Origin of the sequence: Streptomyces sp. NPDC001904, assembly GCF_040297005.1 — a bacterium.
Taxonomy (GTDB): Bacteria; Actinomycetota; Actinomycetes; order Streptomycetales; family Streptomycetaceae; genus Streptomyces.
On record NZ_JBEOYI010000011.1, the window covers coordinates 169,460 to 225,676 of the forward strand.

Annotated in this window: 52 protein-coding genes, 2 tRNA genes and 1 riboswitch (2 of these 55 only partly in view); of the genes, 23 read left to right on the forward strand and 31 right to left on the reverse strand. The window is 70.7% G+C overall.

Annotated elements, in window-relative coordinates:
• The 3 genes from ABT127_RS20140 to ABT127_RS20150 all read right to left on the reverse strand — a co-directional run.
• Positions 1 to 282, reverse strand: the 5' end (the start) of a protein-coding gene (locus tag ABT127_RS20140) for a carbohydrate ABC transporter permease (RefSeq protein WP_351451768.1). Its footprint begins 561 nt before the window's first position; the window shows 282 of its 843 coding nt (coding positions 1-282); the start codon lies at positions 280 to 282; the stop codon falls past the left edge of the window.
• Positions 283 to 350: 68 nt separating this feature from the next.
• Entirely contained in the window at positions 351 to 1,343 is a 993-nt protein-coding gene (locus ABT127_RS20145; RefSeq protein ID WP_351451603.1) for a carbohydrate ABC transporter permease, read from the reverse strand.
• 150 nt (positions 1,344 to 1,493) lie between these two features.
• On the reverse strand, positions 1,494 to 2,774 hold the full coding sequence (locus ABT127_RS20150; RefSeq protein ID WP_351451605.1) for an extracellular solute-binding protein: 1,281 nt from the start codon (positions 2,772 to 2,774) through the stop codon (positions 1,494 to 1,496).
• A gap of 427 nt (positions 2,775 to 3,201) precedes the next feature.
• On the opposite strand from ABT127_RS20150, the gene ABT127_RS20155 reads away from it, so the two are divergent.
• The 5 genes from ABT127_RS20155 (at position 3,202) to ABT127_RS20175 (ending at position 7,508) form a co-directional block, all read left to right on the forward strand.
• A complete protein-coding gene (locus ABT127_RS20155) occupies positions 3,202 to 3,966 on the forward strand; it encodes a GntR family transcriptional regulator (protein ID WP_018535186.1) in 765 nt (254 codons plus the stop codon).
• A gap of 251 nt (positions 3,967 to 4,217) precedes the next feature.
• Positions 4,218 to 4,424, forward strand: a complete 207-nt coding sequence (locus ABT127_RS20160) for a YbdD/YjiX family protein (protein WP_502971742.1) — start codon at positions 4,218 to 4,220, stop codon at positions 4,422 to 4,424.
• A gap of 119 nt (positions 4,425 to 4,543) precedes the next feature.
• Entirely contained in the window at positions 4,544 to 4,810 is a 267-nt protein-coding gene (locus ABT127_RS20165; protein ID WP_351451608.1) for a DUF3311 domain-containing protein, read from the forward strand.
• Positions 4,807 to 6,426 (forward strand): monocarboxylate uptake permease MctP, encoded by a 1,620-nt coding sequence (mctP, locus tag ABT127_RS20170; protein WP_351451611.1) that lies wholly within the window; start codon positions 4,807 to 4,809, stop codon positions 6,424 to 6,426. The genes ABT127_RS20165 and mctP overlap by 4 nt, the downstream gene beginning before the upstream one ends.
• A 101-nt stretch (positions 6,427 to 6,527) precedes the next feature.
• On the forward strand, positions 6,528 to 7,508 hold the full coding sequence (locus ABT127_RS20175) for a nucleoside hydrolase (protein ID WP_351451614.1): 981 nt from the start codon (positions 6,528 to 6,530) through the stop codon (positions 7,506 to 7,508).
• 3 nt (positions 7,509 to 7,511) lie between these two features.
• On the opposite strand, the gene ABT127_RS20180 is transcribed toward ABT127_RS20175, so the two are convergent.
• On the reverse strand, positions 7,512 to 8,342 hold the full coding sequence (locus ABT127_RS20180; RefSeq protein ID WP_351451617.1) for a hypothetical protein: 831 nt from the start codon (positions 8,340 to 8,342) through the stop codon (positions 7,512 to 7,514).
• A 75-nt stretch (positions 8,343 to 8,417) separates the two neighbouring features.
• Positions 8,418 to 8,555: riboswitch (cobalamin riboswitch) on the forward strand.
• 125 nt (positions 8,556 to 8,680) lie between these two features.
• On the opposite strand from ABT127_RS20180, the gene ABT127_RS20185 reads away from it, so the two are divergent.
• From ABT127_RS20185 to ABT127_RS20195, 3 genes are read left to right on the forward strand one after another with little or no spacing between them, the layout of a single operon-like run.
• Positions 8,681 to 11,041 carry a ribonucleoside-diphosphate reductase subunit alpha gene (locus ABT127_RS20185; RefSeq protein ID WP_351451620.1) on the forward strand — a complete coding sequence of 787 codons (2,361 nt, stop codon included), beginning with the start codon at positions 8,681 to 8,683 and terminating at the stop codon, positions 11,039 to 11,041.
• Positions 11,041 to 12,060: a ribonucleotide-diphosphate reductase subunit beta gene (locus ABT127_RS20190; protein ID WP_351451623.1), complete on the forward strand. Its 1,020-nt coding sequence runs from the start codon at positions 11,041 to 11,043 to the stop codon at positions 12,058 to 12,060. Before ABT127_RS20185 ends, ABT127_RS20190 begins: the two co-directional genes overlap by 1 nt.
• 59 nt (positions 12,061 to 12,119) lie before the next feature.
• Entirely contained in the window at positions 12,120 to 12,956 is an 837-nt protein-coding gene (locus tag ABT127_RS20195; RefSeq protein ID WP_351451626.1) for a class I SAM-dependent methyltransferase, read from the forward strand.
• Here ABT127_RS20195 and ABT127_RS20200 read toward each other — a convergent pair.
• Positions 12,938 to 13,105, reverse strand: coding sequence for a hypothetical protein (locus ABT127_RS20200; RefSeq protein WP_351451629.1), 168 nt, complete (start codon positions 13,103 to 13,105; stop codon positions 12,938 to 12,940). The two genes, ABT127_RS20195 and ABT127_RS20200, sit on opposite strands and share 19 nt — an antisense overlap.
• Positions 13,106 to 13,198: 93 nt before the next feature.
• Here ABT127_RS20200 and ABT127_RS20205 point away from each other — a divergent pair, with 93 nt between their 5' ends.
• Complete coding sequence (locus tag ABT127_RS20205) at positions 13,199 to 14,161, forward strand: helix-turn-helix domain-containing protein (protein ID WP_351451632.1); 963 nt, start codon at positions 13,199 to 13,201, stop codon at positions 14,159 to 14,161.
• Between the two features lie 6 nt (positions 14,162 to 14,167).
• Here the strand turns inward: ABT127_RS20205 and ABT127_RS20210 are convergent, their stop codons facing one another.
• The 10 genes from ABT127_RS20210 to ABT127_RS20255 form a co-directional block, all read right to left on the reverse strand.
• Complete coding sequence (locus ABT127_RS20210; RefSeq protein ID WP_351451635.1) at positions 14,168 to 15,574, reverse strand: bifunctional albaflavenone monooxygenase/terpene synthase; 1,407 nt, start codon at positions 15,572 to 15,574, stop codon at positions 14,168 to 14,170.
• Entirely contained in the window at positions 15,571 to 16,656 is a 1,086-nt protein-coding gene (locus ABT127_RS20215; RefSeq protein ID WP_502971746.1) for a terpene synthase family protein, read from the reverse strand. Before ABT127_RS20215 ends, ABT127_RS20210 begins: the two co-directional genes overlap by 4 nt.
• Before the next feature lie 282 nt (positions 16,657 to 16,938).
• Positions 16,939 to 17,592, reverse strand: coding sequence for a peptide deformylase (gene def / locus ABT127_RS20220; protein WP_351451638.1), 654 nt, complete (start codon positions 17,590 to 17,592; stop codon positions 16,939 to 16,941).
• A gap of 121 nt (positions 17,593 to 17,713) precedes the next feature.
• On the reverse strand, positions 17,714 to 18,694 hold the full coding sequence (locus tag ABT127_RS20225) for a tetratricopeptide repeat protein (protein ID WP_351451640.1): 981 nt from the start codon (positions 18,692 to 18,694) through the stop codon (positions 17,714 to 17,716).
• Between the two features lie 105 nt (positions 18,695 to 18,799).
• The gene (locus ABT127_RS20230; RefSeq protein WP_351451775.1) at positions 18,800 to 19,981 is read right to left on the reverse strand and encodes an HD-GYP domain-containing protein; all 1,182 of its coding nucleotides are present in this window, start codon (positions 19,979 to 19,981) and stop codon (positions 18,800 to 18,802) included.
• 203 nt (positions 19,982 to 20,184) lie between these two features.
• Complete coding sequence (locus ABT127_RS20235) at positions 20,185 to 21,498, reverse strand: HD-GYP domain-containing protein (protein ID WP_351451642.1); 1,314 nt, start codon at positions 21,496 to 21,498, stop codon at positions 20,185 to 20,187.
• A gap of 202 nt (positions 21,499 to 21,700) precedes the next feature.
• A complete protein-coding gene (rsrA, locus tag ABT127_RS20240; protein WP_351451645.1) occupies positions 21,701 to 21,991 on the reverse strand; it encodes a mycothiol system anti-sigma-R factor in 291 nt (96 codons plus the stop codon).
• Positions 21,988 to 22,662, reverse strand: a complete 675-nt coding sequence (gene sigR, locus ABT127_RS20245; RefSeq protein WP_351451648.1) for an RNA polymerase sigma factor SigR — start codon at positions 22,660 to 22,662, stop codon at positions 21,988 to 21,990. Before sigR ends, rsrA begins: the two co-directional genes overlap by 4 nt.
• 255 nt (positions 22,663 to 22,917) lie before the next feature.
• The gene (locus ABT127_RS20250) at positions 22,918 to 23,562 is read right to left on the reverse strand and encodes an alpha/beta hydrolase family protein (RefSeq protein ID WP_351451651.1); all 645 of its coding nucleotides are present in this window, start codon (positions 23,560 to 23,562) and stop codon (positions 22,918 to 22,920) included.
• Positions 23,563 to 23,774: 212 nt separating this feature from the next.
• Positions 23,775 to 24,590, reverse strand: a complete 816-nt coding sequence (locus tag ABT127_RS20255) for an SOS response-associated peptidase (RefSeq protein ID WP_351451655.1) — start codon at positions 24,588 to 24,590, stop codon at positions 23,775 to 23,777.
• A gap of 54 nt (positions 24,591 to 24,644) precedes the next feature.
• Here ABT127_RS20255 and ABT127_RS20260 point away from each other — a divergent pair, with 54 nt between their 5' ends.
• The 4 genes from ABT127_RS20260 (at position 24,645) to ABT127_RS20275 (ending at position 28,142) form a co-directional block, all read left to right on the forward strand.
• Complete coding sequence (locus tag ABT127_RS20260; protein ID WP_351451658.1) at positions 24,645 to 25,346, forward strand: M50 family metallopeptidase; 702 nt, start codon at positions 24,645 to 24,647, stop codon at positions 25,344 to 25,346.
• Positions 25,347 to 25,382: 36 nt separating this feature from the next.
• A complete protein-coding gene (aroA, locus tag ABT127_RS20265; RefSeq protein WP_351451661.1) occupies positions 25,383 to 26,708 on the forward strand; it encodes a 3-phosphoshikimate 1-carboxyvinyltransferase in 1,326 nt (441 codons plus the stop codon).
• An 11-nt stretch (positions 26,709 to 26,719) separates the two neighbouring features.
• Positions 26,720 to 27,730 (forward strand): ribosome small subunit-dependent GTPase A, encoded by a 1,011-nt coding sequence (rsgA, locus tag ABT127_RS20270; protein ID WP_111666376.1) that lies wholly within the window; start codon positions 26,720 to 26,722, stop codon positions 27,728 to 27,730.
• Between the two features lie 88 nt (positions 27,731 to 27,818).
• A complete protein-coding gene (locus tag ABT127_RS20275; RefSeq protein WP_351451665.1) occupies positions 27,819 to 28,142 on the forward strand; it encodes a DMT family transporter in 324 nt (107 codons plus the stop codon).
• Between the two features lie 43 nt (positions 28,143 to 28,185).
• Here the strand turns inward: ABT127_RS20275 and ABT127_RS20280 are convergent, their stop codons facing one another.
• Genes ABT127_RS20280 through ABT127_RS20290 form a run of 3 tightly spaced genes read right to left on the reverse strand, consistent with a single transcriptional unit; the run spans position 28,186 to position 32,108 of the window.
• Complete coding sequence (locus ABT127_RS20280; protein WP_502971743.1) at positions 28,186 to 30,225, reverse strand: dipeptide ABC transporter ATP-binding protein; 2,040 nt, start codon at positions 30,223 to 30,225, stop codon at positions 28,186 to 28,188.
• Complete coding sequence (locus tag ABT127_RS20285) at positions 30,206 to 31,111, reverse strand: ABC transporter permease (RefSeq protein ID WP_351451668.1); 906 nt, start codon at positions 31,109 to 31,111, stop codon at positions 30,206 to 30,208. The genes ABT127_RS20280 and ABT127_RS20285 overlap by 20 nt, the downstream gene beginning before the upstream one ends.
• A gap of 13 nt (positions 31,112 to 31,124) precedes the next feature.
• A complete protein-coding gene (locus tag ABT127_RS20290) occupies positions 31,125 to 32,108 on the reverse strand; it encodes an ABC transporter permease (protein WP_351451671.1) in 984 nt (327 codons plus the stop codon).
• 181 nt (positions 32,109 to 32,289) lie between these two features.
• Here ABT127_RS20290 and ABT127_RS20295 point away from each other — a divergent pair, with 181 nt between their 5' ends.
• Positions 32,290 to 33,975 (forward strand): ABC transporter family substrate-binding protein, encoded by a 1,686-nt coding sequence (locus ABT127_RS20295; protein ID WP_351451674.1) that lies wholly within the window; start codon positions 32,290 to 32,292, stop codon positions 33,973 to 33,975.
• Here the strand turns inward: ABT127_RS20295 and ABT127_RS20300 are convergent.
• Positions 33,968 to 34,558: a TetR/AcrR family transcriptional regulator gene (locus ABT127_RS20300; protein WP_351451677.1), complete on the reverse strand. Its 591-nt coding sequence runs from the start codon at positions 34,556 to 34,558 to the stop codon at positions 33,968 to 33,970. The genes ABT127_RS20295 and ABT127_RS20300 overlap by 8 nt on opposite strands.
• 155 nt (positions 34,559 to 34,713) lie before the next feature.
• Here ABT127_RS20300 and hisN point away from each other — a divergent pair, with 155 nt between their 5' ends.
• Positions 34,714 to 35,511 carry a histidinol-phosphatase gene (gene hisN, locus ABT127_RS20305; protein WP_351451680.1) on the forward strand — a complete coding sequence of 266 codons (798 nt, stop codon included), beginning with the start codon at positions 34,714 to 34,716 and terminating at the stop codon, positions 35,509 to 35,511.
• A gap of 169 nt (positions 35,512 to 35,680) precedes the next feature.
• Entirely contained in the window at positions 35,681 to 36,082 is a 402-nt protein-coding gene (locus ABT127_RS20310; protein WP_351451682.1) for a CBS domain-containing protein, read from the forward strand.
• Between the two features lie 54 nt (positions 36,083 to 36,136).
• On the opposite strand, the gene katG is transcribed toward ABT127_RS20310, so the two are convergent.
• Positions 36,137 to 38,353 (reverse strand): catalase/peroxidase HPI, encoded by a 2,217-nt coding sequence (gene katG / locus ABT127_RS20315; protein ID WP_351451685.1) that lies wholly within the window; start codon positions 38,351 to 38,353, stop codon positions 36,137 to 36,139.
• A gap of 136 nt (positions 38,354 to 38,489) precedes the next feature.
• Here katG and ABT127_RS20320 point away from each other — a divergent pair, with 136 nt between their 5' ends.
• From ABT127_RS20320 to ABT127_RS20335, 4 genes are all read left to right on the forward strand, one after another.
• Entirely contained in the window at positions 38,490 to 38,906 is a 417-nt protein-coding gene (locus tag ABT127_RS20320) for a Fur family transcriptional regulator (RefSeq protein WP_351451688.1), read from the forward strand.
• 199 nt (positions 38,907 to 39,105) lie between these two features.
• Positions 39,106 to 39,864, forward strand: coding sequence for an ABC transporter ATP-binding protein (locus tag ABT127_RS20325; RefSeq protein ID WP_351451690.1), 759 nt, complete (start codon positions 39,106 to 39,108; stop codon positions 39,862 to 39,864).
• Positions 39,861 to 40,730 (forward strand): ABC transporter permease, encoded by an 870-nt coding sequence (locus ABT127_RS20330; RefSeq protein ID WP_351451693.1) that lies wholly within the window; start codon positions 39,861 to 39,863, stop codon positions 40,728 to 40,730. Before ABT127_RS20325 ends, ABT127_RS20330 begins: the two co-directional genes overlap by 4 nt.
• Positions 40,731 to 40,753: 23 nt before the next feature.
• Entirely contained in the window at positions 40,754 to 41,896 is a 1,143-nt protein-coding gene (locus ABT127_RS20335; protein WP_351451696.1) for an ABC transporter substrate-binding protein, read from the forward strand.
• Between the two features lie 48 nt (positions 41,897 to 41,944).
• Here ABT127_RS20335 and ABT127_RS20340 read toward each other — a convergent pair.
• From ABT127_RS20340 to ABT127_RS20355, 4 genes are all read right to left on the reverse strand, one after another.
• A tRNA-Met gene (locus tag ABT127_RS20340) sits at positions 41,945 to 42,018 on the reverse strand.
• A 183-nt stretch (positions 42,019 to 42,201) separates the two neighbouring features.
• Complete coding sequence (locus tag ABT127_RS20345) at positions 42,202 to 44,007, reverse strand: tetratricopeptide repeat protein (protein ID WP_351451698.1); 1,806 nt, start codon at positions 44,005 to 44,007, stop codon at positions 42,202 to 42,204.
• 303 nt (positions 44,008 to 44,310) lie between these two features.
• Positions 44,311 to 44,384, reverse strand: a tRNA-Met gene (locus ABT127_RS20350).
• A 61-nt stretch (positions 44,385 to 44,445) separates the two neighbouring features.
• Complete coding sequence (locus ABT127_RS20355; RefSeq protein ID WP_351451780.1) at positions 44,446 to 47,364, reverse strand: UPF0182 family membrane protein; 2,919 nt, start codon at positions 47,362 to 47,364, stop codon at positions 44,446 to 44,448.
• Positions 47,365 to 47,504: 140 nt separating this feature from the next.
• Between ABT127_RS20355 and ABT127_RS20360 the strand changes: the two genes are divergently transcribed.
• The gene (locus ABT127_RS20360) at positions 47,505 to 48,047 is read left to right on the forward strand and encodes a PPA1309 family protein (RefSeq protein ID WP_351451701.1); all 543 of its coding nucleotides are present in this window, start codon (positions 47,505 to 47,507) and stop codon (positions 48,045 to 48,047) included.
• Positions 48,048 to 48,132: 85 nt separating this feature from the next.
• On the opposite strand, the gene ABT127_RS20365 is transcribed toward ABT127_RS20360, so the two are convergent.
• From ABT127_RS20365 to ABT127_RS20380, 4 genes are all read right to left on the reverse strand, one after another.
• Complete coding sequence (locus ABT127_RS20365; RefSeq protein ID WP_351451703.1) at positions 48,133 to 49,221, reverse strand: YlbL family protein; 1,089 nt, start codon at positions 49,219 to 49,221, stop codon at positions 48,133 to 48,135.
• Positions 49,222 to 49,286: 65 nt separating this feature from the next.
• Positions 49,287 to 49,451, reverse strand: coding sequence for a hypothetical protein (locus tag ABT127_RS20370; protein WP_181512661.1), 165 nt, complete (start codon positions 49,449 to 49,451; stop codon positions 49,287 to 49,289).
• A 103-nt stretch (positions 49,452 to 49,554) separates the two neighbouring features.
• Positions 49,555 to 50,019 carry a molybdenum cofactor biosynthesis protein MoaE gene (locus tag ABT127_RS20375; protein WP_351451706.1) on the reverse strand — a complete coding sequence of 155 codons (465 nt, stop codon included), beginning with the start codon at positions 50,017 to 50,019 and terminating at the stop codon, positions 49,555 to 49,557.
• A gap of 127 nt (positions 50,020 to 50,146) precedes the next feature.
• The gene (locus tag ABT127_RS20380; RefSeq protein WP_351451708.1) at positions 50,147 to 51,259 is read right to left on the reverse strand and encodes an SDR family oxidoreductase; all 1,113 of its coding nucleotides are present in this window, start codon (positions 51,257 to 51,259) and stop codon (positions 50,147 to 50,149) included.
• 190 nt (positions 51,260 to 51,449) lie between these two features.
• On the opposite strand from ABT127_RS20380, the gene ABT127_RS20385 reads away from it, so the two are divergent.
• A complete protein-coding gene (locus ABT127_RS20385) occupies positions 51,450 to 52,895 on the forward strand; it encodes a zinc-dependent metalloprotease (protein ID WP_351451711.1) in 1,446 nt (481 codons plus the stop codon).
• Positions 52,892 to 53,416 (forward strand): NUDIX hydrolase, encoded by a 525-nt coding sequence (locus ABT127_RS20390; RefSeq protein WP_351451714.1) that lies wholly within the window; start codon positions 52,892 to 52,894, stop codon positions 53,414 to 53,416. Before ABT127_RS20385 ends, ABT127_RS20390 begins: the two co-directional genes overlap by 4 nt.
• Positions 53,417 to 53,485: 69 nt before the next feature.
• Here ABT127_RS20390 and ABT127_RS20395 read toward each other — a convergent pair whose 3' ends face one another.
• The 3 genes in view from ABT127_RS20395 to ABT127_RS20405 are tightly spaced (at most 16 nt apart) and all read right to left on the reverse strand, a layout consistent with a single transcriptional unit that may run on beyond the window.
• Positions 53,486 to 54,241: an AIM24 family protein gene (locus ABT127_RS20395; RefSeq protein WP_351451717.1), complete on the reverse strand. Its 756-nt coding sequence runs from the start codon at positions 54,239 to 54,241 to the stop codon at positions 53,486 to 53,488.
• 16 nt (positions 54,242 to 54,257) lie between these two features.
• Positions 54,258 to 54,938 (reverse strand): AIM24 family protein, encoded by a 681-nt coding sequence (locus ABT127_RS20400; RefSeq protein WP_351451720.1) that lies wholly within the window; start codon positions 54,936 to 54,938, stop codon positions 54,258 to 54,260.
• 11 nt (positions 54,939 to 54,949) lie between these two features.
• Positions 54,950 to 56,217 carry the 3' portion of a TerD family protein gene (locus ABT127_RS20405; RefSeq protein ID WP_351451722.1) on the reverse strand. Its footprint extends 409 nt past the window's final position, so the window shows 1,268 of its 1,677 coding nt (coding positions 410-1,677); its start codon lies beyond the right edge, outside the window — the gene reads right to left on this strand; its stop codon occupies positions 54,950 to 54,952.

A 56,217-nucleotide genomic window follows, 5' to 3' on the forward strand; every position in this document is an offset into this window, starting at 1 on the left:
CATGCCGACGATGATGCCGATGACGACCACGACGAGCGAGACGATGAGGCTGCGGCCGACCGGGCCCCAGAAGTCGGCGATGTCGAGGGCGCGCTTGAAGTTGTCGAGGGTGAACCCGGTCGGGAACAGGCTCGGGTCCGGGTCGATGGCGTCCTTGGCGGGCTTGAACGCCGTGTTGACCATCCAGTAGACCGGGAAGCCGGCGACGAGGAAGACGAGCAGGCCGACGACGTTCCAGCCGGCCTTGGACTTGCGGCGGCCGCTGTCGGCGGTGATCGTCATCGGGGCCGCCTTCCCGGGCTTGCCCGGCTTGCCCGGCTTCTCCTGCTTCACAGGGGCGGTGGTGGCGCTCACTCGACCTCTCCGATCTTGAGCATCTGGCGCATGTAGACGGCGACGACGCCGAGCAGCAGGAGCACCGTGATCAGAGCGATCGCGGAGCCCTGGGCGTAGTCGTTGACCTGGAACGCCCGGTCGTACGAGTAGGTGGTGAGCAGCTGGAACTCGTCCTCGGGGTGGCCGTTGCGCATCACGAAGACCTGCGGGAAGACGCCCATGTCCCAGATGACCGAGAGCGTCGTGAGCATCACGATGATCGGCTTGAGGATCGGCAGCGTGACGAAGCGGAAGACGCCCCAGGCGCCGGCGCCGTCGAGGCGCGCGGCCTCCTCCATCTCCTTGGGGACCTGGGTCAGGCCCGCGCTGAGCGTGATGACCACGAAGGGCACGGCGCCCCAGACCACGAGGAGCATGATGACGGCGAGCCCCTGGGGGCCGCTGGCGAACCAGTTGTGGCCGACCATATCGACGCCCGGCAGCTTGCTCAGCAGGGCGTTGAAGATGCCGTAGTCGGAGTCGAAGAGCCACTTGAAGACGGTGGTGGCGACGATGATGGGCATGCCCCAGCTCGCCACGAGCGCGATGTTGATGAGGGTCTTCACCCAGCCGGAGACGCGCTGCTGGAGCAGGGCGATCAGCATGCCGACGACCATCGTGAAGATGACCGATCCGGCGGCGAAGACGATCGTGCGGACGACGACCTGCCAGAACTGGCTGTCGCCGAGGATCGCGGTGAAGTTGTCGAAGCCGACCGACTCGGGGTCCTGGAACCCCCACAGCTGGGCCTGGCCGAACTTCTGGAAGGAGAGTGTGACCAGCCGGATCATCGGGTAACCGAGGACCAGGACGAGGATCAGCAGACAGGGGGCGAGCAGCGCCCACGGGGTGGCCGCCCCGCCCGTGCGCTTTCTGCGTGGTCCCTGCGGGGACCCGCTTCCCCCGCCCGGCGGCGGCGATTGCCGCGGGGGCGGCATCTTGGCAGTGGTCGTCTCTGCGGCACTCATCCGCGCGCTCCTCAGCGGTCCCTCAGGTCTTGCGATAGGTCGAGCTCGGCCGTGGGTACGCGCCCGGCGCGCGGGGCGCACGGGGCGTACGGAGGTACGAGCCGCGGGGCCCCGTCGGCCGGCTGCCGGCCGACGGGGCCCCGCGTCGGGTCACTTGGTGTTGATGACCTTGTCGATCTTGGCGTCGGCGTCCTTCGCGGCGTCCGCGACGGACTTCTTGCCGGTGCCGATCTGCTGCAGCATCGTCTGCAGCACCTGGGCCTTCTCGACCGCACCCCAGCCCGGGGCCATCGGGACGAACCAGTTGGACTCGGCCGCGGTGGCCGGGACCTCGGTCTTCGGATCGGCCTTCATGGTGGCCAGGTCCTTCTTGTTGTTGGGCAGGTTGCCCTTGGCCATCAGGCCGGCCTGGCCCTTGGCGCCGGTGAAGGCGTTGATCCACTCGCCGGCCACGGCCTGCGCGTCGGACTTCACCGGGACGGCGAGGTCGGAGCCGCCGAGGAAGACGGGCATCGCCTTGCCGGACGGACCCGGCATCACGAAGTTCTCGAGGTTGTCCTTGAGCTTGCCGGTCTTGTCGTTCTTCGGGTCGGCGGAGGTGGCACCCTCCCAGGCCGCGCCGAAGATCAGGTCCGACTTGCCCTGCCCGTACACGATGTAACGGTCGGACTCGTCCTTGGTCTTGTCACCGTGCATGTACTTGTCGATGACGTTCTTGAACTCGGTGAGGCCCTTCTGGGACTCGGCCGAGGAGAGGTTGGCGACCCACTTGCCGCCCTCTTCCTTCGCGATGGAGCCGCCGGCGTCGTAGACGAAGGACATGGCCGCGTACCAGTCACGGGTCGGCTGGTACCAGGCGTTGAACTTGTCGCCCTGCTTCTTCTGGATCTTGTCCAGGTCGCCGGTGAGCTCGTCGTACGTCTTCGGCGCGGCCTTGATGCCCGAGGCCTTGGCGATGTCCGTGCGCCAGGTCGCCACGCGGCCACCGGCGTAGTAGGGGACGCCGTAGGTCTTGCCGTCGTACGTCACCGAGGCCTTGAGGCCGTCCAGCCACTGGTCCGAGTTCTCGAACTTGGCGGGGTCGACCGGGGCGAGCGCGCCCTTGACCATGTAGCTGAGCATCTCGGTGTTGCCCATCTCGACCACGTCCGGCACCTTGTCGGTGGCGAGGACGGCGTCGAGCTTGGCGGGCTTGTCCGGCCAGCCGTAGTACTCGTGGTTGATCTTGATGCCGGGGTGCTTCTTCTTGATCGCCGCGTCGGCGGCCTTGACCAGGTCCGGCCAGTTGTTCTGGGCGTCGACCGTCAGCCAGACGGTCAGCTCCTTGGCGTCCGCCCCCGCGTTGTCGGACTTCTTGTCACTGTCGCCACACGCCGCGACCGAGACCATGATGCCCGCGATACCGATCGCCGCTATCAGCTTGCGCTTCACGCCACCCTCCTCAGGGATGCCAGCAACCCCCCACCCACAGCGACGCATACGACGAGTAGTGCTCGTGGGACTGGGACCTGGTCGTTAATGGTGTAGACCAGTAAGCGGAGCTTGGCCCAGACCAATAGGCGTGTCAAGGGTGGCTGAGAAAGGTCCGTGCGTCCGTTATCGGAACGACACCCGCCCGTCACGGCAGGGGGGTTGAGCCCGCGGCGCACCACTTGCCCGGGAACGCTCCCACCAATCGGCCATGTGGACTAGACCAGGCCGTCAGCGAACGGTATAAGGAGGGATCACGGAGCGTGCGGGGCCTGAAGAGGGGTCCCACCCAGCGAGCCGTGCCACGATGTGAACCGTGGAGCCGTGGCCGATGCGCGTGGACGTCGGTCGCATCGGCACAGGAGCCGGGAAGGCGGAGCAGCGGAGCATGAGCACCGACGTCAGCAGTGCGGAGAACGAGAGCGGGGCGCCTGTCCGTACCGCGCGCGTGCCCAAGTACTACCGCCTGAAGAAGCACCTGCTCGACATGACGGAGACGCTTCCGCCGGGCACCCCGGTGCCGCCGGAGCGCACACTGGCCGCCGAGTTCGACACCTCCCGCACCACGGTCCGCCAGGCCCTCCAGGAACTCGTCGTCGAGGGCCGCCTGGAGCGCATCCAGGGCAAGGGCACCTTCGTCGCCAAGCCCAAGGTCTCCCAGGCGCTCCAACTCACCTCGTACACCGAGGACATGCGGGCCCAGGGCCTGGAGCCCACCTCCCAGCTGCTCGACATCGGCTACGTCACCGCCGACGACACCCTCGCGGGCCTGCTCGACATCACGGCCGGCGGGCGCGTGCTGCGCATCGAGCGCCTGCGCCTGGCGAGCGGCGAGCCGATGGCCATCGAGACCACGCACCTGTCGGCCAAGCGCTTCCCCGCGCTGCGCCGCAGCCTCGTCAAGTACACGTCCCTCTACACGGCGCTGGCCGAGGTCTACGACGTCCATCTCGCCGAGGCCGAGGAGACCATCGAGACGTCGCTGGCCACGCCGCGCGAGGCGGGCCTGCTCGGCACGGACGTCGGCCTGCCGATGCTGATGCTGTCCCGGCACTCGATCGACGGCTCGGGCCAGCCGGTGGAGTGGGTGCGTTCGGTGTACCGCGGCGACCGCTACAAGTTCGTCGCGCGGCTCAAGCGCCCGATGGACTGATCGAACCCTCAACCCCCTTACGCGGTGCCCGTGTTCGCGCCGTAGCGCGCGTCCGCCTTTCTGCCCTACGGTCCTCCCGTCGCCGCACGGACGGGAGGGGACCACCTCGTGCGTACCGCATCTCCTCGCACCATCGCCCTTCGGACACTCTTCCCGAAGGTGACCGCCGACGGCCCGCGTGCCGTCGGGTACCACTTCGCCATCGTTTTCGAGGCACTCCCGGCGCGCACCACGGCAGGGGGAGGAACGCCGTGACGCTGGTGTCGGCAGTGCTGCGGATCGGCAGGCAAGTGCGCGGTTACGTCCGCGAGTTGACGGACGAGGCGGCGTACGACCGCCATGTGGCACACCTGCGGACCGCGCATCCGGAGATCTGCGCGCCCTCGCGCCGGGAGTTCGAACGGATGCGGACGGACCGTCAGGAATCGGATCCGCGCCACGGATTCCGCTGCTGCTGACCGCCGGTCGTGGCCCGTCCGTTATGCGGACGGGGGTTCCGTGGAGCAAGACTCTCGCCTAGATTTCCCGCACGTTAAGCATGAGATAAGTGGAACCAGCGAGGGGACGGAGCCGCGTCATGTCCGATGCGCCTGAAGTGAGCGGACCGGTGATCACACCGGTCCGCGTCGTCATTGCACTGTGTCTGATCGCGCCGTTCGTGGCGATGCTCTGGGTCAGCTCCTACGCCAAGATCGACCCGACGTTCATCGGCATCCCGTTCTTCTACTGGTACCAGATGCTCTGGGTGCTGATCTCGACCGCGCTCACGATGACCGCGTACAAGCTGTGGCAGCGCGACCAGCGCGGCCGCAGGTCCGACCGGTCCGCGGGGAGCAAGGCGTGAACAACGGGGTCAACGGTGTCGCGCTCACCGTCTTCATCATCTTCTTCCTGGCCGTCACGGTCATGGGCTTCCTCGCCGCGCGCTGGCGCAGATCCGAGAACGACTCGCTCGACGAATGGGGCCTGGGCGGCCGCTCGTTCGGCACCTGGATCACCTGGTTCCTGCTCGGCGGCGACCTCTACACCGCGTACACCTTCGTGGCCGTCCCCGCGGCGATCTACGCGGCCGGCGCCTCCGGCTTCTTCGCGGTGCCGTACACGATCCTCGTGTACCCGCTGATCTTCACGTTCCTGCCGCGCCTGTGGTCGGTCTCGCACAAGCACGGGTACGTGACGACCTCGGACTTCGTGCGCGGACGCTTCGGCTCGAAGGGCCTGTCGCTGGCGGTCGCGATCACCGGCATCCTCGCCACGATGCCGTACATCGCGCTCCAACTGGTCGGCATCCAGGCCGTGCTCGACGTCATGGGCGTCGGCGGCGGCGAGAACACCAACTGGTTCGTCAAGGACCTGCCGCTGCTGATCGCGTTCGGCGTGCTCGCCGCGTACACCTACTCCTCCGGGCTGCGGGCCCCCGCGCTGATCGCGTTCGTCAAGGACACGCTGATCTACATCGTCATCGCGGTGGCCATCATCTACATCCCGATCAAGCTGGGCGGCTTCGACGACATCTTCGCCGCGGCCGGCAAGAAGTTCGAGCAGATCAACCCGGCGACGGACAAACCCGTCGGGGCGCTCGCGCCCGGCTCGTCCGGGACCTGGACGTACGCGACGCTGGCGCTCGGCTCGGCCCTCGCGCTGTTCATGTACCCGCATTCGATCACGGCGACCCTGTCGTCCAAGAGCCGCGAGGTCATCCGCCGCAACACCACGATCCTGCCGCTGTACTCGCTCATGCTGGGCCTGCTCGCGCTGCTCGGGTTCATGGCGATCGCGGCCGGGATCAAGGTGCAGAACGGGCAGTTGGCGATCCCGCAGCTCTTCGAGGACATGTTCCCCGACTGGTTCGCGGGGGTGGCGTTCGCCGCGATCGGCATCGGCGCGCTGGTCCCGGCGGCCATCATGTCGATCGCCGCGGCGAACCTGTTCACGCGCAACATCTACAAGGACTTCATCAAGCCGGACGCGACACCGCAGCAGGAGACCAAGGTCTCCAAGCTGGTCTCGCTGCTCGTGAAGGTCGGCGCCCTCGCCTTCGTCCTCACCATGGACAAGACGGTCGCCATCAACTTCCAGCTGCTGGGCGGCATCTGGATCCTGCAGACCTTCCCGGCCCTGGTCGGCGGTCTGTTCACCCGCTGGTTCCACCGCTGGGCGCTGCTCGCCGGCTGGGCCGTCGGCATGGTGTACGGCACGCTCGCCGCGTTCGGGGTGGAGTCGCCGACGCAGAAGCACTTCGGCGGGTCCTCGGCGGAGATCCCGGGCATCGGCCAGATCGGCTACATCGGCATGACGGCGATCGTGCTGAACGTGATCGTGACCGTGGTCCTCACCTTCGTCCTGCGGGCCGTGAAGGCGCCGGAGGGCGTCGACGAGACCTCGCCGTCGGACTACACCGCGGACGCCGGCGACAAGGGCGTGCAGACCGAGCTGCCCACGGTCGGTGCCGGTCACTAGTACCGCTCCCCCGGTCCACCTGACGAGCCCCTCCGGTCCGGAGGGGCTCGTCCCGTTACGGTGACCCGGTACAGCCCCGCACCACCCGCCTTGGAGGAAACGTGCCCGCCCCCATCGTTCTCGACAGTGATCCCGGTATCGACGACGCCGTAGCGCTCCAGTACCTGCTCGGCACCGGCCTGTGGGACCTCAAGGCGTACACGACGGTCGGCGGCAACGTCCCCGCCGAGCAGACCTTCCGCAACGGCCGCGCCCTCGCCCGCGCCTTCGGCATCGACGGCGACGTGTCCGTGCACCGCGGCGCGGGCCGCCCGCTCACCCGGCTGCCCTACTCGGCGGCCGGGGAGTTCCACGGCGCCTCCGGGCTCGGCGCCGAGACGCTGCCCGACTCCACCGCGCCCGAGCAGGCCGAGTCCTCCGCGCAGGCGCTGCTGCGGCTCTCGCGGGAGTACGAGGGTGAGCTCACCGTCTGCGCCACGGGACCGCTCACCAACGTGGCCCTCGCGCTCACCGAGGACCCCGGCTTCGCGCGGCGCGTGAAGAAGCTCGTCTTCATGGGCGGCGCCGCCGACGTGCCCGGGAACATCACCCCGGTCGCCGAGTTCAACGCCTGGGCCGACCCGGACGCCGTGGACCTCGTCGTCTCCTCCGGCATCGCCTACACGATGGTCGGCCTCGACGCGACGCACGGCTGGCGGTTCACCACCGACGACCTGGAGACCCTGCGGGCGGCGGGCGAGGGCATGGCGCTCACCGCCCGCCTGATGGACTTCTACCTCGGCGCCTACCGGGAGACCGGCGGCTCCCCGCTGCACGACCCGCTGGCCGTGGGCGTGTGCGCCGACGAGTCGTTCGTGACCGCCGCCGAGGGCACGGTCGTGGTGGAGTGCGGCTCCGAACTCACCCGCGGCAAGACCGTGTTCATCCCCTACGACGCGGACTACCCCCGCGCCTACTACCAGGAGTCCCCGCTGGTCGCGGCCCGCACCGCGCGGCGCGGCCGGGTCGCCCTCGGCACCGGCCCGCGCAACTTCACCGAGGACTTCGTGAACACCCTCCTCAAGCAGCCGACCGCCGCCTGAGCGTCACGGCCCCACCCCGTACAGCCCGCTGCCCACCTCCCGCGCGAGCCGCGCGGCCCAGCGCACGGTCGCGTCGCGGTCCGTGCCCTCGCCGCTGATGACCTGGACGAGGACGCCGCCGACCCGGACGTGGGCGGTGTACGTGGTCCTGGTGTCGCCCTCGTAGACGATGTCCTGGACCTCCAGGTACGCCTCGTCGCCGAGGCCCTTCAGCGGCTCCGCGCGGTAGCGCTCGGTGGCCGTGCCCGCCTCCATGTCGGAGCCGAACTCCCGGCAGTGGCGCAGGATGTCCTGCTCGACCCGGTGCAGTTCACGGGCGGCCGCGGGCCGCAGTGACACGAGGAGCTCGGTGACCACGATGTGCCCGCGCGGCGGCGCGTGCGTCCGGTCGACCCAGGAGGCGTGGGCGGAGGCCGTCGTGCCGCGGTAGGCGGCCGGGCCGAGCCACGCCGGGTCCGCCGTGCTGTCGAGGCAGTACGACCACCGGCCGCGCCGCTGCTCGTGGGTGGACTCGAACGGCATCGCGAGCACCTCGTCGAGCTCCAGGCCCCGCCCGAAGTCGCTCGCGGGCAGCAGCGCGGCCCGCAGCCGCTCGGCGCTGAAGGTGCGCGCCCCGGGCGCGGCGGCATCCAGCCCGGGCGCGGTCGCCGGGCCGGTCGGGAGGACCACTTCCGGACGGGCCGGCTCCGGGCGCGTCGGCGTGGCGGACGCGGTCCTGCTCGACGCGGGCCGCTTCGCCTCGGCCCCCTCCGGCCGCTGCTGCCGATCAGCGCCGCACCCGGCCAGAAGCCCCGCCAGGACCGGCACCACGGCCGCCGTCCACCACCCGCGCATGGCACCACTCTCCCCCTGATCGTCCCCACTGCGAGACCTTAGCCGACACAAGATGTGGGGGTGCGGCGAACACCCGGCACAACATGTATGCTCGCTCTCGCTGTCAGCGCAGGGGAATCCGGTGCAAATCCGGAACTGTCCCGCAACGGTGAACGTAAGCCTCGTACAGGCGCCCACGTGAGTCCGAAGACCTGCCGACGGCACACCCGAGCCACCCGGCCCGGGTGTCGACGACGTCCGGGCCTCGTGGAATGGGCCGGTGACGCGGGCCCTGCCGTGCGCGGGCCCCTGCCACTGTCTCCCCGCGGGCCCCGAGCCGAGCGAGGGAGAGCCCCACCGTGACCATCGCGCCCGCTGATCCTGCCTCAGTCGTGGCCGAGGCGGATGCCCCCGGTACCGCGTTGCTGCGCACCCTGACCGAGCTGACCGCCGATCTGCCCGCCGCCGATCCCGGCCGGGTCGCGGCCGCCGCGCTGCGGGGCCGCAGCGCGCGGGCCGACGAGGCCGAGCTGCGCGAACTCGCCACCGAGGGCGCGGCCGGGCTGATCTCCGAGGACCCCGTCTACTCCCGGCTCGCCGCGCGGCTGCTGACGCTCTCCATCGCCGCCGAGGCCGCCTCGCAGGGCGTCACGTCGTTCACCGGATCGATCGCCGTCGGCCACCGTGAGGGCCTGATCGCGGACCGCACCGCCGAGTTCGTCCGCGTCCATGCCGCACGCCTCGACGCGCTGGTGGACCGGGCGGCCGACGACCGCTTCGGCTACTTCGGCCTGCGCACCGTCTTCAGCCGCTACCTCCTGCGGCACCCGATCACCCGCAAGGTGATCGAGACGCCCCAGCACTTCATGCTGCGGGTCGCGGCCGGTCTCGCCGAGGACGACTCGGCGCGCGCGCTCGAAGAGGTCGCCGCGCTGTACCGCCTGATGAGCCGGCTCGACTACCTCCCCTCCTCCCCCACGCTCTTCAACTCCGGCACCCGGCACCCGCAGATGTCGAGCTGCTACCTCCTCGACTCGCCGCTGGACGAGCTGGACTCGATCTACGACCGCTACCACCAGGTGGCCCGGCTCTCCAAGCACGCCGGCGGCATCGGGCTGTCGTACTCCCGCATCCGCTCGCGCGGCTCGCTGATCCGCGGCACGAACGGCCACTCCAACGGCATCGTGCCGTTCCTGAAGACCCTCGACGCGTCGGTCGCCGCCGTGAACCAGGGCGGGCGCCGCAAGGGCGCGGCCGCCGTCTACCTGGAGACCTGGCACTCCGACATCGAGGAGTTCCTGGAGCTGCGCGACAACACCGGCGAGGACGCGCGGCGCACCCACAACCTGAACCTGGCGCACTGGATCCCGGACGAGTTCATGCGCCGGGTGGACGCGGACCGGCCGTGGTCGCTGTTCTCGCCGGCCGACGTGCCCGAGCTGGTCGACCTGTGGGGCGACGAGTTCGACGCCGCGTACCGGAAGGCCGAGGCCGAGGGGAAGGCGCTCAAGACCATCCCGGCCCGCGACCTGTACGGCCGCATGATGCGCACCCTCGCGCAGACCGGCAACGGCTGGATGACGTTCAAGGACGCCGCCAACCGCACCGCCAACCAGACCGCGGAGCCCGGCCACACGGTCCACTCCTCGAACCTGTGCACCGAGATCCTGGAGGTGACGGACGACGGGGAGACCGCGGTCTGCAACCTCGGCTCGGTGAACCTCGGTGCGTTCGTGGTCGGGGGCGACATCGACTGGGAGCGCCTGGACGAGACCGTCCGCACGGCCGTCACCTTCCTCGACCGCGTCGTCGACATCAACTTCTACCCGACCGAGCAGGCCGGCCGCTCCAACGCCCGCTGGCGCCCGGTGGGTCTGGGCGCGATGGGTCTGCAGGACGTCTTCTTCAAGCTGCGCCTGCCGTTCGACTCCCCCGAGGCCAAGGCGCTGTCCACGCGGCTCCAGGAGCGGATCATGCTCGCCGCGTACGAGGCGTCGGCGGACCTCGCCGAGCGCAGCGGCCCGCTCCCCGCCTGGGAGAAGACCCGGACCGCGCGCGGTGTGCTGCACCCGGACCACTACGACGTCGAGTTCACCTGGCCGGAGCGCTGGGCCGCGCTGCGGGAACGTATCGCCTCGACGGGCATGCGCAACTCGCTGCTGCTCGCCATCGCGCCGACCGCCACGATCGCCTCGATCGCCGGTGTCTACGAGTGCATCGAGCCGCAGGTCTCCAACCTGTTCAAGCGCGAGACCCTCTCGGGCGAGTTCCTCCAGGTCAACTCGTACCTGGTGGACGAGCTGAAGGCGCTCGGCGTGTGGGACGCGCAGACCCGGGAGGCACTGCGCGAGTCCAACGGCTCGGTGCAGGGCTTCACCTGGGTGCCCGAGGAGGTCCGCGCGCTGTACCGCACGGCGTGGGAGATCCCGCAGCGCGGGCTCATCGACATGGCGGCGGCCCGTACCGCCTTCCTCGACCAGGCCCAGTCGCTGAACCTGTTCCTGGAGACGCCGACCATCGGCAAGCTCTCGTCGATGTACGCGTACGCCTGGAAGTCGGGGCTGAAGACGACGTACTACCTGCGCTCGCGTCCCGCGACGCGCATCGCCCGGGCCGCCGGCCGCTCGTCGGTTCCTGCCCAGACCACCCAGACCGCCGCCGAAGCCGACGCGGTCGCCTGTTCCCTGGAAAACCCCGAGTCCTGCGAGGCCTGCCAGTAATGACCGACACCACTCCTGAGAAGAACCTGCTCGACCCGGGCTTCGAACTGACCCTGCGCCCGATGCGCTACCCGGACTTCTACGAGCGCTACCGCGACGCGATCAAGAACACCTGGACCGTCGAGGAGGTCGACCTCCACTCGGACGTCGCCGACCTCGCGAAGCTCAGCCCCGGTGAGCAGCACATGATCGGCCGCCTGGTCGCGTTCTTCGCGACGGGTGACTCGATCGTCGCGAACAACCTGGTCCTGACGCTGTACAAGCACATCAACTCCCCCGAGGCGCGGCTCTACCTCTCGCGCCAGCTCTTCGAGGAGGCCGTGCACGTCCAGTTCTATCTGACGCTGCTCGACACCTACCTCCCCGACCCGGAGGACCGGACGGCGGCCTTCGCCGCGGTGGAGAACATCCCGTCCATCCGCGAGAAGGCCGAGTTCTGCTTCAAGTGGATGGACTCGGTGGAGAAGCTGGACCGCCTGGAGTCCAGGGCGGACCGCCGGCGCTTCCTGCTCAACCTGATCTGCTTCGCCGCGTGCATCGAGGGCCTGTTCTTCTACGGTGCCTTCGCGTACGTCTACTGGTTCCGCAGCCGCGGCCTGCTGCACGGCCTGGCCACCGGCACCAACTGGGTGTTCCGCGACGAGACGATGCACATGTCGTTCGCTTTCGACGTGGTCGACACCGTCCGCAAGGAGGAGCCGGACCTCTTCGACGACGCGCTGGAGCAGCAGGTCACCGACATGCTGCGGGAGGCGGTCGAGGCCGAGCTGCAGTTCGGGCGCGACCTGTGCGGTGACGGCCTGCCGGGCATGAACACCGACTCGATGCGCCAGTACCTGGAGTGCGTCGCCGACCAGCGCCTGCAGCGTCTGGGCTTCGCGCCGGTCTACGGCTCGGAGAACCCGTTCGCCTTCATGGAGCTCCAGGGCGTCCAGGAACTGACCAACTTCTTCGAGCGCCGCCCGTCCGCGTACCAGGTCGCGGTCGAGGGCTCGGTCGGCTTCGACGAGGAGTTCTGATCCGGCCCGCGCCGTGAAATCGACGTGACCCGCCCTCCTGGCGTCGGCAGACTCGGTGCATGACGACACCCCAACTGGCCCAGGAGATAGCGGAGTTCTATTCCGACCACTACGACGAGCAGAGCCGGCTCGCGGACTCCGCGTGCGGGGTCCTGGAGCTCGTCCGCACCCAGGAGCTGCTGCGCCGCCATCTGCCGCCCGCCCCCGCGTCCGTCCTGGACGTGGGAGGCGGGCCCGGTGTGCATGCGCGGTGGCTGGCGCAGGACGGGTACCGGGTGCATCTCGTCGACCCGGTCGAGCGGCACGTGGCCCAGGCGCGCGAGGCGAGCGGGGCGTACACGGTCGAGGTCGGGGACGCGCGGGCGCTGACCGCTGCCGACTCCTCGTACGACGCCGTACTGCTCCTCGGTCCGCTCTACCATCTGCCCGAACTCGCGGACCGTGAGCGGGCGCTGGCGCAGGCGCTGCGGGTCGTGAAGCCGGGGGGAGCGGTGGTCGCGGCAGGGATCCAGCGGTTCGCGCCGCTCTTCGACCACATGGGGCACGGGCGGCTGCACCGGGACGGGCTGCCGGAGCGGGTCGGACGGGTCGTGGCCACCGGGCGCAACGAGGGCGAGCACTTCACCAGCGCCTACTTCCACGGCACCGGGCAGTTGGCGGACGAGCTACGGGCGGCGGGCCTCGCCGACGTCCGGGTGTACGGCGTGGAGGGTCCGGGCGACGGCGCCCTGAAGGCCGCCGAGCTGGCCACCGGCCGCCGTCCCGCTCCGGACTCCGAGCTGTTCAGGTCCGCTCTGGCGGCGGCCCGGCTGGCCGAGCCGCATCCCGAGCTGACGGTGGCGAGTTCGCATCTGCTGGCTTTCGGACGGCGGCCGGATCAGGCGGCGGCCGTGTAGCGGGAGCGCCGCTCCTCGGTCTCGCGGGCCTCTCGGGCGGCGCGGATCTCGCGGTCGATGCGCCGGTCGCGGGCGATCCCGTACAGGGAGGGACCGGCCAGGAGCAGGAGGACGAAGAGGACGGTCAGGTAGTTCATCGCTGTGTTCATGCCTCTACTCTGGCCCGGCCACGACCCTCGCGGCAGTGGCAGGACTGTCATCAGACCGTGAAATCCTGCCAACTCTGCGGCACACTGGTCGGCATGCTGAAGAACGTGGCCGCAGTGCTGCTCGACGGTGTGCATCCCTTCGAACTCGGCGTCGTCTGCGAGGTGTTCGGCCTCGACCGCGGCGACGCGGGACTGCCCGTGTACGACTTCGCGGTGGTCTCCGCGGAGAGCCCGTCCCTGACCACCCATGTCCCCGGCATGACGATCTCCACCCCTTACGGACTCGAACGGCTGGCGGAGGCCGACCTCATCACGATCCCCTCGGCGGGACGGCGTTTCGACTCCTACCCGCCGGACCTCCTCGACGCGCTGCGCCAGGCGGTCGACCGCGGAGCGCGCGTGCTCAGCCTCTGCGCGGGCGTGTTCGTGCTGGGCGCCGCCGGGCTCCTCGACGGACGCCGCTGCGCGGTCCACTGGCGGTACGCGCACGAGCTCGCCCGGCAGTTCCCGCGCACCCGCGTCGACCAGGACGTGCTGTACGTCGACGAGGGCTCGGTGATCACCTCGGCCGGCACCGCCGCGGGCATCGACGCCTGTCTGCACATCGTGCGCACCGAGCACGGCGCCGAGGTGGCCAACACGATCGCGCGGCGCATGGTCGTCCCGCCGCACCGCGACGGCGGCCAGGCCCAGTACGTGGAGCGGCCGCTGCCGACGACGCGCTGCGACACCGTCGGCGAGGTGCTGGCCTGGATGGAGCGGCACCTGGCCGACCCGGTGACCGTGGAGGAGCTGGCGGCGCGGGCGCACATGTCGCCGCGCACCTTCGCCCGCCGCTTCCTCCAGGAGACGGGGACCACGCCCTACCGCTGGCTGCTGCGCCAGCGGGTGCTGTTCGCGCAGGAGTTGCTGGAGGGCACGGACCAGACGGTGGACGCCATCGCCGGACGCGCCGGATTCGGCAACGCCGCGGCGATGCGCCACCAGTTCATGAAGGTGCTCGGCACGACGCCGAACGCCTTCCGCCGGACCTTCCGGGTACGACTGGCCGGCTAGCGGCGGCTAGGGCTTCCGCGCCTCCACGCGCAGCACGGCCCTCCTGGGCTGCAGCGTGATGCCGAGGCGTGGCGTCGAATCCGTCTCCGGTACCTGCACGAACCGCCACTTGGCCACCAAGGTGCCGAGGGTCAGGGCCAGTTCGGTCATGCTGTAGTGATCGCCGGGGCACTTGCGGTTGCCGGTGCCGAAGGGCTGGTGCGCGGTCCGCGCGGCCGCCGTGCGGCGCTCCGGCAGCCAGCGGTCGGGGTCGAAGTCCAGCGCGTCCTCGAAGGAGCGCGGGTCGCGCTGCATCGCGTACGGGCTGTAGAAGATGTCGGTCCCGGCCGGAATCCGGTATCCGCCGAGCTCGGTGTCGGCGGCGGCGACCCGGGTGAATATCCAGGCCGCCGGGCGAATCCGCATCGACTCGGTGATGAGGTTCCGCATATATGCGAGGTCCTTGAGGTCGCCGAAAGCGACCGGCCGGCCACCCGTGACGGATTCAACTTCCTCGTACAAGCGCCTTTCGTGCTCGGGATGTTCGGCGAGAAGTTGCAGGGTCCACGCCAAAGTCTTCGCCACATTCTCGCCACCGGCCACCAGCAGCGCGATGACTTGGTCGTGGGCCTCTTGTTCGGGGACCAGTTCGCCGTTCTCGTCGCGGGCCTGAAGCAATGTGGTGAGGAGGTCGTCGGGATTGCTTCCCGAAGCCGCCACTCCCCTTCGTTCGGCGATGATCTCGTCGACCAGCCGATGCAAATCGGCCAATGCTCGCGCGAATCGACGATTGGCCGGAAGTGGCAGCCGGTAGAACGGTCCGACGGACAGAATCATCCGCCGGTACATACCGTCGAAGACCGTGCCGAGAGCCGTGCAGAGCCGCTCGGCGCGCTCGTCCAGCGCCTCGACGCACAGCAGCGAACGGGCCGCCGTGCGGGTCGCGGTGCGGAACATCTCGCCCGCGATGTCGACGGTCTGCCCGGGGCGCAGCCCGTCGGCGGTGCGCTGCGCCTCCTCAGCCATCAGCACCCCGTACTCGGCGATCCGGTCCGGCCGGAACGCGGGCTGCAACGCGCGGCGCTGACGCCGGTGCCGCGCTCCGTTGCTGGTCGCCACGCCCTGGCCGAGCAGCACCCCGAGCGTGTCCCACAGGGCCCCGCCGACCAGGAAGTCCGGGCTCCGCAGGAGCCGTTCGACGAGCTCCGGGGAGTTCACCGCGTAGGCGGTCCTGGGGCCCAGCCTGATCCGCACGACATCGCCGCCGTCGCGCAGCGAGGTGAGGAAGCCGAGCGGGTCGCGCAGCAGGTTCCAGGCGTGGCCGACGAGGGGCGCGCCGCCGGGAGCGGGTGGCGGTGTGGTCGGCTCCGGCCGCGGCTCCGGCTCCCTGTCCGGTATGTGTGCCTGGTTCGGCAACGTGGATTCGAGGCTCATGCGCGGTCACCCACCTGATCGGTCCTGGGCGTGTCGGTGATGTACGGCGGGGTGGCCCGGTCGTCCCAGGTGTCGACCTGATAGCGCCCCGATTCATGATGGAACCAGTACACGGAACTGAACCAGTTCCGCATGTTCTCGACGCACGACCTGATGGCCGCCGCGAGTTCCCTTCCGTGCGGTCCTATCTGTTCCGCGGAGACCACGGTCAGCTCGATCTCCTGTTCCGCCGCGAGGAAATCCGAAATGGTTCCCTGAACCCTGCGGTGGACTTCCTTCGCGGCTTCCCCCACGGACATTCCCTCATGTTTGATGAGGCTTATCCCGAGGTTGTGCAATTCCTGCCCCGCGAGTTCCTTGGGCAGTGAGCAGAGGTCGTTGTACCACGCGGAGAAATCCTGGGTCGCGAGTGTGGCCCGCATGAATGCATCGTTCTTCCGCACCCAGGTGGGGAGTTCGTACTGGGCGACCGGTTCGAGCAGATCGATCCAGATCCAGTGGGCGAAAGTCCGCCGCCGCAGACGAATGTATTCGTCGACCGTCGGCACGGTCCCCGACATCCGATTGCGGAACTCCTCGTCGTACGCGTCGATCACCACGTGGAAGTGGCGGGCGAACCGGGCGTCCCAGGACCTGCCGAGCCGGCCGTAGAACCGGTCGAAGCAGTCCGCGAACCCCGCGACCAGTGGATCCGGGTGGTCCAGGTGCAGCTGCGGGGCCTCCGTGGCCGCGTGCAGCTGGACGGCGAGGCGGCGCCAGTCGGCGGCCCTGCCGTGGATCACGTCACGGTCGTGCCGGTCGTCCCAGGCGAAGAACCACGCACTGAAGTCGGCTATCGCCGCGAGGAGGTCGTCGGGCGCACCCATGTAGTAGCCAGCGACCAAGTCCGTGTAGCACAGACCGTCGGCATATTTCTCCACCTTGTCGGCGGGCATGAGCCGCTTTTCGAGCAGCCAGGTACGCGTCTTCTCCTGGAGCTTTGGCCAATACGGATGCAGTTTGCGAGGAAACGCGTCCTCGATCACCGGTAGTGCCAGCGCCGGCGGTACTGCCGCATGTGGAGCATGTGGATAGGCAGGCACGAACAACCCCTCTCTGTCGGCCGAAGGCGTACACCCCTCCCGCAGTGCCGGGCGCGCGCCGTTGCGTATCCCCGCGCTTTCTATTCAGCACCACAACTGACCGTTCTGGGAACGGATTTGCTCCCCTCACTACCCCTAGTCACCGGATTCGTCCCCTTACATGACCGGATCTGAATCATGTGGGGCTGATCCTGTTCGCACACGCGGGCGCACACCCACGCACACGAACGGCGCCCGGCCGGATCTCTCCGGGCCGGGCGCCGTTTCGGGGCGGGGCGTGCGTCAGTCGTTGGCGACCACGGGGTAGCGCGGGGTGCCCTCTTCCATCTGCTTCAGGGCGTTCTTGCGCTCGCGCTTCGACAGCCGGTCGATGTAGAGGTACCCGTACAGGTGGTCCGTCTCGTGCTGGAGGCAGCGCGCGAAGTAGCCGGTGCCGCGCACGGTGATCGGGTTGCCCTTCTCGTCCTGCCCGGTGACCACGGCGTAGTCGGGGCGGGCCAGTTCGGCGTACGCCGTCGGGACGGACAGGCAGCCCTCGTTGGAGTCGTCGAGGCGGCGCCGGTCGGCGGGCAGCTCGCGCAGCACCGGGTTGCAGACGACGCCGGTGTGGCGCACGCCCTCGTCGTCCGGGCAGTCGTACACGAAGACCTTGCGGTCCACGCCGATCTGGTTGGCGGCGAGGCCGACGCCCTCGGCGGTGCGCTGGCTGGCGAACATGTCGTCGACCAGCCGGGCCAGCTCGTCGTCGAACTCGGTGACGTCCTTGCACTCCTTGTGCAGAACCGGATTCCCGACGACGGTGATCGGCCGCGAGGTGCCCCGCTCCCGGTAGGCCGCCTCGCGCGCCTCGCAGTCCTCGGTGTCGACGACGAATCCCTCGTCGTCGACGGGAAGCACGCCGCCGTGCTGCTGATCGTCGGTGTCCTGCTGAGCCATGACGGACGTGAGCCTTCCTGGGAATACGGGGGTTACCTCTACAGGGTACGGGGGGAAGCGCCCCGCCAGGGGCGCGGGGAACTGCGCGAGAAGCCCCACCGGCCGTCAGCGACCGCGAGCCTCAGCACACCTCTTCAAGATCCCGCCAGTCGCGCGAATCCGGCGAATCGGCGACCCACCCGTCGAGCAGCCCCCGCACCAGAGAAGCCGGCGCGGCCACCCCGCACTCCCGCTCCGGCACCCACAGCTGCCCGTCGGTGCGATGCCCCAGCGGCCCGGGATGCCCCGGCTCACTGTGGTCGTGCGGGTCGAGGTGCTCCTCGTCGCCCTCGTCGGACGGCATCCGGGACTCCGAGCACATCCGGCACAGCAGCCGCACCGACGAGGACCAGTCCTCGGCGGCGAAACCGGCGTCGGCGGCCAGCCGCTCCAGGGCGTCCCGGTCGGACTCGGTGGCGGCCTCCAGGAGCACGACCCAGGTCGGCACGGGCGAGGGCGCCCACAGCTCGATCTCGTCGAAGACCGGGAAGGAGTGCCCGGCGGTGGTGGTCCGCTCGCCGTGCGGCACCCCGTCGTGCAGGACGACCTCGCCCCAGCGCCGCCCGGAGGAGGGCAGCGGGATGGACAGCACCTCGATGCGCGCGGGGTCGAGCCTGCGCCCCCACACGACCTCGGCCTCGCCCTCCGGCGAGAGCCGCACGGCGGCGCTGCCCAGCTCCATGCCCGTGGGCTCGCCGGCCGCGGTGGCCCCGCCGGGCACCCGCAGCCCGTACGCCTGCCAGGCCCGCCGCGCCAGCGGCCAGTCCTGGAGGGCGGTGGCGGCGATCCCGACGTTCCACCAGTCCGGTGCGCCGGTCTCGCGGTCCAGCAGGGCGACGGCACGCAGTCCGGCGGTCCGCGCCTGCTCCCAGTCGTGCCGGAACTTGTGCAGCAGCGCGAGGTTGAACCAGGACTCCGAGAGCCACGGCTCCAGGTCGGCGGCGCGGGTGAGCAGTGCCCCCGCGTCCTCGTACCGCCCGTCGCCGATCAGCGTGAACGCACGATCTGTGGCCTGCCGCCACGAGGCGGAGGGCCGGTGCCGTCCCTTGCCGAAGATCCTCACGATTCCCGCCTGCCGATACTTGAGGCCCGTGCCCCCGGACCCCCTCTTTGGTCGCTCTTTTGCATCCAACCACGGACGGTCGGAGACCCGCTCATTACCCATGGGTTACCCCGCCGACCCTAGGCTCAGACCAGGGTGCGACACCACTCTGGCCAGTGCCTCGACGACCTCCGTCTGGTACTCCCTGCCGGTGGCCAGACGCAGTTCTTCCAGGGCGGCGAGGGGCCCCTGGGGGCCCGTTCCCCTGGCCATCTCGTCGTATGCGTTCGCTGTCCGCACAATCCGTGCGGCGAGCGGCTGTTCCCGGTACGGATCGGCCAGCCGCTCGACGACGACGGCCACCTTGGCGTCCACCCCGGTCTGCCGGACGACGGCGCCGCCGAGGAGGGCGATCCGGCGCTGCTGGGTGACGGGCAGGGTCGCGGTCGCCCCGTCGCGCACCGGGTCGACGAGCGAGAGCTGCCCGATGTCGTGCATCAGCGCCGCGTACTCCAGAACGGTCAGGTCCGGCCCGGAGAGCCCCAGCTCGCGCCCCGTGGCACGGCTCAGCGCCGCGACCCGGTGGGCGTGCCCGTGCGGGGTGTATCCGGCGATCTCGGTGGCGCGGGCCAGCGAGGCGATGGTCTGGCGGTACGTGGCGCGGACCGCGGAGTAGCGCCGGAAGGCCAGCTGGGTCAGGAGCAGCGGCAGGCTGATGACGGGCAGCGCCCACAGTCCGGCGACCGCCACGGCCAGCGCGAGGACGGCCCCGGTCGCGCCGACGGCGGTGCCGATACCGAGCATGGCCCGCATCTCGTCGCGCAGCAGCGGCCCGAACGGCCAGCGGGTGCGGGCGTGCGCCATGGCGGCGGCGAGCACGGCGTCGCACAGCCCGGTCAGCGCCAGCAGCCCGACGACGAACAGCGCGAAGAACGCGCCGTCGCCGAACCATTCCTCGACCTTGCCCCGGTTGTACAGCGGCTGGAAGCAGGCGGCGGCGAACCAGACGGTCAGCACGCGCCGCGCCATGTGGTCGAGCGAGGGCCCGTGGCCCCGGGCCACGTGCGGGACGCAGCCGACGAGCGCGCCGGCCACGGCGACGGCGACGACCTGGAGCACCCCGTGGTGCGTGCCGTGTCCGGCGACCGAGCCCAGCAGCGCGTACGCCAGCGCGCCCGCGGCGCCGAGCGGCGCGGACTCGCGGTCCCCGCCCCCGCCCCAGCGCGCCAGCTCCCCCACGGCGACCAGGACCCCGAACCCGAGCGCGACGCCGCGCTCGTCGGCTCCGCGCGCGACGGTGGCCACCATCGCGACGAGGCTGACGAGCGCGGCGACGACATAGACCCCTACGACGAACCCGGGCGCCACCCCGGCCTTGGGCCGTCTGCCGCCAAGGGCGGCAGGGTGGGCAAGGCGGCCCCCGGCGCCGAGGGCGCCCCCTTCGGGCTCCGGCCGCAGCCCCGGCACGGCACCCTCGGCGCCGGCAGCCCGCCCGTCGGGCCGGCTCCCGCTCACCGCGCCGAAGCCCCGCGCAGCGGCACCGCCTCGGCCCGGGCCCCGGGAACCCCGCCCGCCTCGTCCGCCGTCACCGTCGGATGCCATCCCTCCCGGTCGAGGGCCCGCACCAGCGCCCCCACCATCACCGGATCGAACTGCGTCCCCGCGCACCGCTCCAGCTCGGCGACGGCCACCGGCACCGGCCGCGCCCGCGAGTACGTCCGCGTGGACGTCATCGCGTCGAAGGCGTCGGCCACCGCCACGACCCGGGCGAACTCGGGAATCTGCGTCCCCACGAGCCCGTACGGATAGCCGCTCCCGTCCAGCCGTTCGTGATGGTGCAGGATCGCGGCCCGCGCCTCCCCCAGGAAGCCGATGCCGCGCACCATCTCGTGCCCGTACTCCGGATGGAGTTCGATGACCTTGCGTTCCTCGGGGGTCAGCGGTCCGTCCTTGCGCAGCAGCCGCGTCGGCACGCCGAGCTTCCCGACGTCGTGCAGGATCCCGGCGAACCGCAGCACCTCGGCCCGCTCGCCGGGCATCCCCAGCTCACGGGCGATCATCATGGACGCCTGCCCGACCCGCTCGCTGTGCCCGCGCGTGTAGCCGTCCTTGATGTCGACGGCCTGCACGAGGGCGCGGATGGTGGCCTGGTGGGCGGAGCGCTCGCGCTGGTACTGGGCGAACACCCAGCAGGAGATGCACATCGGCAGCACGACGAGCAGCGCGGCCACCGGCCCGTACGAACTCGTCCAGAGCACCGCCATCATCAGTGCGGCGAGTCCGTGCACGGCCACCGGCGCGAGGGAGCGCAGGAAGAGGCCGCGCCAGGCGCTGCGCGGCGGAACGCGCTCGGCGACGGCGAGGATCCCCCCGTCGAGGACGGCGAGCACGGCGCAGAAGACGAGCACGGCGGCGCCGCCGGGTACCAGCGCGTACGGGAACCGGGGACCGGAGACCGCGCCGGGCCCGCCGAGCATCTCGAAGACCTGTGCGGACGCCCGTACGGCGACCGCGAGTTGAGCCGCCCGCCACACGCGGCGCAGCCACTTCGGGCGCTGCTCGACCGGCCCGAGCAGGGCGCCGGGGACGGCGACGAGCGCCGCGGCCGACGGCGGCAGCAGAAACGCTCCTGCGAGCAGTACGGGGTAGAACGTGCCCATGCCCCGGGGGCCGCGCCCGGCCAGACCGCAGCCCACGTACACGCACGCGAGCAGCGCGACGGCGGGCCAGGAGGTACCGGGGGTGAAGGCGGGCGCCGCGCAGAAGGCGCCCGCGCCCGCCGTCAGGAGCACATACGCACCGGCCATCGGCGTAACCGACCGCATGCCCAACTCCCTCCCCGTGACGTTCCGTTCACGGAGACCAGAGATTAGGCCGCGGGACGCGCCGCCCGGGCGCCATCACGTCGAATACCGGGACAGAGGGCCCTGGATTAGCACGATCGAGTGAAACTGACGGCGAACTGTCTCCCAACTGCCACACGAGGTGGGGCAGTTGGCTACGACGATGGGAGGAGGGCCGCCGGGCTCAGGCGAGCGGGGTGCCCTCGTCGGGCGCGCCCTGGCCGGAGCGGATCACTTCGATCCGCCCCATGACCTTGGCCCGCAGGTCGCTGGGCACGTCGTCCGAGCCGCAGCACCGCTTGACCAGCTTCTTCACGGCCTGCTCCAGGCCGTACTTCTCCAGGCACGGGGAGCACTCCTCGAAGTGCACCTCGAACTTGGTGCAGTCGGAGTCCGGCATCTCGTGGTCGAGGAACTCGTAGAGATGGTCGAGGACTTCCGCGCAGTCCGTCTCGTGCGGCTCTCCGCAGCTCATGAGCCCGAGCCTTTCGCTTCGTTCGACTCTCCGGCGCCGGCCGGGACGAGCCCACGGTCGCGGGCGTAGTCCTCCAGCATGCCGCGCAGCTGGCGGCGTCCCCGGTGGAGCCGGGACATCACAGTCCCGATGGGTGTCCCCATGATGTCCGCGATCTCCTTGTACGCAAAGCCCTCTACGTCGGCGAGATAGACCGCGATGCGGAATTCCTCCGGGATCGCCTGCAGCGCCGACTTCACGTCCGAGTCGGGCAGGTGGTCGAGCGCCTGCGACTCGGCCGAGCGCAGACCGGTCGACATGTGCGACTCGGCACGCGCCAGCTGCCAGTCCTCGATCTCCTCGGCGGCACTGCGCTGGGGCTCGCGCTGCTTCTTGCGGTACGAGTTGATGAAGGTGTTCGTGAGGATCCGGTACAGCCACGCCTTGAGGTTGGTGCCCTCGCGGAACTGGTGGAACGACGCGTACGCCTTGGCGTACGTCTCCTGCACCAGGTCCTCCGCATCGGCGGGGTTGCGCGTCATGCGCAGCGCGGCCGAGTACATCTGGTCGAGGAACTCCAGCGCGTCCCGCTCGAAGCGCGCACTGCGCTCGGTGGCGGTCTCCGCCGGCTCGGGCCGCTCGTCGGGCTGGCCGTGTTCGGTCCCTGCGTCGGTCCCTGTGACCGGACCCACCTCCTCAAGCGACGTCGTGGAACCCGGGAAGGCTCCACCCGAATCGGAGGATAGACGACGATCCGGTCCGCCCGCCGCCCGAATAGGAGCGGTCTTGGCAGCCGACAGCACGCTCCACTCCAGGTCAGGAGCGGTGCTGCGACTGGGGCAGATGGTCGAACCCATGCGGCGGACTTCCTCTCGTACGAATGGTGTGCACCGGTAGTGGCGACAACAGTCGTCCCTCGCTCCACATTCCCGGTGTTCACCCGGGGTTCAGACGAGTGACCGGGCCCACGCGGCGACGGCGTCGGTGATCGTCTCCAGGGCCTCGTCCTGCCCGACGGGGGCGCGCTTGGGGACGGCGAAGCCGTGATCGCCGTAGGGCACTTCCACGAGGTCGTAGAGCGGGGAGTCCGGGAACTCGGCGGGCTTGCCGAAGGGGTCGTTGCCGCCCTGCACGACGAGGGTCGGCACCCCGGCGCCGAGCAGTTCCCCGGCCCGGGACTTCTCCGGCCTGCCCGGCGGGTGCAGCGGGAAGCTCAGGGCGAGGACGGCTGCGGCGCCGAGGTCCGCGGCGGTGCGGCAGGCCACGCGGGCGCCCGCGCTGCGGCCCGCGGCGATCACCGGGTGTCCGGGGGCGGTCAGCGCGGGCCACAGGTCGTGCCAGGCGGCGTCGAGGGTCTTGGGCGCCGGGGCCAGCTTCTTCCCGGCCACGCGCCAGGGCTGCTCCACCAGGGCGACGGTCACTCCGTGGGCGGGCAGGGTCGTGGCGAGGGCCTGGAGGTCGCGGGCCTCGATGCCGCCCCCCGCGCCGTGGCTCGCCGCCAGGATCAGGGTCGGGTGCGGGGCGCGGTGCCAGGTGATCCGCGCGTCGCCGCTCCGCGTGCTCACGGGCTGGGTCTCGGGTACTGGGGTCACGCGATCATGGTGCCGGGTGGGGGCCGGATCGACGCCGTTCTTCGGGTGCGGGTTTCGTCGTGGCTGGTCGCGCAGTTCCCCGCGCCCCTGAGGCATGCGCTGCGCGCAGCCTCCCCCTGGGGCGAGCGCCCGATGAGATGGCGCACGAAGTGCGCATCTCAGGGGCGCGGGGAACTGCGCGAGAAGCGGCCGCCGGGGCGCGCTCGGGGACGTCAGAAGAGGGTGCCCTCCTCCGGGGCCTCCAGTTCCTTCAGGAGTTCGGGGCCGTTGTTGCGGACATTGCTCACGGCGGTGGACACGGGATAGGCCCGCATCAGCCCCTCCGGCGGCGCCGCGAGCAGCCCCCGTACGTCCTCCGCCTCGGTGCGCGAAGGATCGAGCCACGCGTCCCACCGGTCCGGCGTCAGCATCAACGGCATCCGCGGATGAATGTCGGACAGAGACCGCGGCCCCTCCTGGGGCGCGACCCCGAGCGGAGCCGTCTCGGCCTCGAGCGTGATCACGGAGCACGTCACCCACCAGGCCAGCGGATGCTCGTCCGGCAGCGTCCGGTCCCGCCAGAACTCGTACAGCCCGGCCATGGCGAACACGGACCCGTCGGCCGGCGTCACGAAGTACGGCTGCTTGCGCGGCCGCTTCTTCTTGCCCTCGACCTCGAGGTCCCGCTCCGCGGGCGCGGTCACCCACTCGTAATAGCCGTCGGCGGGGACGATGCAGCGCCGGGCCGCGAAGGCCCGCCGGTACGACGGCTTCTCGTGGACGGTCTCGGCCCGCGCGTTGATCATGCGGGCGCCGCCCTCGGGGGTCTTCGCCCAGGACGGCACGAGTCCCCACTTCAGCTTGCGCAACTGGCGAACCGGACGCGGGTCGTCGGCGTCTTTCACGGGGCGGTCGAGGACCGCGTAGACCTCCTTGGTGGGGGCCACGTTGAAGTCCGGCTCGAAGGCCTCCTCCGGCTCCCACTTCTCGATCTCAAAGATTCCTGCGAGATCCTCGGGCCTACGACTCGATGCATACCGTCCGCACATACGTGCCACAGTGCCAGAAGCAAGCCCCCCACCGAACGGGAGCCGGAAAGAACCATGGACGCCAGCCTCTGGGACCGGATCTTCGGAACCCAGTCCGACCCCGACCTGTGGGTGGTGATCGCCACCGGCGTCGTCGCCCTCGCCGCGATCGTCCCGCACACCGTCTGGCGGCTCTCCCGCAACGCCATCACCATCGCCCACGAGGGCGGCCACGGTCTGATCGCGCTGCTGATGGGCCGCCGCCTCGACGGCATCCGGCTGCACTCGGACACCAGCGGCCTGACCGTCAGCCGCGGCAAGCCGCACGGCCTCGGCATGATCCTGACCGCGGCCGCCGGATACACGGCCCCGCCGCTGCTCGGCCTGGGCGGCGCCGCGCTGCTCGGCGCCGGGCACATCACGCTGCTGCTCTGGCTCGCCACAGCCCTGCTGATCGCGATGCTGGTGATGATCAGGAACGCGTACGGGGTGCTCACGGTCGTGGTCTCGGGCGGCGCCTTCCTGCTGGTGTCCTGGCTGGCGGGGCCGCAGGTGCAGGCCGCGTTCGCGTACGCGGTGGTGTGGTTCCTGCTGCTCGGCGGCGTCCGTCCGGCCTTCGAGCTGCAGTCGAAGCGGCGCAGGGGCGGCGCGGGCGACTCGGACGCGGACCAGCTCTCCCGCCTCACGCACGTCCCCGCGGGAATGTGGCTGTTCTTCTTCCACGCCGTCTCACTGTGCTCACTGCTGGGCGGCGGCCGCTGGCTGCTCGGGCGGTGAACAGGTGACTCCGGATGCGCCCACTAAAGTAAAGGCATGACCACGAACCCCGCGCACACCGCACTCTGGCCCGCCCCTCTCGCGAGCGGCGCCGTCGACGCGACCGTCCAGGTGCCGGGGTCCAAATCCGTCACCAACCGGGCGCTCGTCCTCGCCGCCCTCGCCGCCGAGCCGGGCTGGCTGCGCCGCCCGCTGCGCTCGCGCGACACCTTGCTGATGGCGGGCGCCCTGCGCGCCATGGGCGTCGGCATCGAAGAGGGCGTCGGCCCCGACGGCTCCGGTGAGGCCTGGCGCGTCATCCCGTCCGGTCTCCAGGGCCCGGCCACGATCGACGTGGGCAACGCGGGCACGGTCATGCGCTTCCTGCCGCCGGTCGCGGCGCTCGCCGACGGGCCGATCCGGTTCGACGGCGATCCCCGTTCGTACGAGCGTCCGCTGCACGGCGTGATCGACGCGCTCCGCGCGCTCGGCGCCCGGATCGACGACAAGAACCGGGGCGCGCTCCCCCTGACCGTGCACGGCGGCGGCGCGCTCGACGGCGGCCCGGTGGACATCGACGCCTCGTCCTCGTCCCAGTTCGTGTCGGCCCTGCTGCTGTCGGCGCCGCGCTTCAACCAGGGGGTCGAGGTCCGTCACACCGGTTCCACGCTGCCCTCGATGCCGCACATCCGGATGACGGTCGACATGCTGCGCGCGGTCGGCGCCCAGGTGGACACCCCGGAGTCGGGCGGCGAGGCGAACGTGTGGCGGGTCACGCCGGGCGCCCTGCTCGGCCGGGACATCACCATCGAGCCGGACCTCTCCAACGCCCAGCCGTTCCTGGCCGCCGCGCTGATCACCGGCGGCACGGTGACCGTCCCCGACTGGCCGGCCCACACCACCCAGCCCGGCGACGCGCTGCGCGACATCTTCACGCAGATGGGCGGCGCCTGTGAGCTGACCGAGCGGGGCCTTCGGTTCACCGGCTCCGGCACCGTGCACGGCATCGACGTGGACCTGAGCGAGGTCGGCGAGCTGACCCCCGGCATCGCGGCCGTCGCGGCCCTCGCCGACGGCCCGTCCACCCTGCGCGGCGTCGCCCACCTGCGGCTGCACGAGACGGACCGGCTGGCGGCGCTCACCAAGGAGATCAACGAGCTGGGCGGTGACGTCACCGAGACCGCCGACGGCCTGCACATCCGCCCGCGCCGGCTGCACGGCGGGATCTTCCACACGTACGACGACCACCGCATGGCGACCGCGGGCGCGATCATCGGCCTGGCCGTGGAGGGCGTTCAGATCGAGAACGTGGCGACGACCGCGAAGACGCTGCCGGACTTCCCGGACATGTGGACCGCGATGCTCGGGACCGACCGGTCGTAGGGAACATCGCGATGCGCCGCTACGGCAAGAACACCGACGAGGACGACATCCGCCAGCGCCCCAACCGCAAGGGGAACCGGCCGCGGACGAACATCCGGCCCAAGCACGAGGACGCGGCGGAGGGCATGGTCCTCACCGTGGACCGGGGGCGGCTCACCGTCCTCATCGACGACGTCCCGGTCACCGCGATGAAGGCCCGTGAGCTGGGCCGCAAGGCTGCGGTCGTGGGCGACCGGGTCTCCGTCGTCGGCGACCTGTCCGGCAAGAAGGACACCCTGGCCCGCATCGTGCGCATCGAGCCGCGCACCTCGGTGCTGCGCCGCACGGCGGACGACGACGACCCGTACGAGCGCGTCGTCGTCGCCAACGCCGACCAGCTCGCGGTCGTCACCGCGCTCGCCGACCCCGAGCCGCGCCCGCGCATGATCGACCGCTGTCTGGTCGCTGCGTACGACGGCGGCCTCTCCCCGCTCCTGGTCCTCACCAAGTCGGACCTGGCGGACGCGGCCAAGATCCTCGACCTGTACGGCGACCTGGACATCCCCTACGTCGTCACGAGCCGCGAGGAGCTGGAGAACGGGACGGCCGTCGCACGGGTGCGCGAACAGCTGGACGGCAAGATCACGGCGTTCGTCGGCCATTCGGGCGTCGGCAAGACGACGCTGGTGAACGCCCTGGTGCCGGACGACCGCCGCCGTTCGACGGGACACGTCAACGCCGTCACCGGCCGCGGCCGGCACACCACCACCTCGGCGCTCGCGCTGCCCCTGTCGGGCGACGCCGGCTGGGTGATCGACACTCCGGGCGTACGGTCGTTCGGCCTGCACCACGTGGATCCGTCCCGGGTCATCCACGCCTTCCCGGACCTGGAGCCCGGCACGGAGAACTGTCCGCGCGCGTGCAGCCACGACGAGCCGGACTGCGCCCTGGACGCCTGGGTGGCGGAGGGGCACGCGGATCCGGCGCGGCTGTACTCGCTGCGCCGGCTGCTGGCGACGCGCGAGCGCCGCGAGGGCGACTGACCTCGGCCTTGTTTGCTGCCCCCGCGGCCAGGTAAAGGCATAATCGCACCAAGCCGGACGATCAGTGGGAACGCGGGAGGCACATCACATGGCGTGGCTGCTGGTCATCGTCGCCGGGATCCTGGAGACCGGATTCGCGGTCTGTCTGAAGCTCTCGCACGGCTTCACCCGTCTGTGGCCGACGATCGCGTTCGCCTGCTTCGCCCTGGGCAGCTTCGGCCTGCTCACCCTCTCCCTGAAGAAGCTGGACGTGGGCCCCGCGTACGCGGTCTGGACGGGCATCGGGGCCGCCGGCACCGCGATCTACGGCATGATCTTCCTGGGCGACGTGGTGTCGACCCTGAAGATCGTCTCGATCAGCCTGGTCATCGCGGGCGTCATCGGCCTCCAGCTCTCAGGCTCCAGCCACTGACCCGCCGCCGGACGACGGGCGGGCCTCTGAGCACGCCCACCCCTCAGACAACCTCCCGCACCCGCGGAAAGTGACACGCCACCCCCGACTCCCCCACCCCGGGCGGAGTCACCCCCTCGCACAGCCCCCGCTCCGCCTCCCCCGACCCGGCGTACACCGGACACCGCCCCCGGAACGCACACCCCTCCCACGGCCCGGCGGAAGAGGGCGGATCCCCCGCCAGAAGGATCCGCTCCCGCTGCCGCACCCGCTCCCGCCCGGGATCCGGCACCGGCACCGCCGACAGCAGTGCCTGCGTGTACGGATGCGCGGGCCGCTCGAAGACGTCCTCGACGGGCCCGGACTCCACGGTCCGCCCCTGGTACACCACGCTCACCCGGTCCGCGATGTGCCGTACGACGGACAGGTCGTGGGAGACGAAGAGATAGGCGAGCCCCAGCTCCCCCTTCAGCCGGCGCAGCAGATTGAGCACGCCCGCCTGCACGGACACGTCCAGCGCGGAGACCGGCTCGTCCAGCACGAGCAGCTCCGGCTCCACGGACAGCGCCCGGGCGATCCCGATCCGCTGCCGCTGCCCACCGGAGAACTCGTGCGGATACCGCTCGGCGTGCGCCGGATCGAGCCCCACCAGCTCCAGGAGCCGTGGCCCGCGCCGGGCGGCCTCGGCCCGTCGCATCCCCTGCGCGCGCAGCGGTTCCGTGACGATGTCGCCGACCGGCATGCGCGGGTCGAGGGAGGCCATGGGGTCCTGGAAGACGATCTGCACGCGCCGCCGCAGGGCGCGCAGCTCCTCCTTGCCGAGCGCGCCGACCGGCTGCCCGAAGAGTTCGACGGAGCCGGCCTCGGGCCGCCGCAGTTCCATCAGCTCGAACAGGGTCGTCGACTTGCCCGAACCCGACTCCCCGACCACGGCCAGGGTCTGGCCGCGCGCGATGTCGAGGTCCACGCCGTCGACGGCGTGGACGGTGCCCACGCGCCGCTTGAAGGCGGTCCCCTTGAACACGGGGAACGTCCTGGTCAGCCCGCGCACCTTCAGCACGGGCTCCCCGGCCCCCGGCACCCGGACCGCGGTGGCCGGCACGTCCGGCACGTCCGGCACCGGGAACACGTCCCGCGGCGCGGCCCCGGCCAGTTCCGCCGACCGCACGCAGGCCGCCGCGTGCCGCTCCCCCACGGCCAGGAGCCCGGGACGGTCCTCCCGGCAGCGCTCCTCCGCGAGCGGGCACCGCGGGGCGAACGCGCACCCCGCCGCCTCCGCTCCGGCTCCGGGCGCGACGCCGGGCACCGGCACCAGCGTGTCCGCGGCCCCGTCGATCCGCGGCACCGCGCCCAGCAGCCCCAGCGTGTACGGCATCGCGGGCGCCCGGAACACGTCGTCCACGGGCCCGGTCTCCACCACCCGGCCCGCGTACATCACGGCCACCCGGTCGGCGGTCCCGGCGATCACTCCGAGGTCGTGGCTGACCAGGACGAGGGCGGCCCCCGTCTCGCGCTGCGCCGTGCGCAGCACGTCCAGGATCTGCGCCTGGATGGTGACGTCCAGGGCGGTGGTGGGTTCGTCGGCGACGATGACGTCGGGGTCGTTCGCCATGGCCATCGCGATCATCGCGCGCTGCCGCATGCCGCCCGAGAACTCATGTGGGTAGGCGTCGGCCCGTTCCCGGGCGCGCGGGATGCCGACCAGTTCCAGGAGGGTGACGGCCCGCTCGCGCGCCGCATCGCGGGAGACGTCCCGGTGGGCCCGGACCGCCTCGGCTATCTGGTCGCCGATCCGGTACACGGGCGTGAACGCGGAGAGCGGGTCCTGGAAGACCATGCCGATCCGGGCGCCGCGCACCCGGGACAGCTCCCGGTCGGACGCCCCGACCAGCTCCTGCCCGTCGAGCCGCACCGATCCCCGTACGGTCGCGTTCCCCGGCAGCAGGCCGAGCAGGGCCAGCGCCGTGGCCGACTTCCCCGAGCCCGATTCGCCCACGAGGCCGAGGACCTCGCCGCGTTCGAGACTCAGGTCGACACCGCGCACCGCGGCCCTGCCGTCGAACTCGACGTGCAGACCGGTCACTTCAAGCAGCACGGCGCGCACCCTTTCCCGAGGCGGACGGATCGAGCGCGTCGCGCAGCCCGTCGCCGACCAGATTCACCGCGAGGACGAAGACGATCAGCAGGCCCGCCGGGAAGAAGAACATCCAGGGGTAGGTGATGGCTGCGCCGGTCGTCGACGCGATCAGTGTGCCGAGCGAGACGTCCGGCGGCTGGACGCCGAACCCGAAGTAGGACAGGGCCGTCTCGCTCATGACCGCGCCGCCGACCGCGATGGTCGCGTCGATGATGAGGAACGAGGCGATGTTCGGCAGCACATGGCGGACGATCACGGTGAAGGGGCCCACGCCCATGTACCGGGCGGCGCGCACGAATTCGCGCTCCTTGAGGGAGACGGTCATGGACCGTACGACCCGCGCCGTGATCATCCAGCCGAAGACCGCGAGCAGTCCCACGAACGCGAACCAGCCGGCGCCGCGCAGCCGCGGCGAGACGACCGCGATGACGAGGAAGGACGGGAAGACCAGCAGCAGGTCGACGACGAACATCAGCGCCCGGTCGGACCAGCCGCCGAAGTAGCCCGCGCACGCCCCGACCAGCGCTGCGAGCCCGGTCGCGAACAGGGCCACGAGGACGCCGATGACGAGGGACTTCTGGAGTCCGCGCACGGTCTGCGCGAAGACGTCCTGGCCGATGCGGTTGGTGCCCCACCAGTGGTCGGCCGAGGGTCCCTCGCGCAGCGCCGTGTAGTCGACGGTGCTGTACGTCCATGAGGTCAGGTGCGGGCCGAGGACGGCGAGGGCGACGAGCAGGAGCAGCACGCAGGCACCGGCGAGGGCACCGCGGTTGCGCAGGAAGCGGCGCGCGACGACGGCGGCCCGGCCGCGGGGGCGGGCGAGCGGCGCGCTCTCAACAGGAAGGGCTGTCATGGCAGTCGATCACTCAGGCGCGGCGCACGCGCGGGTCGAGGGCGGCGTGCAGCACGTCGGCGAGGAAGCCGGACAGCAGCACGACGACGGCGGCGAAGACGTTGACGGCGACGACGGAGTTGACGTCGTTCTTGCCGATGGAGGAGACGAACCACTCGCCCATGCCGTGCCAGCCGAAGATCGTCTCGGTGAAGGTGGCGCCGGTGAACAGGGCGAGGAATCCGTAGCTGAAGAAGGTGGACATGGGGATGAGAGCGGTGCGCAGGCCGTGCCGCAGCAGCACGGTGCGACGGGTGAGGCCCTTCGCGCGCGCGGTGCGCAGATAGTCGGCGCCGAGCACGTCGAGCATCGCGGAGCGCTGGTAGCGGCTGTAGGAGGCGATGGCGCCGAGCGCGATGGAGACCGTCGGCAGCAGCAGGTGCACCGAGCGGTCCTTCAGCACCGCCCAGAAGCCGGAGTCGACGCCCGGGCTCTTCTCGCCGGTGAACTGAATGACGTCCGTACCCGTCTGCTGGTTGAACCAGATCGCGCCGATCTTGAGCAGCACGGCCAGCAGGAACACAGGGGTCGACAGCAGCGCGAAGGAGGTGAGCGTGAGCACCCGGTCGGAGGGCCGGTACTGGCGCACCGCCGTCCAGGCCCCGGCCAGCACGCCGAGCACGGTGCCCGCGACCGTGCCGAGCAGCAGCAGGCGTAGGCTCACCCCGATCCGCCGCCCGAACTCGGCGCTCACCGACGAGCCGTCGATGGTCCGTCCGAGATCGCCGCGGACGGCGTGTCCGGCCCAGGTCAGGAAGCGGTCGAGGAGCGGCTTGTGGTCGTTGACGCCGATCGCGGTCAGGTGGTGCTCGACGGAGGCGGTGGACAGCGGGGGCTGGCGGCCCTCGTAGTACGCGCGCGGGTCCAGGGCCACCGAGGCGAGCAGGTAGGACAGACCGATGGCGACGGCGAGCAGCACGGCGTAGTAGCCGATCCGCTTGCCCAGATAGCCCCACACCTGTTCTGCCTCCGTTTGTGCAGGTCATCGGCTTACCGCTCCAGCATGATCGCGATTTGTTGCTGCGCCATGAAGAGCACATGTCATCTCCGGGGAGCCCTTCCACGGGCGCCGTCGGCGGGCTTACGGTCGCGCCGACCGTGGCCGCACCCCTGGCCGCGCCCGACCCGGAGGAACCCCCATGCGCAGATCCACCGTCACCGCCCTCGCCGCCGCCGTGTCGGCCAGCCTGGTGCTGGCGGGCTGTGGGTCCTCCGACGACGGCAAGCCGGTGAGGAAGCAGGCCGCCCCGGCGGCCGACGGGCAGGACATCAACGCCCACCCGGTGAGCGATCTGAAGCAGGGCGGGACGCTGAGGACGTACATCACGCAGTGGCCCGTCCAGTACAACGTCAACACCCCCGACGGCGCCCAGGGCGACACCCAGGAGATCGTCGGCGCGGTCCTGCCCGACCTCTTCGACTCCGACGCGAAGGGCGCCGTCCACGCCAACCCGAACTACCTGACCTCGGCGAAGGTCGTCTCGACCGCCCCGCAGATCGTCGAGTACGAGCTGAACCCGAAGGCGAAGTGGACCGACGGGACGCCGCTGAGCTGGAAGGACTTCGCCTCCCAGTGGAAGGCGCAGAGCGGCGCGGACAAGGCGTACGAGGTGGCCGACACCTCCGGCTACGACCAGATATCCAAGGTCGAGCAGGGCGACGACGCCCACGGTGTCCGGATCACCTTCGACCAGCCGTACGCGGACTGGCAGCGGCTGTTCGATCCGCTGTACCCGGCGGCGTACACGAGCACGCCGAAGAAGTTCAACTCGGCCTGGCAGGAGAAGATCCCGGTCTCCGGCAACGCCTTCAGGATCAAGTCGTACGACAAGACGGCGCAGACCGTCACGATCGAGCCCGACCCCGCCTGGTGGGGCCCGAAGCCGAAGCTGGACTCGGTCGTCTACCGCGTCATCGACTTCACGGCGACGACCGAGGCGTACCTGAACAAGGAGATCGACTTCGCCACCGCGCTGCTGCCGGAGGACTACAAGCGCCTGGTGAAGGCGTCGGGCACGGACATCCGGCGCGGCGCCCGCTGGGACGAGGTGCACATCGCCCTGAACGGCGCGCACGGCCCGCTGAAGGACGTCCGGGTGCGCCAGGCGCTCGGCAACGCGATCGACCGCAAGGGCATCAACGCCGCCTTCAGCAAGGACCTCTCCTTCGAGCTGAAGCCGCTCGACAACCACTTCTTCATGCCCAACCAGGAGGGGTACCGGAACAACTCCGGCGAGTACGGGAAGTACGACCCGGAGAAGGCGGGCGAGCTCCTCGACGCGGCCGGGTGGAAGTCGGCCGGCGAAGGGAAGCCGCGGACCAAGGGCAGCAAGCAGCTCACCCTGGAGTACACGCTGAGCGCGGGCAGCACCTCGGCCCAGTTCGACCAGGCGGAGCTGGTGCAGCAGCAGCTGGCGGCGGTCGGCGTCAAGGTCACCCTGAAGAAGGTCCCGGCGAACGACTTCTTCCCGAAGTTCGTGAACACCGGCAACTTCGACCTCACGAGCTTCCGCAACGTGGACGCCGTGTTCAAGTCGACCATCGTGCCCACGTTCCTTCAGCCGCAGGGCAAGAACCTGCTGCAGAACTACGGTTCCGTCGGCTCCCCGAAGGTCGACGACCTGCTGAAGAAGGCGCAGCGGACCACCGACACCGCCGAGGCGGACAAGCTCTACAACGAGGCCGACCAGGAGCTGTGGAGGCTCGGCCACTCCATCGAGCTGTACCAGCGCCCGCAGATCCTCGCCGTCCGCTCGGGCCTGGCCAACTACGGCGCCACCGGCCTCGCGAGCAGCGACTACACGAAGATCGGCTGGCTCAAGTAGCCCGCGCCCGGAGCGCCTCGCGCACCAGCCGCCCCACCCCGCCCTCCTCCACCGGCGCCAGCACGCACGACATCGCCAGGCGGACGGCCAGCTCGCAGTCGCGGGCCAGGGCCTCGGACTCGGTCTTGGGTGCGCCCGGCGCCCCGAGCGCGGCCAGCGCCCGGTCGCGGACGGCGGTGACGAAGTCGGCGGGGGCGGGCAGCGGCCCGTCCGCGCGGCGCTGCGCGGGCACGGCGGAGGAGGACGGGACCGCGGTCAGCGTCGGTGACGGCAGCGACTCGCTCCAGCACCCGGTGAGCGCGGCCCGCACCAGCGGACTGCGCCGCGCCGCGGTCACCGTCCACTCGGCGACCACGTCGAGCCCGCCCTCCTTCAGCGCCCGGTCGACGCCCGCGAGATAGGCGTCGGCCTCCCGCCGCACCAGGGCCCGGGCGAGCCCTTCCTTGCTGCCGAACTCGTTGTACAGCGTCTGCCGGGACACCCCGGCGACCGCCGCCACGTCCACCATCCGCACACCGCCCCAGGCACGCCGCCCGAGCGCCGTACAGGCCGCGTCCAACAGGGATTCGCGCGCTGCGGGCATCGTCGCCTCCCGGGACCGCCGTGTGTTCGTACGGCTCGTTTCGCCAGAGTTGACGGGCTTGTCCGCACTGTCAATAGCCCGCACACAGCCCAGGGCACCGGTTCCGGACACGGGCCCTGTGGCCCGGAACCGATCACGGTCGCTACTGTGCAGTCATGCCCGATTACCACGATGATCTGCGCCTCGCCCACGTCCTCGCCGACACCGCCGACGCCGCGACCATGGCCCGCTTCAAGGCCCTCGACCTGAAGGTCGAGACGAAGCCCGACATGACGCCGGTGAGCGAGGCCGACAAGGCCGCCGAGGAGCTGATCCGTGGCAACCTCCAGCGGGCCAGGCCGCGCGACGCGATCCTCGGCGAGGAGTACGGCGTGGAGGGCACGGGCCCGCGCCGCTGGGTGATCGACCCCATCGACGGTACGAAGAACTACGTACGCGGGGTGCCGGTCTGGGCCACCCTGATCTCCCTCATGGAGGCGGGCGAGGGCGGCTTCCAGCCGGTGGTCGGCGTCGTGTCGGCCCCCGCGCTCGGCCGCCGCTGGTGGGCGGCGAAGGGCGCGGGCGCGTACACCGGCCGCAGCCTGACCTCCGCGAGCCGGCTGCACGTCTCCCAGGTGAGCCGCATGTCGGACGCCTCCTTCGCGTACTCCTCGCTGAGCGGCTGGGAGGAGCAGGGCCGGCTGGACGGGTTCCTCGGCCTGACCCGGAAGGTCTGGCGCACGCGCGGCTACGGCGACTTCTGGCCGTACATGATGGTCGCCGAGGGCTCGGTCGACATCTGCGCGGAGCCCGAGCTCTCCCTGTGGGACATGGCGGCGAACGCGATCGTGGTGACCGAGGCCGGAGGCTCCTTCACCGGCCTCGACGGCACTCCGGGCCCGCACAGCGGCAACGCGGCGGCGTCGAACGGGCTGCTGCACGACGAGATGCTGCGCCACCTCGACGCCCGCTGACCCGATCCCCCTGCGCGGCGGGCGCCCCCGAACTCACCTCACGCGCCCTCTTGTTGGCACTCCCTTTACCTGTAACTCTGAGAGTCCCCCCACTTGTGAACTTGTGAACCGCTTCACGCGCAGCGTCGAGCGGTGGACAGGTACCTCACACAGGAAGGTGGCTCCATCCATGCTCGTCCGCGACGCCATGAGCACGATGGTCCTCACCATCGGACCGACCCACACCCTGCGCCAGGCGGCCCGGCTGATGTCCAGCCGCCGCGTCGGCGCCGCCGTGGTCCTCGACCCGGACGGCTCCGGCATCGGCATCCTGACCGAGCGCGACGTCCTCAATTCCCTCGGCCGCAACCAGAACCCGGACATCGAGACCGCCGACACCCACACCACCACCGACGTCGTCTTCGCCGCTCCCGCGTGGACCCTGGAGGACGCCGCGCACGCGATGACGCACGGCGGCTTCCGGCACCTGATCGTGCTCGACGGCCGGGAGCCGGTCGGCATCGTCTCGGTGCGCGACATCATCCGCTGCTGGGTCCCGGCCAGGCGGCACGCACCCCCGCTGCCCGTCTGAGGACACACGAAAGAGGGCCGGTCCCCCGCGGGGAACCGGCCCTCCTCCTCATGCTCAGCGCAGGTCGAACCGGTCCAGGTCCATGACCTTGGTCCACGCCGCGACGAAGTCCTTGACGAACTTCTCCTTGGCGTCGTCGCTCGCGTAGACCTCGGCGACCGCGCGCAGCTCGGAGTTGGAGCCGAAGACGAGGTCGGCACGGGTGCCGGTCCACTTCACGGCGCCGGAGGCGTCGCGGCCCTCGAACTCGTCCTGCGCGGACGACGTCGACTTCCAGGCCGTGTCCATGTCGAGCAGGTTGACGAAGAAGTCGTTCGTCAGCGTGCCCGGACGGGTGGTGAGGACACCGTGCTTCGAGCCGCCCGCGTTGGCGCCGAGGACGCGCAGGCCGCCGACGAGGACGGTCAGCTCGGGCGTGCTCAGGTCGAGCAGGTTGCCCTTGTCGATCAGCAGGAACTCGGCCGGGAGGCGGTTGCCCTTGCCCACGTAGTTGCGGAAGCCGTCGGCGGCCGGCTCCAGCGCGGCGAACGACTCGACGTCCGTCTGCTCCTGCGTCGCGTCGACACGGCCCGCCGAGAACGGCACCTCGACCTGGACGCCGCCGTCCTTGGCCGCCTGCTCGACGGCCGCGGAGCCCGCAAGCACGATCAGGTCGGCGAGGGAGACCTTCTTGGCGCCCTTCGCGTTGAAGGACTGCTGCACGCCTTCCAGGGCGCGCAGCACCGTGGCGAGCTCGTCCGGGTTGTTGACCTCCCAGCCGCGCTGCGGCTCCAGGCGGATCCGGGCGCCGTTGGCACCGCCGCGCTTGTCGCTGCCGCGGAAGGAGGAGGCGGCGGCCCAGGCGGCGGAGACCAGCTGGGAGACGGTCAGGTCGGTGCCGAGGATCTGCTCCTTGAGGGAGGCCACGTCGGCGGCGTCGATCAGCTCGCCCTCACGCGCGGGCAGTGGGTCCTGCCACAGCAGCTCCTCGCTGGGCACCTCGGGGCCGAGGTAGCGCACGACCGGGCCCATGTCGCGGTGCGTCAGCTTGTACCAGGCACGGGCGAAGGCGTCCGCGAACTGGTCGGGGTTCTCGTAGAAGCGGCGCGAGATCTGCTCGTAGACCGGGTCGAAGCGCAGCGACAGGTCGGTGGTGAGCATGGTCGGCTTGTGCTTCTTCGCGGAGTCGAAGGCGTCCGGGATGATCTCCTCGGCGTCCTTGGCGACCCACTGGTTGGCACCGGCCGGGCTCTTGGTGAGCTCGTACTCGTACTCGAAGAGGTTCTTGAAGAAGCCGTTGCCCCACTGGGTCGGCGTGCTGGTCCAGGTGACCTCGAGGCCGGACGTGATCGCGTCCTTGCCGACACCGGTGCCGTACGTGGACTTCCAGCCGAGGCCCTGCTGCTCCATGGGCGAGGCCTCGGGGTCGGCCTCGACGTTGTCGGCCGGGCCGGCGCCGTGGGTCTTGCCGAAGGTGTGGCCACCGGCGATGAGGGCGACGGTCTCCTCGTCGTTCATCGCCATGCGGCGGAAGGTCTCACGGATGTCGCGGGCCGCGGCGATCGGGTCCGGGTTGCCGTTGGGACCCTCCGGGTTGACGTAGATGAGGCCCATCTGGACGGCGCCGAGCGGGTTCTCCAGCTCGCGGTCGCCCGTGTAGCGCTTGTCGCCGAGCCACTCGGTCTCGGGACCCCAGTAGACGTCCTCCTCGGCCTCCCACACGTCCGCGCGGCCACCGGCGAACCCGAAGGTCTCGAAGCCCATGGTCTCCAGCGCGACATTGCCCGTGAGGATCAGGAGGTCGGCCCACGAGATGTTCTTGCCGTACTTCTTCTTCACCGGCCACAGCAGACGGCGCGCCTTGTCGAGCGAGGCGTTGTCCGGCCAGCTGTTGAGCGGCGCGAAGCGCTGCTGACCGGCGCCGGCGCCACCGCGGCCGTCACTGATGCGGTACGTGCCGGCGGAGTGCCAGGCCATCCGGATCATCAGCGGGCCGTAGTTGCCGAAGTCGGCCGGCCACCAGTCCTGGGAGGTGGTGAGCACCTCGGCGATGTCCTGCTTGACGGCGGCGAGGTCCAGCGCGCCGAACGCCTCGCGGTAGTCGAAGTCCTCCCCCATCGGGTTCGCCACCGCGGGGTTCTTCGCGAGGATCTTGAGGTTGAGCCGCTCCGGCCACCACTGACGGTTTCCGCCGCCCTGGGTCGGGTGTGCCGCACGCCCGTGCGCGACCGGGCAACCACCCTCCCCCTCCGACTTCGGGTCAGTGACGATTGCTTCGTGATTCTCGGACATTGGGGGCCCTTCCGGAGTCGTCCTGTCGCTTGGCCTGAGCCGTTTGTGATCCTACAATGGACAATGTCTAAGTCAAGCAATGCTCCAAAGTCACACCCGTTCGGGATCCGCTCCCCTGGCTGTTAGGCTGGATTTCATGAGTGACCTGTTGGAACGACTGCGCGGACGCGGCTGGCGGATGACCGCGCAGCGCCGTGTCGTGGCCGAGGTCCTCGACGGCGACCACGTCCATCTGACGGCCGACGAGGTCCACGCCCGCGCTGTCGCGAAGCTCCCCGAGATCTCCCGCGCCACCGTCTACAACACGCTGGGCGAGATGGTGTCGCTGGGCGAGGTCATCGAGGTCGCCACCGACAAGCGGGCCAAGCGCTACGACCCGAACGCGCACCGCCCGCACCAGCACCTGGTCTGCGCGCAGTGCGGTCAGATCCGGGACGTCCACCCGACGGGCAATCCGCTGACGAGCCTGCCCGACTCGGAGCGCTTCGGCTTCACGATCTCCGACGTCGAGGTCACCTACCGCGGCCTGTGCCCGACCTGCACCGCGCCGTAGTCCGAGCTTTCCCGAAGCGGCCCGCACCTTGAGGTGCGGGCCGCTTCGCGTTGCCGCTCGGGGGCGCGGGGAACTGCGCGACCGGCCCCCACCGAACCGCACCCGGCGACGAACCCCCACCACCCTCCCCCCTTCCAGAATCTGACACCCCGTCATATTCTCGCGGGCGCCCACCAATCCCCCGCACCCCGGAGGGCCCATGCACCCCAAGCTGCACGCCCGCGACCTCACCCGCACCTTCGGCCCCACCCACGCCCTCGGCCCCCTGGACCTGACCGTCGACCCCGGCGAGTTCGTCTGCGTGGTGGGCCCGTCGGGCTGCGGAAAGTCCACCCTCCTGCGCATCGCGGCGGGCCTGACCCGCCCCTCCACCGGCACCCTGGAGATCCGCACCGGCAGCCCCCGCCCGGCCGCCATGATCTTCCAGGACTACGGCATCTACGACTGGAAGACGGTGCTGGCCAACGTCCGCTTCGGCCTGGACGTCCAGAAGGTCCCGCGCAAGGAGGCCAACGCCCGGGCCCACGACTGGCTGACCCGCATGGGCCTCGCCGACTTCGCCGGCGCCCACCCCTCCGCGCTCTCCGGCGGCATGCGCCAGCGCGTCGCGATCGCCCGGGCCCTGGCGGTGGAGCCCGAGATCCTGCTCATGGACGAGCCCTTCGCCGCGCTCGACGCCCAGCTCCGCACGATCCTCCAGGACGAACTCCTGGCCCTGACCCAGTCGACGCACACCACGACCCTGTTCATCACCCACAGCCTGGAGGAGGCGATCGTCCTCGGCGACCGCGTCCTGGTGATGTCGGCCCGTCCGGGCCGGGTGATCGCCGAGCGGCGCCCGCCGTTCCCGCGGCCGCGTACCGGAGACATCCGTTCCACTCCCGAGTTCACGACGCTCAAGGGCGAGTTGTGGGACCTGCTGCGCGGCGAGGTGCACCAGGAGGCGATCCCGGCATGACGACGACCGCCCCCGCCACCGCCCCCGGCGACGACGTCCTGGTCCGCGCCCCGGGCCCCCGGGAACTCCACCCCGCCCGCACCCGTCGCAGGCGCCGCACCCTGGAACTCTCCCTCGCCGTCGCCGTCCCGCTGCTCCTGGTCCTGCTGTGGCAGCTGGCGGCCGACCGGTCCTGGATCGACGCCCGCGTCTACCCGGCCCCGTCCACGATCCTCGCCGACGGCTGGGACCGGGCGACCGCGGGCGACCTGTGGCCCGACGTACGGGCCACCCTCCAGCGCGTCCTCGCCGGCTACGCGATCGGTACGGTGACCGGCTACGCCCTGGGCCTGCTGATGGGCTCGGTGTCCCTGATCCGCGCGGCCCTCGAACCCCTCCTCGACGCCCTCTACGTCGTCCCGAAGCTCGCCCTGCTGCCCGTGTTCCTGAACATGTTCGGACTCGGCGAGGGCCCGCAGATCGCTCTGGTCGCCGCGACGGTGTTCTTCTTCGTCTGGATCTCGACGATGGCGGCCGTGCTGTCCGTCCCCTCGGGCCACCGCGACGCGGGCCAGGTCTTCGGCGCGTCACCGTGGCAGATGTTCCGCCACGTCCTGCTGCCGGCCTCGCTGCCCGCGGTCCTGGTGGGCGCCCGGATCGCGGCGGGCGTGGCCGTCCTCGTGATCGTCGCCTCGGAGCAGATCGCCGCGACGGACGGCCTCGGCCACCTCATCTTCGACGCGCGGGCCCTCTTCCAGAACGACGTGATGTTCGTGGGCATCGTCTGCGTGGCCGTGCTCGGTGTCGTCTTCTCCGAGCTGGTCCGCCTGGCGGGCCGGTTCCTCACCCCCTGGGCACCGCGCGACCGCGGCCGCGGCCAGTCCTGACTCCCCCTCAGTACGGAGGTTCCATGCGCACCAGACATCTGGGGACGGCCCTGCTGACGACCGGCGCCCTGCTCCTCACCACCGCCGCCTGCGCCGCGAACGACGGCGCCGATACGTCCGGGGCCCCGGCACAGCCACGTACGGTCAAGGCCGTCGACGGCTGCGGCCAGGGCAGCTGGACCGATCCGTCCGACCTGGCGGCAGACCGCGAGCCCGCGCGCTGCGCGTCCGGCGCCCCGGCCCCCGTGAAGCTCGACCGGACCCGCAAGCTGACCATCGCGACCGGCACCCTCAGCGCCGAGTACGTGGCTCCGCTCGAAATGGCCGTCGAGAAGGGCGAGTTCAAGAAGGAGGGCCTCGACGTCACGCTCAAGGTCCTGCCCACCCCCGACGCCCTGCCCCTGCTGGCCAAGGGCGACATCGACGCACAGTGGGCGGCCCCCGAGGCGGCCGTCATGAACGGCATCCTGAGCGGCTTCGACATCAAGTGGGTCGCGGGCAACTTCTCGCCCGATCCCCGGTCGAAGAGCGGCCTCTGGGTGCGTCTGAAGAACGGTGAGAGCGCGTCCCGTGTCTCGATGGCGGGCCGGAAGATGGGCACGATGATCGGCAAGGGCTCGGTCATCTCGTACCCGATGAACACGGCGCTGAAGAAGCACGGCGGAGGCCTCGACAAGGTCCAGTTCCAGCAGCTCGGCTCGGCGGACGTCCTGACCGCGCTGCAGAACGGCGGCGTCGACTCCGCCTGGCTGCTCGACCCGGTCTGGCGCAAGGTCGACGGCGACGCGCACTACGCGTTCCTCGGCGGCCAGCCCCTGGGCGAGCCGCTGGGCGGTCTGCTGTTCGGCCCGAACCTGCTCTCCGAGGACCCGGACGCGGGCGTGGCCTTCCTGCGCGCGTACATCCGTACGGTGAACACGTACTTCGCGGGCGACTACAAGAAGGACCCGGCCTTCGTGACGGAGCTGGCCACCCTCCTGAAGACCGACAAGAAGGTCCTGGAGTCGACGCCCTCGCTCCGCATGGACTGGGAGATCCGCGCCGGCACGACGGACCGGCTGCAGAAGGCATACGCGGCGGCCGGGGTCGCGAAGGGCGACGCGCTGCCGGAGTCGAGGACCGTGGACAGGAAGCTGTACGAGGAGGCCGTGGGCCACAAGCCGTGAATGCGCCGAGGCCCGGAACCTTGATGGTTCCGGGCCTCGGACTTTCAGTAGCGGGGACAGGATTTGAACCTGCGACCTCTGGGTTATGAGCCCAGCGAGCTACCGAGCTGCTCCACCCCGCGTCGATGAACACAACCTTACGCGCCACCCCCGACCAGCGCAAATCCGTTCCCCCGAGCCCGCCGCCTTGGGCAAACCCGCCCGCCCGCCGCCTTGGGCAATCCGCCGCCAGGGGCGGCAGGTGGGCAAGGCGGCACCGGGGCGCGGGGCGAGCGCTCATCAGGCCCCGGCCGACGGCCCCCGCTCTAAGCGGACAGCTCCTGCCGCAAGGCGTCCCGCAGCCGCCCGGCCCGCTCGGCAACCTCGGCGGGCCCGAGCTCCACAGCCCGGGAAGCCCACTTCTGCCCAGCGGCAAGCTCCCCGCGCCGCGCACACAGCAGAGCCAGCCGCAACGCCGCCCGCCCGTGCCCGGCATCGGCAGCCCGCGTCCACCACAGCGCCGCCTCCGGCTCACTGCCCTCCCGCGCGAGCAGCAGCCCGAGATTGAAGGCCCCGTTCCGCGACCCGGCCTCCGCTGCCTCCCGGTACCACCGGGCGGCCTCGACGACGTCCCCGCGCGCGGCGGCCAGCATCCCGACCCGCACCTGCGCACGCCGGTGCCCGTGCTCGGCGGCCCGCTCGTACCACTCCTCGCACTCGCTCTTCTCCGTGACCGGCTCCCCCAGCTCGTGCCGGGGCGCGGGCGGGGTCCGCAGGTCGAGCAGCGAGGCGAGCCGGTACGCGGCCTCGGGGCTGCCCCCGCCCGCCGCACAGCGCAGGTGCCGCTCGGCGCCCTGCTCGTCCCCGTCGCGCAGCCGTGCGATGCCCGCCTGGAGTGCGGCCTCGGTGTGCCCGCCGGACGCGGCCCGCTCGTACCACTGGAAGGCCTTGAGAGCGGACTCCTCGTCCTCACGACCCGCGTAGAGGATGCCGAGGTTGAAGGCCGCGTCGACGCTGCCCGCCTCGGCCGCCTTGGAGAACCAGGGCTCGGCCCCGACCGCGTCCCCGTTCTGCAGGAGCAGCACGGCGAGCGCGTTCGCCGCCTCGCGGTGTCCGGCGTAGGCGGCGCGCCGGTACCAGTCCTCGGCCTGCGCGGTGCGCTTCTGCTCGGCGCACAGCAGACCGAGGTTGTACGCGCCGTTGTCGTCGCCCGCGTCCATGGCGGCCCGGTACCAGCGCTCGGCGGTCTGGGTCTCGCCGCGTCCGGCGTGCAGCGCGCCCAGCGCGTTCGCGGCGTTGCCGTCGCCGTCCTGGGCGGCGCGCAGCCACCACACGGCGGCGCTCTCCTCGTCGCCCGCGTCGCGCAGCAGGAAGGCGAGGGCGCACGCGGCGCGCGGCTCGCCGTCCTTGGCGGACGTCAGGTACCAGCGGCCGGCCTCCTTCAGCTCGCCGCGCTTCTCCAGGATCGCGCCGAGATGCAGCGCGCCCCTGCGGTGACCGCGCGCGGCGGCCTGGCGGTACCACTGCTCGGCTTCCTCGGCGGGGTTCCTGGCGTCCCCCGCGATCAGCACATCGGTGCCGCCCTTGCGGTCGAGCGCGCGGGCGAGGCGGTACGCGGCCTCCCGGTGCCCGCGCTCGGCGGCGACCCGCATCCAGCGCTCGGCGCCGACGTCGCTGCGGTGCTCCAGGAGGTCGGCGAGGGCGTACGCGGCGAGCGTGTGCCCCTGCTCGGCGGACTGCCGCAGCCAGTACTCGGCAGCGGGCTCGTCGCCCCGCTCGCGGTGGTGCCGGCCCAGGGCGTGGGCTGCGGCGGCGGAGCCGGCGACGGCGGCGATCCGCCACCATCCCGCGGCTTCGTCGGCGTAGCCCCGCTGGTGCAGCAGTACACCCAGATTGTTGGCGGCGGCCCGGTCTCCCACGCTCGTGGCGTTACGCAGCAGAGGCTCGGCCCCGTCGAGATCACCGCGGCGCAGCAGCATGGCGCCGAGGACGCTCATCGCCTCGACGTCACCGGCCTCCGCGGCCAGCCGCTGGCGTGCTTCTTCGGCAGCTTCAACGGGTTCGTCCCGATCTGTCGGCTGCACAAACCGCCCTGTCTCCAACAGAGTTGCCTTGTCCCCCATAACGTCCATCGTCGCACCACCTGCAACCTGGGTACATCGTGAATACCGCAGCCAGTGAGGTCACTTCAGCGTTTTGTCGACATGCCCACAGAGAGATAAGTGAAACACAGATTCCCCAAGTCTCCCCGTGTGAAGCCCTCTTCGCACGTACCTGGGACACACCTGGTACATCTCTGGTACGCCCTCGGCACGCGTACCCGGACCAGCCCGTTTCGCACCATGTCGTACCGCACATGCCAGAGACTCATGACATCCGGTGCCCTGACGCACCGAAGGCCCGGAAGCCTTAGCTTCCGAGCCTTCGATCATCAGTAGCGGGGACAGGATTTGAACCTGCGACCTCTGGGTTATGAGCCCAGCGAGCTACCGAGCTGCTCCACCCCGCGCCGTTGTGATGCAACCGTACCACGGCGCGGGGTGGTGCTCGCTCACCCTCCGACCTGCTGCTCAGCCACTGCTGCTCTTGCCGTCGGAGCTGCTCTTGTCACTGCCGCCGGACTTGCCGTCGCTGTTCTTGCCGGCTGCCTTCTCGGCCGCGGTCTGGGCCTTGTCGGCGCGCTCCAGGGCGGACTGCAGGTCGTCCTGCGCCTCGCCGTACGCGGTCCAGTCACCGTCCTTCAGAGCCTTCTGGCCCGCCTCGAAGGCCTTCTCGGCGTCCGCGAGGGCTTCCTTCACCGTCGAGTTCGCCGGGCTGGTCGTGTCGCCGCCCGGCTTCTCCGGTTCGGTCGACGAGCCGCCGTCCACCTCGAAGGCGTCGTTCAGCGCGTCCGAGAGCGAGTTCGCGAAGCCCATCTTGTCCCCGTAGGAGACGGCTACCTTGCGCATCAGCGGGTACTCGGAGTTCCGCCCCTGTGCGTAGATGGGCTCCACGTAGAGGAAGCCGCTGTCGAGGGGCACTGTCAGCAGATTGCCGTACAGGACCGTCGAGTCGGCACCCTTCATGTCGCGCACCCAGTTCGCCACCGGGTCCCAGGAGTTGAGCTTGTTCTGTACCTGCTCCGGTCCCTGGACCTTGTCCTCGGTGACTCTCAGCAGCTTTATGGCGCCGTAGTCCTTACTGGTCGCGTCGGCGTCCACCGCCATGAAGGCCCGCAGGTTCGGCCTGCCGCTCGGGGTGAACGTCGTCGTCAGTGAGAACTGCTGGCTGCTCTGGCCCGGCATCTTCATGGACAGGTAGTACGGCGGGACCGCACTGTTGTCCTTCTTGGTCGGGTCGTTCGGCACCTGCCAGGCGTCGGACGCGTTGTAGAACTGGTCCGAGTCCGTCACGTGGTAGAGGCTCAGCAGCTCCCGCTGGACCTTGAACATGTCCTGCGGATAGCGCAGGTGCTCCTTCAGGTCGGCCGGGATGTCGCTCTTGGGCTGCACCGTGCCGGGGAAGGCCTTCTCCCAGGTCTTCAGGACCGGGTCGCTCTCGTCCCACGCGTAGAGCTTGACCTCGCCCGTGTACGCGTCGACGGTCGCCTTCACCGAGTTGCGGATGTAGTTGACCTGGTTCTGCTGCGCCACCACGGAGCGCTGGCTGTCGCCCTGGTTGAGCGAGTCGGCCGTGGTGTCGCCGAGCGTCGTGCGGGACGCGTACGGGTAGCCGTTCGACGTCGTGTAGGCGTCGACGATCCACTTGATCTTGCCGTTGACGACGGTCGGGTAGGCGTCGCCGTCGATGGTGAGCCAGGGCGCGACGGCCTCGACGCGCTCCTTGGGCGTGCGGTTGTACAGGATCCGCGAGCCGTCGCCGATGGCGCCGGAGTAGAGGATCTGCGGTTCGCTGAAGGCCACGGCATAGGCCGCCCGGTTGACCGGGTTGGAGAGGTTGACGCCGCTGTCGCCCTTGTAGCTGGTGGTCTTCTGCGTGCCGTCCTCCTGCTCGTAGTCCAGCTCCTTCTGCGGCCCGCCGACGATCGAGTACTGCGTCGTCTTCTCGCCGTAGTAGATCCGCTGGTTGTAGTCCCCGAGGTCACCACTGGTCGGCAGACCGGACTCGGTGAACTGCGGGGCACCCTGCGAGGTGGAGGTGCCCTTCGCCGTCACGGCTCCGTAGCCGTGCGTGTAGACGAAGTGGTCGTTGATCCAGTTGCGCTTGTCCAGCTTGCCGAGGTTCAGCTCGCGCAGGCCCACGACGGTGTCCTGGCCGTTGTACCGGTCCACGTCCAGGGTGGTCGGGAACTGGTAGTACTTCCGCTGCTGCTCCAGCTGCTGGAACGTCGGCGACACGATGTTCGGATCGTTCAGGCGGTAGCTGGCCGCCGAGTCGGACTCCGTGCGCAGCTTCGCGGTGTCCTTGTCGGACCCCTCGCCGCTGTAGGCGCCGACCGTCGCCTTGTCGATGCCGTACGCCTTGCGCGTGGCGTCGATGTTCTTCTTGATGTACGGCGCTTCCTTGGACTGCTCGTTCGGCTGCACCTGGAACTTCTGCACGATGGCCGGGTACAGGCCGCCGATCAGGATCGCCGAGAGCACCATCAGGCCGAAGCCGATGACCGGCAGCTGCCAGGTGCGCCGCCACAGCGTCGCGAAGAACAGCAGGGCGCAGATGACGGCGATGCAGAACAGGATCGTCTTCGCCGGCAGATACGCGGTCGCGTCGACGTACCTGAGGCCCGTCCAGTTGTCCGTCGCCTTGAAGTCGCTCGACTTCACCGCGAGCCCGTACCGGTCGAGCCAGTACGCGACGGCCTTGAGGGCCACGAAGAGGCCAAGGAGGACGGAGAGGTGTCCCGTCGCGGCCGCCGTGGCGCGCGCGCCCGGGCTGGTGATGCGCAGTCCGCCGTACAGGTAGTGCGTCAGCGCGGCGGCGACCAGACCGATGACGGCCGCCGCGAAGCCGAAGCCGAGCAGGAAGCGGTACCAGGGCAGGTCGAACGCGTAGAAGGACACGTCCAGGTGGAACTGCGAGTCCTTCTGGTGGAACGGCACGCCGTTCACGTACTGCAGCCATGTGCGCCACTGGCTCGCGGCCGAGGCGCCCGCGATCAGGCCGACGAGGGCGGTGATCCCGAGCAGCAGCCACTTCTTGAAGGGCGCGATGCCCATCCGGTACCGGTCGAGGCTCTGCTGCTCCGTCGACATGGCACTCAGCGGCGGGCGCAGCCGGTGCGCCAGCCAGATGTTCACACCCACGGCGAGCGCCATGAGCAGACCGAAGACGAAAAAGAGTCCGATCTTCGTCTGCAACGTCGTCGTGAACACGGACGAGTACTTGACCGAGCGGTACCAGAGCCAGTCCGTCCAGAACCCGGCGAACATGACGAAGGCCATGCCGAGCACGGCCAGGACGCCCAGCGTCAACAGCAGCGTCCGGGCACGCCGGGAGGGGCGTCCCACTCTGATCCGCGGTCCCGTCGGACCCCCGCCCCGGTCCGGCATCTGGAAAGCCAAGGTGCGCACCTCGATAGTTCGGTAATCGATCTGTCAGGCCCCCGAGATCGCGGACCCCTCACCTATGCAACTTACTCAGGCTTTACTCAGTTCCCGCTTCGGGGGACTAACGAGGCAGGATTGTGACCATGTCCAACACCCCCATGGCAGCAAGCCCCCTCACCCGGGCCGTTCTCGAGATCGACGAGTACGCCTCCGGCATGGGCTGGGACCAGCCCGCCCGCCTCTTCGCCCTCGTCGACACCGGCGCCCTGCGCGCCCAGGAACCGGCACTCGCCGCACAGCTCGGTCTGGAGAGCGAGGGTGAGAGCAGCGGCTTCACCCCGATCCTCCAGGACGAGATCCCCGCCTCCAAGCCGCTGGACGAGTTCCTCGGCACCATCGCCTGGCCCGACGCCGTCGCGGGCTGCGCGCTGACGGTGGAGCGCCTGATGCTGCCGCCGTCCGCCGAGGCGTCCGTCCCCGAAGGACTCACCGGCAAGAAGCTCACGCAGTGGGTCGCCGAGCACCCGGACCGTCAGGAGGTCCGGATGACGGTCGCGGTGCTGCGCGACGGCACCCGCGACTCGGCCCTCCGGCTGCGCGAGAAGGACTCGCCGACCGAGGTCCTCACGGGTTCGGACCTGGTGCCGGGCCTCGCCGAGGCGCTGACGGCGACGTTCGCCGAGTGAGGTTCCCGTTCACCGCACAGGACTGCGGATGAGCAGAGGGGCGCCGCGGGAGTTCCCGCGGCGCCCCTCTGCGTGAAGCCGTGTCTCAGCTCTTGGCGGTGCACTTCGGCAGGGCGTCGGTGTTGCCACTGCGAATGTCCTTCAGGGCGCCCATCGCGTCGTCCAGGGTGTCCACCTTGACCAGCGTGAGCCCGTCCGGGGTGTCCTTGGCCGCGCTCGCGCAGTTGTCCTTCGGCGTCAGGAAGTACTGCGCTCCCTTGTCACGCGCGCCGACGAGCTTCATCCCGATGCCGCCGATGGGTCCGACCTTGCCGTCGTCGTCGATGGTGCCGGTGCCGGCCACGAACCTGCCGCCCGTCAGATCGGTGGGCGTGAGCTTGTCGACGATGCCGAGGGAGAACATCAGACCGGCGCTGGGACCGCCGACGTCGGCGAGCTTGATGTCGATCTGGAACGGGAAGGTGTGGTCGGTCCCGGCCTGGATGCCGACGATCGCCCGGCCGTCGTCGGCCTTGTCCGTCTTGATCGTCACGTTCTCCGTCGTGGTGGCCTCCTTGCCCTCCTTCTCGGCGGCGGCGGCCTGCTTGACGGGTACGACCGTGAACACGACGTTCTCGCCGGCCTTGTGCTTGGTGACGAGCTTGGCGACATCGGCGGGCTTGGTGATCCTGGTGCCGTCGACGGCCTTGATGACGTCACCTGCGTGCAGCCGGCCCTCGGCGGGGCTGTCCTTGACGACAGAGGAAACGATCACCCAGGACTTCACGGGGATGTTCAGCTCCTCCAGGGCGGCGACCTTGGCGCTCTCCTGGGACTGGCTGAACTCCTCGGCGTTCTCCTGCGAGGACTGCTCCTCGGTCTGGCCGTCCGGGTACAGGGTGTCGTGCGGCACCACGATGCTGTCGTGGGCGAGCCACCCGTAGACCGCGGAGACCAGGTTCATGTTGAAGTCGGCGCTGGTGACCCGGACGGTCGTCATGTTGAGGTGCCCGGACGTGTCGTACGTCTTGTGTCCGGAGATCTGGATGACGGGTTCGCCGTCGTGGTCCGCAAGGGTGTTCACCGTCGGGCCCGGAGACATCTCCGCGTAGGGCACTTTGATGAGAACCCCCGCGCAGAGCAGCGCGATCAGCATCAAGGTCGAGGCGAGCATCGTCGCGGTGCGGCGTGGCATGGAACGACAGTACGGGACGCGCCCGTCCGTGCACCTGTGGGGCCGGTCCGTCCGGGACGACGGCCTCACGTCCCGGAGTGGGACTTCTCCATCGCCTCACGGAAACGTTCGTAGCCACTGAGCTCGGTGACGTCGCCCGTCTTGTGCCTGGTCCGACCGGCCCACGAGCCCCAGAGCGCGGCGCCGACCGCAGCGACAACCGGAATCAGCAGCCACAAGAGAACTGCCATACCGACCTCCCGACCCCATGTGCGACCGCAACTTGCTGATCAGCAGATTAACCATCCGCACCATCAACGCTCGCCGCAGGGTGACAGTTACGCAACCGGAGCCTCAGCAGGCTCCGACCCACTCTTCCGTCCCGTCCGAGAACGTCTGGTGCTTCCAGATGGGCACCTCGTGCTTCAGGTCGTCGATCAGCATCCGGCACGCCTCGAAGGCCTCGCCGCGGTGCGGACACGACACGGCGACGACCACGGCGAGGTCACCCACCGTCAGATCGCCGACGCGGTGGACGGCCGCGAGCGCACGCACCGGATACTTCTCGGCGACCTTCTCGGCGACGCGCCGCATCTCGGCCTCGGCGGTCGGGTGGCACGAGTACCCGAGCCGGTCCACGTCCGCCCCGCCGTCGTGGTTGCGCACGGTCCCCACGAAGAGCGCGGTACCGCCCGCGGCGTCGTCACCGACCGCGCGGAAGACCTCGTCGACGGAGAGCGGTGCCTCGCGTACGGCGAGCAGTCTGATCGGGTCCTGCGCCGCCTGCTCGCCGGGGTGGTCGTGCTGGGTGGATGCCATGCCCTTCATCGTGCCGCACACCCCTGACAGTCGTGAATTGGAGCCTCCTACAGGGCACCCGGTCGGAGTCGGGTTTTCCGCACGGCGGGGGCCTCGGGTGAGATCTTCCCCCGCCCGACGCCACGCCTCAGATGCGGCGGCGGGCCTTGCGCACCCGGCGCACCACGGCCGCCGTGCCCAGCAGGGCGACCGTCGCGCCCGCCGCGCCCGCGGCCGTCGCGTCCTTGCGCCCGAGCCGCCGTCCGGCCACGGTGCGCCGCCCGGCGACCTCCTCGAGCAGTTCCGCGAGGACCTCCTCGTTCGTCCACCGGGGTCGCCATCCGGCGTCATGCAGCCTGCTCCCGCTGACGACCCAGGGATACATCGTGTAGGCGAGGTCACCCGCGGGCGAGGGCGTGAGGCCGATGCGGTGCAGCCGGGCCGCGGCGCCCAGCGCGACGGCCGACGGCAGCTCCATGCGGCGGATCCCGCTCAGCTCCTCGACCTCCTCCTGCTCCAGCCATCCGTCGCAGCCGACCGCGAGCTCTCCGTCGACCTTCTCCAGGACGGCGTACTCCAGTGCGCTGCACAGGTCCTCCACGTGGCAGAACTGCCAGGCGGGCCGAGAACCGGCCACCACGAGGAGGCGCGGCGACTCGAAGTAGCGCGTGAGGGCCGTGTCCGTGCCGCCGACGAGCACCGAGGGACGCACCACGGTGACGTTGAGGCCGGGGTGCGCGCGGGGCGCGCGGCGGGCCAGGCGCTCGATCTCCAGGAGGTCGCCGACGCCGGTCGCCTCCGCGGTGGCGCGCAGCTCGGCGTCCTCCGAGAGCGGCAGCTCGTTGTCGTCGAGGGCCCCGTAGACCATGGTCGAGGTGCACAGGACGACGCGGTGCACACCGGCCGCCGCGGCGGCGGTGAGCACGGTCTGGGTGCCGCGCACGTTGTAGGCGGTGCGCGCCGCCGGGTCGGATTCGAGATCGAGGTCGAGTGCGAGATGCACCACGACGTCGGCGCCGCGCAGCTTCTCCGCGATGGCCGGATCCCGTACGTCCAGGATGTGCCAGGTGGCGGACGCGCACTCGCCCCGCCGCTCGTCGATGGCGAGCACCTGCTTGATCTCGTCGGAGGCGGCGAGCCGCTCGGTGAGCAGCGCGCCGATGCCGGACGCGGCACCGGTGACCGCGACGACGGGGCCGCGCACGGCCGGACTGGTTGAAGGGTTTCGCGCTGCGCGAACCTGCGGATCTGGGGAACTCACCGGGCGTCTCCAGCGGTTGTCTTCGGTAAGTACGTTATGACGCGTACGTACCAGGAGGCATCCATCCTGCCGCAGGCCATGAGTCGGCGAAGCACCGAGGCCCGATCCCGTCGCGGTGTCTACGCTGGGTGTGTGTAGTCGGGCAGTCGCCACCGGGGCAGACCGGTGGCCTTACCAGCCGAGGAATCCCGTGAGTGACACCCCATTCGGTTTCGGCCTTCCGCCGGAGGAGCCGGAAGACGGCGACGAGGGCAAGAAGAAGGACCAGCAGGGCGGTGGCGGTCAGGGACCGGCCAATCCGTTCGGATTCGGAGGCATCCCGGGCCTTCCCGGCGCCGGCGGCGCGGGCGGGGACAACCCGTTCGCGGCGATGTTCGGCTCCATGAATCCCAACGATCTGGGTGCGGCCTTCCAGCAGCTCGGCCAGATGCTCTCGTACGAGGGCGGGCCGGTGAACTGGGACATGGCCAAGGACATCGCCCGCCAGACGGTCTCCCAGGGCACGCAGGACGGCGTGAAGGACGCGAGCGTGGGCCCCGCCGACCGCACCGCGGTCCAGGAGGCGGTGCGCCTGGCCGACCTGTGGCTGGACGACGCCACGTCGCTGCCGTCGGGCGCGCACTCCGCCGTGGCGTGGAGCCGCGCGGAGTGGGTCGAGGCGACCCTCCCCGTGTGGAAGGAGCTCGTCGACCCGGTCGCCGAGCGCGTCGGCATGGCCATGGGCGACGTCCTGCCCGAGGAGATGCAGGCGATGGCGGGCCCGCTGATCGGCATGATGCGCTCCATGGGCGGCGCCATGTTCGGCTCCCAGATCGGCCAGGCGCTCGGCGTGCTCGCGGGCGAGGTCGTCGGCTCCACCGACATCGGCCTGCCGCTGGCCCCGGCCGGCAAGGCGGCACTGCTGCCGCTGAACATCGAGGCCTTCGGCAAGGACCTCGGCGTGCCGCAGGAGGAGGTCCGCCTCTACCTGGCGCTGCGCGAGGCCGCCCACCAGCGTCTGTTCGCGCACGTGCCGTGGCTGCGCTCGCACCTGTTCGGCGCGGTCGAGGGGTACGCGCGCGGGATCAAGGTGGACACCACCAAGCTGGAGGACGTGGTCGGCCAGTTCGATCCGCAGAACCCCGAGCAGATCCAGGAAGCGCTCCAGCAGGGCATGTTCCAGCCGGAGGACACCCCGGAGCAGAAGGCCGCCCTGGCGCGCCTGGAGACCGCTCTGGCGCTCGTGGAGGGCTGGGTCGACGCGGTGGTCCACGCGGCCGCCAAGCCACGCCTGTCGTCCGCCGACGCGCTGCGCGAGACGCTGCGCCGCCGCCGTGCGACCGGCGGCCCGGCCGAGCAGACGTTCGCGACGCTGATCGGTCTGGAGCTGCGTCCGCGCCGACTGCGCGACGCCTCGCGCCTGTGGGCCTCGCTCACGGACGCGCGCGGGGTCGACGGCCGTGACGGCCTGTGGGCGCACCCGGACATGCTGCCGACGGCGTCCGACCTGGACGACCCGGACGGCTTCGTCCACCGCGACGAGCAGCTGGACTTCTCCGAGCTCGACAAGATGCTCGGCGAGGCGGCCGGTGACGGCGGCGACAAGCCGAAGCCGACCAAGGACGACGACACCGGCGAGGACGACGACACCAAGTGAGCCTGTACGACGACGCGGTCCTCGTGCTGAAGGGCTACGAGGACCAGCCGGAGCTGCGCCAGGCCTATCTGGACCACCTCTCCGCCCATGGCGAGGCGGGCCTGTGGAAGCCGTGCACGGCCGGCCACCTGACGGCGAGCGCCCTGGTGATCGATCCCGAGCGCGGGCGCGTGCTGCTCACGCTCCACAGGAAGCTCCGGATGTGGCTGCAGATGGGTGGCCACTGCGAGCCCGGTGACCGGTCGCTGGCGGCCGCGGCCCTGCGCGAGGGTACGGAGGAGTCCGGGATCCCGGGGCTGACGCTGCTGGCGGGCGGTCCGGTCCGGCTGGACCGGCATCCGATCCCCGGCCCGTGCACCCAGCACCTGGACGTGCAGTACGCGGCGCTCGCCGCCCCGGACGCCACGGAGGCCATCAGCGACGAGTCCCTGGACCTGCGCTGGTTCCCGTACGACGAGGTCGCTGACGTCGCCGACACGTCAGTGGTCCGTCTCGTGGAGGCGGCACGGGCGCGCCTGTAGGGACGTCCGCACATGGGTGAGGGGCGAGCGCCGTGGCGCTCGCCCCTCACCCATGTGCCGGTGCCGCGGCTAGCTCCAGACGTTGCCCTGGTTCGCGCCGCGGGCGCCCTGCTGCCCCATGCCGTACTGGGCGGCGAGGCCGCCGCCGATCGCCGCATGCTGCGGCGGCAGCAGCTCGCTGGGCTGGACGAGCGCGTATCCGCTGCCCATGAAGCTGAGCTCCCAGCCCTCACCGGTGTTGCCGCGGCGCCGCCAGACGCCCGAGGAGTGCGTCTGCGCCTGCATCTGCACCCGGAGGCCGGTCGACCAGGCGACGATGGCGTCCGCGTCGACATTGACGTACTTGTCGGGCGTGACCTGCATCATCAGCGGCTGGCCCGACGTCATCAGGGCGACCTTGCCGTGGCCCGTGATGTTGAGCTGGTACTTGCCGGAGCCGGAGATGCCGAACTGGCTGTCCACCGCGATCACCTCGTGGTGCAGGGCGGAGTCCATGGCCAGCACATAGTTGCTGTCCACGGTCAGCCCCTCCTGCTCCACGTCCACGATGTGGACGTACTGGGCGAGGTTGGCGAGATAGACGATGCCCTGGCCGTGGCAGCGCATCAGGCTCAGGCCCTCGCCGGTGACCGCGCGGGCGCGCTGCCGGCCGTGCGCCTGGTACTCGCCGTCGAACTCGACGAGTCCCTGGTAGGCGACCATCGAGCCCTTGCGGGCGAGGAGGTCGTCGTGGCCTTCCAGGACGACCCGCAGCATCTGCGGGTTCTGCACCGTGTAGCGGTCCTGCGACTGCTGGTCGGCGTATGCGAAAAGCGGGCTCTGCATGGTGGTTCGCTCCCCCTCAGCCCCGGACTCGGAGACGGTCGGTGCTGTCCTCGCTGGGCTGGACGACGACGATGCCCTCGCCGGAGAAGCCCATCTGGTAGGCCTCGCCGCTGCCGCGTCCGATGAGCGAGCCGGCCCGGAAGCTGCGCTTGCCCTTCACCTTCAGCTTCGGGGACCAGGCGATGAGCGCGTCCGGGTCCACGTACGTCTCGTCCTCGCCGCGGCCGCAGTCGACGACGATCGGGGTGCCGCGCGAGGTCAGGGCGACATATCCCTGGCCGCTGATGGTGATGTTCCACAGGCCCTGCCCGGTGAACTTGGCGAGGCCCTTCACCCGCTCCACGCCCCACTGGAGGTGGGCGTCGAGGGCGAGCAGGTTGGTGCCGTTGACGGAGATCGAGTCGCCGCCGAGGTTGATGACGACGACGTCGGCGCCGTAGTCGGCGAGGTAGAGCAGACCGTCGCCGGACGCCTTCATCAGCGGCGCGCCCTCACCGGTGATCCAGTCCCGGGCGATCTGGCGCACCGCGGGCGGGTTGGGCTCGTACTGGACGAAGCCTTCGTAGGCGACCATCGAGCCCACGCGCGCGAGGAGGTCGTTTCCGGTCTGCATGGCGACCTTAAGCATGTTGCTGCCGTGGTTCTCCATGCGGGCGGCTACGGGTGTCGGGGCGAAGCCCGCGAGTGGCTGGTTCATGACGGGCTCCCTCAGACCTCGTACGGCTGGACGACGATGAAGTTGCCGGGTGCTCCCCGGAACTGCAGGTTCACGCCCTCGCCGCTGTGGCCCGGGTAGGCGTTGCGGCGCATGCGCACCTGGCTGGAGACGATCGCCTGGGCGGCGGCGGACCAGGCCACCACCGCGTTGGAGTCGGCGAACGTCGTGGGGGTGACCGGCAGGACCACGGGGGTGCCGTGGGTCTTCACGACGACGGTTCCGGTGCCCTGGAACTGCATCACGAACAGGGCGCCTCCGGGGATGCCGTGGCCCTCGATCCTGCGCACCTCGTACTGAAGGCTCTCGTCGAACGCCAGCACGTTCTCCGAGGAGACGCAGATCGCGTCGCCCTGGAGCTCGATCGGGTGCAGGTAGCCGGCCTCTTCCGCGAAGAAGACCTGGCCGCGGCCGGTGCAGCGCATCAGCTGCATCTCCTGGCCGGTGGCGTTGCCCACGATGCGGCCCGCGAAGCCCGCGCCCTTGTAGCTGAAGTCGACCTTGCCCTGGTAGAGCACCATGCTGCCCTGGCGGGCGAGCACGGGCTGGTCACCGGAGGCGCCGAGGTCGACGCGGATCAGCTTCTTGTTCTGCGGCGTCCAGCGCTGGCCGGTGGGCGCCTCGCGGTACTTCTCCAGAGCGGCCGCGACGCCGGGTGCAGCGGCCTGCTGCGGGACACCCTGCGGGGCTCCTTGGGGGGCTCCTTGGGGGCCGCCGAACGGGGACGGCGCGGCGGGCGGCTGCTGGTAGCCGGGCGGCATGGGCGGGGTCGGGGACTGCGGTCCGTAGCCGGGCGGCAGCGTCGCGCCTCCCTGACCCGGGACCTGCCCGAACGGCTGCTGCTGCGGCTGCTGACCGTACGGGTTCGGGGCGGACGGGGGCGGCGGCACGCTGCCCGGTGGCGTGGTCATCGGGCCCACGATGGTGGGCGCCTGGTGGATCGACGGTGCGGCCGGGGAGGGTCCGGGTGGCGGCGGGGGGCTCTGCGGTGGCGTCTGCTGGGGGGCCTGGGGCGGCGCGAAGCTCTGCGGCGCCGGTGCGGGCGGGGGAGCGGTCGGACCGGCCGGGGCGCCGAAAGCGGGCGGCGCGAACCCGGGGGTCCCCGTCTGCTGCTGGGGCGCCGGCGCGGCGGCGGGCTCCTCCTCGGCGACCTCGCCGCCGAAGTTCTTGAGCAGCGCGTCCAGGCCACCGTCGAAGCCCTGTCCGACAGCGGCGAAACGCCAGACGTCCTTCAGATAGAAGTCGCCCAGCATCACGGCAC

What these genes read in the sequence shown, in the direction of transcription:
- ABT127_RS20200 (WP_351451629.1), bottom strand. Translation starts at nt 13,105, where the DNA reads ATGAACACAGCGATGAACTACCTGACCGTCCTCTTCGTCCTCCTGCTC.
- hisN (WP_351451680.1), top strand. Translation starts at nt 34,714, where the DNA reads ATGCCCGATTACCACGATGATCTGCGCCTCGCCCACGTCCTCGCCGAC.
- ABT127_RS20325 (WP_351451690.1), top strand. Translation starts at nt 39,106, where the DNA reads ATGCACCCCAAGCTGCACGCCCGCGACCTCACCCGCACCTTCGGCCCC.
- ABT127_RS20235 (WP_351451642.1), bottom strand. Translation starts at nt 21,498, where the DNA reads ATGCGGTCGGTTACGCCGATGGCCGGTGCGTATGTGCTCCTGACGGCG.
- katG (WP_351451685.1), bottom strand. Translation starts at nt 38,353, where the DNA reads ATGTCCGAGAATCACGAAGCAATCGTCACTGACCCGAAGTCGGAGGGG.
- ABT127_RS20360 (WP_351451701.1), top strand. Translation starts at nt 47,505, where the DNA reads ATGTCCAACACCCCCATGGCAGCAAGCCCCCTCACCCGGGCCGTTCTC.
- ABT127_RS20210 (WP_351451635.1), bottom strand. Translation starts at nt 15,574, where the DNA reads ATGAGCCTCGAATCCACGTTGCCGAACCAGGCACACATACCGGACAGG.
- ABT127_RS20395 (WP_351451717.1), bottom strand. Translation starts at nt 54,241, where the DNA reads ATGCAGAGCCCGCTTTTCGCATACGCCGACCAGCAGTCGCAGGACCGC.
- ABT127_RS20260 (WP_351451658.1), top strand. Translation starts at nt 24,645, where the DNA reads ATGGACGCCAGCCTCTGGGACCGGATCTTCGGAACCCAGTCCGACCCC.
- ABT127_RS20275 (WP_351451665.1), top strand. Translation starts at nt 27,819, where the DNA reads ATGGCGTGGCTGCTGGTCATCGTCGCCGGGATCCTGGAGACCGGATTC.
- ABT127_RS20205 (WP_351451632.1), top strand. Translation starts at nt 13,199, where the DNA reads ATGCTGAAGAACGTGGCCGCAGTGCTGCTCGACGGTGTGCATCCCTTC.
- ABT127_RS20145 (WP_351451603.1), bottom strand. Translation starts at nt 1,343, where the DNA reads ATGAGTGCCGCAGAGACGACCACTGCCAAGATGCCGCCCCCGCGGCAA.
- ABT127_RS20230 (WP_351451775.1), bottom strand. Translation starts at nt 19,981, where the DNA reads ATGGTGGCCACCGTCGCGCGCGGAGCCGACGAGCGCGGCGTCGCGCTC.
- ABT127_RS20375 (WP_351451706.1), bottom strand. Translation starts at nt 50,019, where the DNA reads ATGGCATCCACCCAGCACGACCACCCCGGCGAGCAGGCGGCGCAGGAC.
- ABT127_RS20195 (WP_351451626.1), top strand. Translation starts at nt 12,120, where the DNA reads ATGACGACACCCCAACTGGCCCAGGAGATAGCGGAGTTCTATTCCGAC.
- ABT127_RS20180 (WP_351451617.1), bottom strand. Translation starts at nt 8,342, where the DNA reads ATGCGCGGGTGGTGGACGGCGGCCGTGGTGCCGGTCCTGGCGGGGCTT.
- ABT127_RS20365 (WP_351451703.1), bottom strand. Translation starts at nt 49,221, where the DNA reads ATGCCACGCCGCACCGCGACGATGCTCGCCTCGACCTTGATGCTGATC.
- rsgA (WP_111666376.1), top strand. Translation starts at nt 26,720, where the DNA reads ATGCGCCGCTACGGCAAGAACACCGACGAGGACGACATCCGCCAGCGC.
- ABT127_RS20310 (WP_351451682.1), top strand. Translation starts at nt 35,681, where the DNA reads ATGCTCGTCCGCGACGCCATGAGCACGATGGTCCTCACCATCGGACCG.
- ABT127_RS20285 (WP_351451668.1), bottom strand. Translation starts at nt 31,111, where the DNA reads ATGACAGCCCTTCCTGTTGAGAGCGCGCCGCTCGCCCGCCCCCGCGGC.
- ABT127_RS20165 (WP_351451608.1), top strand. Translation starts at nt 4,544, where the DNA reads ATGTCCGATGCGCCTGAAGTGAGCGGACCGGTGATCACACCGGTCCGC.
- ABT127_RS20190 (WP_351451623.1), top strand. Translation starts at nt 11,041, where the DNA reads ATGACCGACACCACTCCTGAGAAGAACCTGCTCGACCCGGGCTTCGAA.
- ABT127_RS20320 (WP_351451688.1), top strand. Translation starts at nt 38,490, where the DNA reads ATGAGTGACCTGTTGGAACGACTGCGCGGACGCGGCTGGCGGATGACC.
- ABT127_RS20345 (WP_351451698.1), bottom strand. Translation starts at nt 44,007, where the DNA reads ATGGACGTTATGGGGGACAAGGCAACTCTGTTGGAGACAGGGCGGTTT.
- ABT127_RS20255 (WP_351451655.1), bottom strand. Translation starts at nt 24,590, where the DNA reads ATGTGCGGACGGTATGCATCGAGTCGTAGGCCCGAGGATCTCGCAGGA.
- ABT127_RS20330 (WP_351451693.1), top strand. Translation starts at nt 39,861, where the DNA reads ATGACGACGACCGCCCCCGCCACCGCCCCCGGCGACGACGTCCTGGTC.
- ABT127_RS20370 (WP_181512661.1), bottom strand. Translation starts at nt 49,451, where the DNA reads ATGGCAGTTCTCTTGTGGCTGCTGATTCCGGTTGTCGCTGCGGTCGGC.
- rsrA (WP_351451645.1), bottom strand. Translation starts at nt 21,991, where the DNA reads ATGAGCTGCGGAGAGCCGCACGAGACGGACTGCGCGGAAGTCCTCGAC.
- ABT127_RS20335 (WP_351451696.1), top strand. Translation starts at nt 40,754, where the DNA reads ATGCGCACCAGACATCTGGGGACGGCCCTGCTGACGACCGGCGCCCTG.
- ABT127_RS20300 (WP_351451677.1), bottom strand. Translation starts at nt 34,558, where the DNA reads ATGCCCGCAGCGCGCGAATCCCTGTTGGACGCGGCCTGTACGGCGCTC.
- def (WP_351451638.1), bottom strand. Translation starts at nt 17,592, where the DNA reads ATGGCTCAGCAGGACACCGACGATCAGCAGCACGGCGGCGTGCTTCCC.
- ABT127_RS20355 (WP_351451780.1), bottom strand. Translation starts at nt 47,364, where the DNA reads ATGCCGGACCGGGGCGGGGGTCCGACGGGACCGCGGATCAGAGTGGGA.
- ABT127_RS20400 (WP_351451720.1), bottom strand. Translation starts at nt 54,938, where the DNA reads ATGAACCAGCCACTCGCGGGCTTCGCCCCGACACCCGTAGCCGCCCGC.
- aroA (WP_351451661.1), top strand. Translation starts at nt 25,383, where the DNA reads ATGACCACGAACCCCGCGCACACCGCACTCTGGCCCGCCCCTCTCGCG.
- ABT127_RS20295 (WP_351451674.1), top strand. Translation starts at nt 32,290, where the DNA reads ATGCGCAGATCCACCGTCACCGCCCTCGCCGCCGCCGTGTCGGCCAGC.
- ABT127_RS20155 (WP_018535186.1), top strand. Translation starts at nt 3,202, where the DNA reads ATGAGCACCGACGTCAGCAGTGCGGAGAACGAGAGCGGGGCGCCTGTC.